The organism is Rhizobium sp. Leaf371, assembly GCF_001424045.1.
Classification (GTDB): Bacteria; Pseudomonadota; Alphaproteobacteria; order Rhizobiales; family Rhizobiaceae; genus Ferranicluibacter.
Genome location: NZ_LMQB01000027.1, coordinates 1 through 55,255 on the forward strand (window position 1 = coordinate 1; position 55,255 = coordinate 55,255).

53 protein-coding genes and 6 tRNA genes are annotated in these 55,255 nt (G+C 62.7%); 41 read left to right on the forward strand and 18 right to left on the reverse strand.

Annotated elements, in window-relative coordinates; genetic code table 11:
- Window positions 1-608: 608 nt before the first annotated feature.
- The 9 genes from ASG39_RS18265 to ASG39_RS18305 all read left to right on the forward strand — a co-directional run bounded on the left by ASG39_RS18265 (window position 609) and on the right by ASG39_RS18305 (window position 8,296).
- Window positions 609-791, forward strand: coding sequence for a hypothetical protein (locus tag ASG39_RS18265; RefSeq protein ID WP_062596421.1), 183 nt, complete (start codon window positions 609-611; stop codon window positions 789-791).
- Between the two features lie 57 nt (window positions 792-848).
- A complete protein-coding gene (locus ASG39_RS24350; RefSeq protein ID WP_062596422.1) occupies window positions 849-1,124 on the forward strand; it encodes a hypothetical protein in 276 nt (91 codons plus the stop codon).
- A gap of 119 nt (window positions 1,125-1,243) precedes the next feature.
- Window positions 1,244-2,695 (forward strand): deoxyribodipyrimidine photo-lyase, encoded by a 1,452-nt coding sequence (locus ASG39_RS18275; protein WP_062596423.1) that lies wholly within the window; start codon window positions 1,244-1,246, stop codon window positions 2,693-2,695.
- The gene (locus tag ASG39_RS18280) at window positions 2,692-4,032 is read left to right on the forward strand and encodes an FAD-dependent oxidoreductase (RefSeq protein ID WP_062596424.1); all 1,341 of its coding nucleotides are present in this window, start codon (window positions 2,692-2,694) and stop codon (window positions 4,030-4,032) included. Before ASG39_RS18275 ends, ASG39_RS18280 begins: the two co-directional genes overlap by 4 nt.
- A complete protein-coding gene (locus ASG39_RS18285) occupies window positions 4,029-4,928 on the forward strand; it encodes a DUF1365 domain-containing protein (RefSeq protein ID WP_062596425.1) in 900 nt (299 codons plus the stop codon). The genes ASG39_RS18280 and ASG39_RS18285 overlap by 4 nt, the downstream gene beginning before the upstream one ends.
- A 42-nt stretch (window positions 4,929-4,970) precedes the next feature.
- Entirely contained in the window at window positions 4,971-6,224 is a 1,254-nt protein-coding gene (locus ASG39_RS18290) for a cyclopropane-fatty-acyl-phospholipid synthase family protein (protein WP_062596426.1), read from the forward strand.
- A complete protein-coding gene (locus ASG39_RS18295; RefSeq protein ID WP_082477355.1) occupies window positions 6,217-7,578 on the forward strand; it encodes an MFS transporter in 1,362 nt (453 codons plus the stop codon). Before ASG39_RS18290 ends, ASG39_RS18295 begins: the two co-directional genes overlap by 8 nt.
- 6 nt (window positions 7,579-7,584) lie before the next feature.
- Window positions 7,585-7,983: an SMR family transporter gene (locus ASG39_RS18300; protein WP_062596427.1), complete on the forward strand. Its 399-nt coding sequence runs from the start codon at window positions 7,585-7,587 to the stop codon at window positions 7,981-7,983.
- Complete coding sequence (locus ASG39_RS18305; protein ID WP_062596428.1) at window positions 7,970-8,296, forward strand: SMR family transporter; 327 nt, start codon at window positions 7,970-7,972, stop codon at window positions 8,294-8,296. Before ASG39_RS18300 ends, ASG39_RS18305 begins: the two co-directional genes overlap by 14 nt.
- On the opposite strand, the gene ASG39_RS18310 is transcribed toward ASG39_RS18305, so the two are convergent.
- On the reverse strand, window positions 8,284-9,123 hold the full coding sequence (locus ASG39_RS18310; protein WP_062596429.1) for an SDR family NAD(P)-dependent oxidoreductase: 840 nt from the start codon (window positions 9,121-9,123) through the stop codon (window positions 8,284-8,286). The two genes, ASG39_RS18305 and ASG39_RS18310, sit on opposite strands and share 13 nt — an antisense overlap.
- Window positions 9,124-9,221: 98 nt before the next feature.
- On the reverse strand, window positions 9,222-9,884 hold the full coding sequence (locus ASG39_RS18315; protein WP_062596430.1) for a ChrR family anti-sigma-E factor: 663 nt from the start codon (window positions 9,882-9,884) through the stop codon (window positions 9,222-9,224).
- A gap of 303 nt (window positions 9,885-10,187) precedes the next feature.
- Between ASG39_RS18315 and ASG39_RS18320 the strand changes: the two genes are divergently transcribed.
- From ASG39_RS18320 to ASG39_RS18340, 5 genes are all read left to right on the forward strand, one after another.
- Window positions 10,188-11,231, forward strand: a complete 1,044-nt coding sequence (locus ASG39_RS18320; RefSeq protein WP_062596431.1) for a cysteine synthase A — start codon at window positions 10,188-10,190, stop codon at window positions 11,229-11,231.
- Window positions 11,224-11,991: an alanyl-tRNA editing protein gene (locus ASG39_RS18325; RefSeq protein ID WP_244481268.1), complete on the forward strand. Its 768-nt coding sequence runs from the start codon at window positions 11,224-11,226 to the stop codon at window positions 11,989-11,991. The genes ASG39_RS18320 and ASG39_RS18325 overlap by 8 nt, the downstream gene beginning before the upstream one ends.
- Before the next feature lie 82 nt (window positions 11,992-12,073).
- Complete coding sequence (sseA, locus tag ASG39_RS18330; protein ID WP_062596432.1) at window positions 12,074-12,928, forward strand: 3-mercaptopyruvate sulfurtransferase; 855 nt, start codon at window positions 12,074-12,076, stop codon at window positions 12,926-12,928.
- A gap of 187 nt (window positions 12,929-13,115) precedes the next feature.
- Window positions 13,116-13,628, forward strand: a complete 513-nt coding sequence (locus ASG39_RS18335; RefSeq protein WP_062596708.1) for a GNAT family N-acetyltransferase — start codon at window positions 13,116-13,118, stop codon at window positions 13,626-13,628.
- Between the two features lie 68 nt (window positions 13,629-13,696).
- Window positions 13,697-14,170, forward strand: coding sequence for a DUF1203 domain-containing protein (locus ASG39_RS18340; RefSeq protein WP_062596433.1), 474 nt, complete (start codon window positions 13,697-13,699; stop codon window positions 14,168-14,170).
- Between the two features lie 4 nt (window positions 14,171-14,174).
- Here the strand turns inward: ASG39_RS18340 and ASG39_RS18345 are convergent, their stop codons facing one another.
- Both ASG39_RS18345 and ilvA read right to left on the reverse strand, forming a co-directional pair.
- Complete coding sequence (locus ASG39_RS18345) at window positions 14,175-14,489, reverse strand: HlyU family transcriptional regulator (RefSeq protein WP_062596434.1); 315 nt, start codon at window positions 14,487-14,489, stop codon at window positions 14,175-14,177.
- A gap of 79 nt (window positions 14,490-14,568) precedes the next feature.
- Window positions 14,569-15,822 (reverse strand): threonine ammonia-lyase, encoded by a 1,254-nt coding sequence (ilvA, locus tag ASG39_RS18350; RefSeq protein ID WP_062596435.1) that lies wholly within the window; start codon window positions 15,820-15,822, stop codon window positions 14,569-14,571.
- 279 nt (window positions 15,823-16,101) lie between these two features.
- On the opposite strand from ilvA, the gene ASG39_RS18355 reads away from it, so the two are divergent.
- The gene (locus tag ASG39_RS18355) at window positions 16,102-16,650 is read left to right on the forward strand and encodes a hypothetical protein (RefSeq protein WP_156468196.1); all 549 of its coding nucleotides are present in this window, start codon (window positions 16,102-16,104) and stop codon (window positions 16,648-16,650) included.
- Complete coding sequence (locus tag ASG39_RS18360; RefSeq protein ID WP_062596437.1) at window positions 16,647-17,384, forward strand: HAD family hydrolase; 738 nt, start codon at window positions 16,647-16,649, stop codon at window positions 17,382-17,384. Before ASG39_RS18355 ends, ASG39_RS18360 begins: the two co-directional genes overlap by 4 nt.
- On the opposite strand, the gene ASG39_RS18365 is transcribed toward ASG39_RS18360, so the two are convergent.
- Entirely contained in the window at window positions 17,381-18,133 is a 753-nt protein-coding gene (locus tag ASG39_RS18365; protein WP_062596438.1) for a competence/damage-inducible protein A, read from the reverse strand. The genes ASG39_RS18360 and ASG39_RS18365 overlap by 4 nt on opposite strands.
- 170 nt (window positions 18,134-18,303) lie before the next feature.
- On the opposite strand from ASG39_RS18365, the gene wrbA reads away from it, so the two are divergent.
- From wrbA to ASG39_RS18380, 3 genes are all read left to right on the forward strand, one after another.
- A complete protein-coding gene (wrbA, locus tag ASG39_RS18370; protein ID WP_062596439.1) occupies window positions 18,304-18,903 on the forward strand; it encodes an NAD(P)H:quinone oxidoreductase in 600 nt (199 codons plus the stop codon).
- 211 nt (window positions 18,904-19,114) lie between these two features.
- A complete protein-coding gene (locus tag ASG39_RS18375) occupies window positions 19,115-19,603 on the forward strand; it encodes a DMT family transporter (protein WP_062596440.1) in 489 nt (162 codons plus the stop codon).
- Window positions 19,600-20,028, forward strand: a complete 429-nt coding sequence (locus tag ASG39_RS18380; RefSeq protein ID WP_062596441.1) for a DMT family transporter — start codon at window positions 19,600-19,602, stop codon at window positions 20,026-20,028. Before ASG39_RS18375 ends, ASG39_RS18380 begins: the two co-directional genes overlap by 4 nt.
- Before the next feature lie 12 nt (window positions 20,029-20,040).
- Here the strand turns inward: ASG39_RS18380 and ASG39_RS18385 are convergent, their stop codons facing one another.
- Complete coding sequence (locus ASG39_RS18385; RefSeq protein WP_162242453.1) at window positions 20,041-21,099, reverse strand: metallophosphoesterase; 1,059 nt, start codon at window positions 21,097-21,099, stop codon at window positions 20,041-20,043.
- 242 nt (window positions 21,100-21,341) lie between these two features.
- On the opposite strand from ASG39_RS18385, the gene ASG39_RS18390 reads away from it, so the two are divergent.
- From ASG39_RS18390 to ASG39_RS18415, 6 genes are all read left to right on the forward strand, one after another.
- The gene (locus ASG39_RS18390) at window positions 21,342-21,587 is read left to right on the forward strand and encodes a DUF2188 domain-containing protein (protein WP_062596442.1); all 246 of its coding nucleotides are present in this window, start codon (window positions 21,342-21,344) and stop codon (window positions 21,585-21,587) included.
- A 212-nt stretch (window positions 21,588-21,799) separates the two neighbouring features.
- A tRNA-Leu gene (locus ASG39_RS18395) sits at window positions 21,800-21,884 on the forward strand.
- Between the two features lie 109 nt (window positions 21,885-21,993).
- Window positions 21,994-22,491: a xanthine phosphoribosyltransferase gene (gene gpt, locus ASG39_RS18400; RefSeq protein WP_062596443.1), complete on the forward strand. Its 498-nt coding sequence runs from the start codon at window positions 21,994-21,996 to the stop codon at window positions 22,489-22,491.
- Window positions 22,492-23,113: 622 nt separating this feature from the next.
- Window positions 23,114-26,938, forward strand: a complete 3,825-nt coding sequence (locus tag ASG39_RS18405) for a vitamin B12-dependent ribonucleotide reductase (RefSeq protein WP_062596444.1) — start codon at window positions 23,114-23,116, stop codon at window positions 26,936-26,938.
- 155 nt (window positions 26,939-27,093) lie between these two features.
- Complete coding sequence (locus tag ASG39_RS18410) at window positions 27,094-27,417, forward strand: hypothetical protein (RefSeq protein WP_062596710.1); 324 nt, start codon at window positions 27,094-27,096, stop codon at window positions 27,415-27,417.
- 197 nt (window positions 27,418-27,614) lie between these two features.
- Window positions 27,615-29,435, forward strand: a complete 1,821-nt coding sequence (locus ASG39_RS18415; RefSeq protein WP_062596711.1) for a methyl-accepting chemotaxis protein — start codon at window positions 27,615-27,617, stop codon at window positions 29,433-29,435.
- Between the two features lie 31 nt (window positions 29,436-29,466).
- Here ASG39_RS18415 and ASG39_RS18420 read toward each other — a convergent pair whose 3' ends face one another.
- A complete protein-coding gene (locus ASG39_RS18420; RefSeq protein ID WP_062596445.1) occupies window positions 29,467-30,330 on the reverse strand; it encodes a DMT family transporter in 864 nt (287 codons plus the stop codon).
- A 141-nt stretch (window positions 30,331-30,471) separates the two neighbouring features.
- Between ASG39_RS18420 and ASG39_RS18425 the strand changes: the two genes are divergently transcribed.
- Entirely contained in the window at window positions 30,472-31,863 is a 1,392-nt protein-coding gene (locus tag ASG39_RS18425; protein WP_062596446.1) for a PLP-dependent aminotransferase family protein, read from the forward strand.
- A gap of 27 nt (window positions 31,864-31,890) precedes the next feature.
- Here ASG39_RS18425 and ASG39_RS18430 read toward each other — a convergent pair whose 3' ends face one another.
- On the reverse strand, window positions 31,891-32,985 hold the full coding sequence (locus ASG39_RS18430) for a hypothetical protein (protein WP_062596712.1): 1,095 nt from the start codon (window positions 32,983-32,985) through the stop codon (window positions 31,891-31,893).
- A 249-nt stretch (window positions 32,986-33,234) separates the two neighbouring features.
- Between ASG39_RS18430 and ASG39_RS18435 the strand changes: the two genes are divergently transcribed.
- Entirely contained in the window at window positions 33,235-34,695 is a 1,461-nt protein-coding gene (locus ASG39_RS18435) for an HWE histidine kinase domain-containing protein (protein WP_062596447.1), read from the forward strand.
- Entirely contained in the window at window positions 34,695-35,084 is a 390-nt protein-coding gene (locus ASG39_RS18440; protein ID WP_062596448.1) for a response regulator, read from the forward strand. Before ASG39_RS18435 ends, ASG39_RS18440 begins: the two co-directional genes overlap by 1 nt.
- Before the next feature lie 96 nt (window positions 35,085-35,180).
- On the opposite strand, the gene ASG39_RS18445 is transcribed toward ASG39_RS18440, so the two are convergent.
- Window positions 35,181-35,257, reverse strand: a tRNA-Pro gene (locus ASG39_RS18445).
- Between the two features lie 200 nt (window positions 35,258-35,457).
- Here ASG39_RS18445 and ASG39_RS18450 point away from each other — a divergent pair.
- Together ASG39_RS18450 and ASG39_RS18455 are read left to right on the forward strand one after the other, a co-directional pair.
- Complete coding sequence (locus ASG39_RS18450; RefSeq protein WP_062596449.1) at window positions 35,458-35,763, forward strand: ETC complex I subunit; 306 nt, start codon at window positions 35,458-35,460, stop codon at window positions 35,761-35,763.
- Between the two features lie 45 nt (window positions 35,764-35,808).
- Window positions 35,809-35,885, forward strand: a tRNA-Arg gene (locus tag ASG39_RS18455).
- Between the two features lie 113 nt (window positions 35,886-35,998).
- Here the strand turns inward: ASG39_RS18455 and ASG39_RS18460 are convergent.
- Complete coding sequence (locus tag ASG39_RS18460) at window positions 35,999-36,487, reverse strand: DUF192 domain-containing protein (RefSeq protein ID WP_156468198.1); 489 nt, start codon at window positions 36,485-36,487, stop codon at window positions 35,999-36,001.
- A 10-nt stretch (window positions 36,488-36,497) separates the two neighbouring features.
- Complete coding sequence (locus ASG39_RS18465) at window positions 36,498-37,076, reverse strand: cold-shock protein (RefSeq protein WP_062596450.1); 579 nt, start codon at window positions 37,074-37,076, stop codon at window positions 36,498-36,500.
- A 196-nt stretch (window positions 37,077-37,272) separates the two neighbouring features.
- Here ASG39_RS18465 and ASG39_RS18470 point away from each other — a divergent pair, with 196 nt between their 5' ends.
- The 4 genes from ASG39_RS18470 (at window position 37,273) to ASG39_RS18485 (ending at window position 39,574) form a co-directional block, all read left to right on the forward strand.
- Window positions 37,273-37,713, forward strand: a complete 441-nt coding sequence (locus tag ASG39_RS18470; RefSeq protein WP_062596451.1) for a VOC family protein — start codon at window positions 37,273-37,275, stop codon at window positions 37,711-37,713.
- Window positions 37,714-38,332: 619 nt separating this feature from the next.
- A complete protein-coding gene (locus tag ASG39_RS24125) occupies window positions 38,333-39,115 on the forward strand; it encodes a D-Ala-D-Ala carboxypeptidase family metallohydrolase (RefSeq protein WP_162242454.1) in 783 nt (260 codons plus the stop codon).
- A gap of 134 nt (window positions 39,116-39,249) precedes the next feature.
- A tRNA-Glu gene (locus ASG39_RS18480) sits at window positions 39,250-39,324 on the forward strand.
- A gap of 175 nt (window positions 39,325-39,499) precedes the next feature.
- Window positions 39,500-39,574, forward strand: a tRNA-Glu gene (locus ASG39_RS18485).
- Between the two features lie 117 nt (window positions 39,575-39,691).
- On the opposite strand, the gene recJ is transcribed toward ASG39_RS18485, so the two are convergent.
- The 4 genes from recJ to ASG39_RS18505 form a co-directional block, all read right to left on the reverse strand.
- Complete coding sequence (gene recJ, locus ASG39_RS18490) at window positions 39,692-41,494, reverse strand: single-stranded-DNA-specific exonuclease RecJ (RefSeq protein WP_062596714.1); 1,803 nt, start codon at window positions 41,492-41,494, stop codon at window positions 39,692-39,694.
- Between the two features lie 63 nt (window positions 41,495-41,557).
- On the reverse strand, window positions 41,558-42,883 hold the full coding sequence (locus ASG39_RS18495) for a homoserine dehydrogenase (RefSeq protein ID WP_062596453.1): 1,326 nt from the start codon (window positions 42,881-42,883) through the stop codon (window positions 41,558-41,560).
- An 87-nt stretch (window positions 42,884-42,970) separates the two neighbouring features.
- Window positions 42,971-44,188, reverse strand: a complete 1,218-nt coding sequence (locus ASG39_RS18500; protein WP_062596454.1) for an LL-diaminopimelate aminotransferase — start codon at window positions 44,186-44,188, stop codon at window positions 42,971-42,973.
- A 311-nt stretch (window positions 44,189-44,499) separates the two neighbouring features.
- Window positions 44,500-44,850, reverse strand: a complete 351-nt coding sequence (locus ASG39_RS18505; protein WP_244481269.1) for an SHOCT domain-containing protein — start codon at window positions 44,848-44,850, stop codon at window positions 44,500-44,502.
- A gap of 146 nt (window positions 44,851-44,996) precedes the next feature.
- Between ASG39_RS18505 and phaC the strand changes: the two genes are divergently transcribed.
- From phaC to sthA, 4 genes are all read left to right on the forward strand, one after another.
- On the forward strand, window positions 44,997-46,835 hold the full coding sequence (gene phaC, locus ASG39_RS18510; protein ID WP_062596456.1) for a class I poly(R)-hydroxyalkanoic acid synthase: 1,839 nt from the start codon (window positions 44,997-44,999) through the stop codon (window positions 46,833-46,835).
- A 274-nt stretch (window positions 46,836-47,109) separates the two neighbouring features.
- Window positions 47,110-47,940 carry a type I methionyl aminopeptidase gene (map, locus tag ASG39_RS18515; RefSeq protein ID WP_062596457.1) on the forward strand — a complete coding sequence of 277 codons (831 nt, stop codon included), beginning with the start codon at window positions 47,110-47,112 and terminating at the stop codon, window positions 47,938-47,940.
- A complete protein-coding gene (gene radC, locus ASG39_RS18520; protein WP_062596458.1) occupies window positions 47,940-48,758 on the forward strand; it encodes a DNA repair protein RadC in 819 nt (272 codons plus the stop codon). Before map ends, radC begins: the two co-directional genes overlap by 1 nt.
- A 165-nt stretch (window positions 48,759-48,923) precedes the next feature.
- Complete coding sequence (sthA, locus tag ASG39_RS18525) at window positions 48,924-50,333, forward strand: Si-specific NAD(P)(+) transhydrogenase (RefSeq protein WP_062596459.1); 1,410 nt, start codon at window positions 48,924-48,926, stop codon at window positions 50,331-50,333.
- A gap of 132 nt (window positions 50,334-50,465) precedes the next feature.
- Here sthA and tig read toward each other — a convergent pair whose 3' ends face one another.
- On the reverse strand, window positions 50,466-51,950 hold the full coding sequence (tig, locus tag ASG39_RS18530; RefSeq protein WP_062596460.1) for a trigger factor: 1,485 nt from the start codon (window positions 51,948-51,950) through the stop codon (window positions 50,466-50,468).
- Between the two features lie 150 nt (window positions 51,951-52,100).
- A tRNA-Leu gene (locus ASG39_RS18535) sits at window positions 52,101-52,185 on the reverse strand.
- A gap of 335 nt (window positions 52,186-52,520) precedes the next feature.
- Between ASG39_RS18535 and ASG39_RS23475 the strand changes: the two genes are divergently transcribed.
- The 3 genes from ASG39_RS23475 to trmFO all read left to right on the forward strand — a co-directional run bounded on the left by ASG39_RS23475 (window position 52,521) and on the right by trmFO (window position 54,690).
- Window positions 52,521-52,664 carry a DUF1127 domain-containing protein gene (locus tag ASG39_RS23475; protein ID WP_082477356.1) on the forward strand — a complete coding sequence of 48 codons (144 nt, stop codon included), beginning with the start codon at window positions 52,521-52,523 and terminating at the stop codon, window positions 52,662-52,664.
- A 288-nt stretch (window positions 52,665-52,952) separates the two neighbouring features.
- A complete protein-coding gene (locus ASG39_RS23480) occupies window positions 52,953-53,096 on the forward strand; it encodes a DUF1127 domain-containing protein (RefSeq protein WP_082477357.1) in 144 nt (47 codons plus the stop codon).
- 160 nt (window positions 53,097-53,256) lie between these two features.
- Window positions 53,257-54,690: a methylenetetrahydrofolate--tRNA-(uracil(54)-C(5))-methyltransferase (FADH(2)-oxidizing) TrmFO gene (trmFO, locus tag ASG39_RS18540; protein ID WP_062596461.1), complete on the forward strand. Its 1,434-nt coding sequence runs from the start codon at window positions 53,257-53,259 to the stop codon at window positions 54,688-54,690.
- A gap of 39 nt (window positions 54,691-54,729) precedes the next feature.
- Here the strand turns inward: trmFO and ASG39_RS18545 are convergent, their stop codons facing one another.
- Window positions 54,730-55,143, reverse strand: a complete 414-nt coding sequence (locus ASG39_RS18545) for a hypothetical protein (protein WP_156468199.1) — start codon at window positions 55,141-55,143, stop codon at window positions 54,730-54,732.
- Window positions 55,144-55,255 lie beyond the last annotated feature (112 nt).

Genomic DNA, 55,255 nt, shown 5'->3' on the forward strand with positions numbered 1-55,255 from the left:
AAAGACCTCAATAGGGGAAATGATTGTAGCGCATGACATAAGGCATGGACATAAAGCCAATCACCAAATCAGGGCAGACGGCCTTCGGCGGAGGCATACCCCCGACCCGGAGGACGATCCGATCATCTCCGAAAACAGCACTCCGACGTTTGGGACGTTCTCGGTCGATTCGTTTCTTAAAAACGTCCCAAGGGTATCGACAGAGTAAATCGGCTCCTCTGTCGCACCTCTATGCTTAGCACATCTAGCAATGCCACTTGAACGCGTTGCTTCCCGCAGCGGCGGTCGCTGATGTCAGTCTAAAAGCGATGTATCGAATACAAAATCATTTCGGGTATTGTCCGCATAGAAAAAGCGTCAGAAAGGGTAAAACCGCTGTTTCTACATTCGCCTTCTACATTTTGAAAAAATGGGTCATTGATTTCATTAGATAATTTCCGGTAATTTGCGCCCCTGAATGAGGCCCGGGGAGCCATTTTCTTCTTGAGATCATGGCATGCGGCGTAGCCGTCTTTCTATCGCATCCTGATATCCTGTTTGCCATCCCGTCTCTTGTGATGGAACTTCCGTTCGCGGCCCGTGTTTTGGGTCGAAGCGGAGGACGGACCATGAATCGCAAAGATCATCTTCAGACAGCGGAGCAGGCAAAGCCGGATGACGTTCAACCGACAGCGGATGATACCGTCGCCCGCGAGACCCCATCGATCGCGCCGACATTCGTGAAGCCGGAAGAGGTCGCTGACGAAAGCAATCGTCCCGTCGTCAATCCCGTCACGGGTGGTGCATTCTGACGCTGACCTGCCCAGGAACCACGATCTCACTTTCCCCAACGAAACCGGGAGCGATCGATGAAGAAGACTGCAATCATTGCCCTCTGTAGCGCCTTATCGTTGACGGCCTGCACGCCCTATCAGGTGCGGCCGATCCCCGGGAGCATAACCTATAACGGGCAGCCCCGAACGAAACTGACAAAGGCGCCGATCGGCAGCACGTTTACGAAGCAGATCACCGACGAATTGGGATGCCCGGCGATCGAGACGTATCGCATCGAACCGGACAGGTCTCTCACACTCCTTAACCGGTCGCGTCTGTCCTCTTCCGGCGGCATTGGGTTCGTCTGCTGACTCCTGACGTTTTTCGGAATTCCGGCCTCGCCTTCGCGGCATGCGTATGTTTTTGAAACCTTCTTGATCCACAACACGTCCTTGGCCGTAAGACCGCCAAAGGCAACAGACGGGTTGAGATGGACGACGTGCATCACCGGGACAAGGCTCCCATCATCGTATGGTTTCGCAAGGACCTCCGGACGGACGATCATCGTGCGCTGGCCTCCGCTGCCGAAACCGGTCGTCCGGTCATCCCCCTCTATATCCGCGAAGACCAAGCCGAGGCCGGCCCGCTCGGAGAAGCGCAGGCGTGGTGGCTGCACCATTCCCTGACGTCTCTCGCGGATCGGATCGAGAAACTCGGCTCGCATCTCATCCTTCGAAGCGGCGATGCGGAGACAGTTCTTCAGAAGCTCGTCCAGGAATCCGGTGCCACCGCCATCTTCTGGAACAGGCGATACGACCCGGTCGGCATTGCCATCGACAAGCCCTTGAAAGAGACGCTTTCGTCCGATGCGCTCGAAGTGGTGAGTTTTTCCGGCGCGCTCCTGCACGAGCCTTCGCGCGTCAAGACGAAGATGGGCGGTCCCTACAAGGTCTACACGCCGTTCTGGCGGGCGGTCGAGGCCGGGGGCGAGCCTCCAGAGCCGATCGACGCACCGAAAGCGCTTGAGGCCCCCGCGCGTTTTCCATCTTCGGAGGCGCTTGCGGATTGGGGGCTGTTGCCGAAGCGCGATTGGGCCGCAGATTTTGCGGAGCGGTGGGAGCCGGGCGAGACATCCGCGCGCGAAAAGCTCGAGGACTTCACCGAGAGCACCATCGACGGATATCGCGCATCGCGGGAGCGGACCTGGGAGGCGGGAACGTCGCGGCTGTCGCCGCATCTTGCGATGGGCGAGATCTCCCCTGCCCGCATCTGGCACGCGACGCGCGGTCTCTCCAAAGCCGACACGGCCGATGTCATCACCTTCCGCAAGGAGCTCGTCTGGCGCGAATTTGCCTATCACCTCCTGTTCCACAATCCCGATATGCCGACCGAGAGCCTGAACCGGAAATATGACAGGCTTGGCTGGACGAAGGGCGCCAAGGATTTCGATCGCTGGAAGAAGGGCCTGACCGGTTTTCCCATCGTGGACGCCGGGATGCGGGAACTGTGGCGCTATGGGACGATGCACAATCGCGTTCGCATGATCGTCGGGTCCTTTCTGGTGAAGGATCTGCTGATCGACTGGCGGCGCGGCGAACGCTGGTTCCGGGATACGCTCGTGGACGCCGATCCGGCCAGCAATGCCATGAACTGGCAGTGGGTGGCGGGCTGCGGCGCCGATGCTTCTCCCTTTTTCCGCGTCTTCAATCCCATCACGCAGGGCGAGAAATTCGACACCGATGGGCTCTATGTCCGCGAGCACGTGCCGGAACTGGCCGAAATGCCGAGCAAATGGATCCATCATCCGTTCGATGCCCCGGCCGCCGTTCTCGCCAAAGCCGGTGTCAAGCTCGGCGACACCTATCCCGAGCCGATCGTCGACCATGCCAAGGCGCGGGACCGCGCGCTTGCCGCCTACCGCAATATCAAGGATGCCGCATGACCCCCACCCTTCCCGCCGGCCTCTCTGGAACGAATGGAAGACTGTCGATCGCCGTGGTCGGTTCCGGCATTTCCGGCAGCTCGGCCGCGTGGGCCCTGCGCGATGTTCACGATGTCACGCTTTACGAAAAGGCCGAACGGCCGGGCGGGCATACCGCGACCGTAGAGGTCGATTATGATGGCCGACGCATCGCGGTGGATACCGGCTTCATCGTCTATAACGAGCCGAATTATCCGAACCTGAAGGCGCTGTTTGCCGAACTGGACGTCGAGACGCTGCCGAGCAGCATGAGCTTTTCGCTTTCGCTCGATCATGGCGCACTGGAATGGCGCGGGGGTCCGTTCAGCGGCCTGTTCGCGCAGAAGCGCAACATGCTGCGCCCCTCCTTCCTGTTGATGCTGAAGGAGATTCTGCGCTTCAACAAGATCTGCCTTGTCGATCGCGATGCGGGCCGGCTGTCCGAAATGTCGATCGGCGACTATCTCGACTGGCGTCGGTTCTCGCCCGGTTTCACCAACAATTATCTGCTGCCGATGGCAGCCGCGATCTGGTCGGCGCCTGCCGCGAAAATGCTGGAGTTTCCAGCCGATCATTTTATCCAGTTCTTCGACAATCACCGCCTCGTCTATGCGACACCGCATCCGTGGCGCACAGTGGCCGGCGGCAGCCGCGTCTATCTCGACAAGCTGCTCGCGCCGCTTGGCGACCGCCTGAAGCTCGACTGCGGCATCCGCTCCATCCGACGCGACGGGCGCAAGGTTCATGTGACCGAGAACGACGGAACGGTGCGGGTCTATGACAAGATCGTCATTGCCGCGCATTCCGATCAGGCACTCGCCATGCTGGCCGATGCCACGCCGGAGGAACGCTCGGTGCTCAATGCGGTGCCCTACAAGCCCAACCGCGTCGTCCTGCACCGGGATGCCGCCCTGATGCCCAAGCGCCGGAAGGTCTGGGCTTCCTGGAATTATCTGCGCTCCACCCGTCCGGGTGCCGATACGCAGGTGGCGGTGACCTACTGGATGAACAGCCTGCAGGCGATCGATCCCGCCTGCCCGCTCTTCGTGACGCTGAACCCCGAACGCGAACCCGATCCGCGCCTCGTCTTTTCAGAATTCACCTATGACCATCCGCAGTTCGACGCCGGATCCGTCGATGCCCAGCGCCGCCTGAAGGCTATCCAGGGCGACAACGGCACGTTCTTTGCCGGTGCGTGGACGGGCTACGGTTTCCATGAAGACGGTCTGTCGTCGGGCCTCGCAGCCGCGGAGGCGCTCGGCGGCGTGATCCCCTGGCGGCTTGCGTCGGCTCCCGTCTTCGCCGAAGCTGCGGAATGACCCATAGGCTCACCGACGAAGGATGCCTGCAGGGGCCGCCGGCGGAATCGGCGCTGCTCTATGCCGGGACTGTGATGCACCAGCGGATGAAACCGTTGGGACACCGGTTTTCCTACGGCGTCTTCTCACTGATGGTGGATCTCGACCGGCTCGCCGCGGCAGCAACGCTCAGTCGCGTGTTCTCCGTCGATCGGTTCAATCTGATTTCTTTTCACCAGAGCGATCACTCCGGTCGACACGACATCTCGCTTCGCGTCTATATCGACGGCCTGTTGCAGGAGGCTGGGCTTGCCGTTCCGGCGGCCCGCGTGCTTCTCGTCTGCTATCCGCGCATCCTCGGCTGGGTCTTCAATCCCATTGCCGTCTATTACGCGTATGACGCATGCGATGCGCTGGTGGCGCTGGTCTATGAGGTGCGCAACACCTTCGGCGAACGGCACACCTATGTCTGTCCGATCTCGGACGGGCAGGTCAGTGCGGCCGGCATCCGGCAGGAATGCGACAAGATCTTTCATGTGTCGCCTTTCATGCCGATGGCGATGCGCTACCGGTTCCGCATGATCCCGCCGGGCAAGGACATCCGCTGGCGCATCCTCGAGACGGATGCGGAGGGGCCTGTGCTTTCCGCGACTTTCTCCGGCCGGGCGAAGCCTTTGACCACCGGCACTCTTCTGCGTCTTGTCGGCCGGATCCCGCATCTCACCTTGAAGATCGTAGCCGGCATTCACTGGGAAGCGGCCAAGCTGTGGTGGAAAGGCGCACGGTATATCCCGAGGCCCGCACCGCCGGGACCGACGAGCGTTTGGACCGACGATCTGCGCCGCGAGACGCCGGTCGCCCGCCGGCTTTCGCCACAACCCACCTCCCACCCCAAGACTTGCAGCCCGGCCGAATAAGGCTATTTTGTGTAAGTTCGATATTTGCCGAAAGGTTGTGCGATGCGTTCAGCTGAGACATGGCGCGATGAGAAATCGCCCGCGGAGCGATTGTCAAAAGACAATATTTCTCGCTTTATCAAAGGCTTGCCTGCGAAAGCTCAGATGGTACTTCGCGGTCTCGTCCATATGGAAGCGGGTTGCCTGCATCTGACGCTCCCCGACAGCCGGACGTTCGTGATCAAGGGGCGGGCACCGGGGCCGGAGGCCGCCGTGACGCTGCACAACTGGAACCTGCCCCAGCGCGCCTTGGCGAACGGGACCATCGGCGTGGCGGAAAGCTATATGGATGGTGACTGGGAGAGCCCGGATGTCGGCGCTTTTCTCGAGCTCTTTCTCGTCAATGCGGAAATGGGTCGTCACTTCCCCAATGGTGCGCGCGGTGTGCTTCGCCTTGTCGAGAAACTGCGTCACTGGATGAACGCGAACACCAAGGCTGGTTCCAAACGGAACATCTCCGCTCACTACGACCTCGGCAACGCTTTCTACGAGCAATGGCTCGATCCGTCGATGACCTATTCCTCGGCGCTCTACGCGAATGGCGCCGAGGACCTGCAGTCGGCCCAGAGAGCGAAATACAAGGCCCTCGCCGATGCCGCCGGCATCGGGCCCGACGATCATGTGCTCGAAATCGGCTGCGGCTGGGGCGGATTCGCCGAATATGCGGCGAGCGAAATCGGCTGCCGTGTCACCGGCCTCACAATCAGCCGCGAGCAGCTGGATTTCGCCCGCGCCCGCATGGAGAAGGCCGGATTGACCGACAAGGTCGATATCAAGTTTCAGGACTATCGCGACGAGACAGGCACCTATGACAGGGTCGTCTCTATCGAGATGTTCGAGGCTGTTGGGGAAAAATTCTGGCCCACCTATTTCTCGCAGGTGCGCCGCTGCCTGAAGCCGGGCGGTCGCGCCGGGTTGCAGATCATCACCATCAAGCCGGAATCCTATCGCGAATATCGTGCCAATCCGGATTTCATTCAGAAATACGTCTTTCCCGGCGGCATGCTGCCGACGCGCGAGCATCTGGTGTCGCTCGGCTCCAAGGTCGGGCTGACCATGGTCGGCGACCTCGGCTTCGGTCTCGACTATGCCCGCACGCTTGCCGAATGGCGGGAACGCTTCTGGTCGGTCTGGCCGAAAATCGAGCCACTCGGCTTCGACATCCGCTTCAAGCGGCTCTGGGAATTCTACCTGTTCTATTGCGAGGCCGGTTTCCGGGCAAAGAACATCGATGTGCGACAGGTCGTCTATGAATGAGCCTTCGGACGGGCGGGGCGCAACCGCCCGTCACGCAGACGCAAAGCTGCCGGTGCGCATTCTTCTTGCCTATGCCCTGCCCGCAGCACCGCTCGCAGCGCTTGGGCTCCCGCTCTACTCGCTCGTGCCGACCTACTATACCGAAACGCTGGGTATGCCGATCGCCACGGCCGGATGGGTCATCCTGTTGATCCGGCTGTTCGATGCCGTCTCGGACCCGCTGGTCGGCTATGCCGCAGACCGCATGGACCCGGCCTTTGGCCGGCGCCGTCTCCTGTTCCTGTTGTCGCTCCCGGTCGCAGCGCTTGCCGCCATGATGCTCTACTGGCCGGCGGAAACGGCGGGTGCCGGATGGCTCGGGGTCTGGGGGTGCGTCGTCTCGCTCGGCTTCACCATGGCCATGGTGCCCTATTCCGCCTGGGGGGCGGAACTCGTCGGTGACTATCACGGGCGCACGCGCCTCTCCGCCTTTCGCGAGACCTTTACGCTGATGGGCACGCTGATCGCGATCATCCTGCCCTTTGCGATCGGTTTCGAGCAGAAAGGACTGTCCGGTCTCGCCGTTCTCGGCATCCTCGTCGGTATCGGCCTGCTCGTCCTCGGGGGCCTTACCGTTCGCATGGTGCCCGAACCTGCGAACCGCACGCAGACGCGACTGTCGCTGCCGGAAGCGTTGCGCTTTCTGGTGTCGAACAAGCCGTTCCTGCGCTTGGTGCTCGCCTACTTCCTCAACGGGCTTGCCAACGGCATTCCGGCCACGCTGTTTCTCTATTTCGTCTCCGCACGGCTCGGCCTGCCGGAGATGCGCGGGCCGCTGCTCTTTCTCTACTTTCTCTGCGCGATCGCGGGTATCCCGCTCGCCAGCGCCTGCGCCAGCCGCTTCGGCAAGCATCGCGCCTGGGCCGTTGCCATGCTCGTTGCCTGTGCCGTCTTCCTGCTGGCGCCGTTTCTCGCCACCGGCAGTCTGTACGGTTTCGGCGCCATCTGCGTGGTCACCGGCATTCTCTTAGGGTTTGATCTCGCGCTCCCGCCGTCGATCCAGGCCGATGTCATCGATGCGGATACGGCCGTCTCCGGCGAACAGCGGGGCGGCTTCTATTTTGCGGCCTGGGGACTGGCGACGAAGCTGTCGCTTGCGATCGGTGCCGGCCTCGTCTTCCCGCTCCTGTCGGCAGTGGGGTTCGATCCCGCCAGGGGTGCCGTCAACACGCCGGGCGCCCTATTCGCGCTGGCTGTGCTCTATGCCTGGGTGCCCGTGGTCCTGAAGCTCTGCGCCATTGCGCTGATGTGGACATTTCCGCTGGACGAGCGCATGCAACGTCAGCTACGCGAAGCGATCGACCCCAGCGCCTGAGAGATCATGACCCTTGACCCGCCCACCGGCCCGCGGCGCGCCCGCCGGCTTGCCTGGCTTTATCTCGCATTGGCGATCCTGATCGAGGTCGTCGGTCTCACCGTCATGAAGGCGGCCAGCGTCAATGGCGGAATGGCCGGCTATATCGTCATGTATGTGGCGATCGCCCTCTCCTATGTCTGTCTGGCCAAAGCCGTCCGGACACTTCCGGTCGGCGTTGCCTATGCCATCTGGGAAGGATCGGGCATTGCGCTGATCACGCTGGTGTCGGTGTTCTTCTTCCACCACGATCTGAGCCTGCGGGAACTGATCGGCCTCGGCATGGCCGTTCTCGGCATCATTCTCGTCAATGCGGGCGAGGACCATGGAACCGCGACGTCAGGAGCTGCCGATGAGCGTGCCTGAGTTGCCCTTCCTCCTCGCCGTGCTGGCGGGCCTGTTCGACGTCGCGGCGAACCTTGCCTCCAGCAAGTCCGAAGGCTTCTCCCGCAAGGGCTGGGGCGTCCTGTCCATTCTGCTGGTGCTCATTGCGTTCGCCTTCCTGGCGCAAGCCGTCCGCGGCATGGACCTTGCCGTCGCCTATGGCATTCTCGGCGCGACGGGCATCTTCGGAACGGCGATCAGCGCACGACTGCTCTTCAAGCAGAAGCTGAAGCCGATCGGCTGGGTCGGTCTTGCGCTGGTCTTCGGTGCCGTCGTCGTGCTTCACACGGCCTGAGGCTCTTCCGGCTTTCCGCGCGGCGCCGGCGCCTTGACCGAGGGACGCTTCTTCCAGCCCGTGGCGGCATTCACCAAAGGGAAATAGAGCCAATAGGGCAGGATATTGACGGCTTTCAGGACGTAGGTGAAGCGCTTCGGGAAGGTGATTTCAAAGCCCGAGCCCTGAAGACCCGCGACGATCGCGCCTGCCGCTTCTTCCGGCGAGACCAGAGCCGGCATGGGAAAGGCGTTTTCCTTCGTCGCCGGCGTATCGACGAAGCCGGGATTGACCACCTGGATGCGGATGCCCTGTTTGTCCAGATCGAACTTCAGGCTTTCGGCCATGTTGATGAGAGCCGCTTTCGTCGCACCATAAGCGCCGCTCGTCGGTAGACCGCCATAGCCGGTGACGGAGGAAACGATCGCGATCTGTCCCTGGCTGCGGGCCTTCATGTGACGAATGGCCGGCAGCAGGCAGTTGACGACGCCGTTGAGATTGACCGAGAACGTCTCCTGAAAATCCTCAAGGTGCAGATCCTCGCCATGGACCGGCTTGAAGACGCCTGCGTTCAGCGCCACCAGTGCCAGGGTGCCGTGATCATATTCGATCGAGGCGATCACCCGCTCCATGTCGGCGGGATCGGTGACGTCACCGTCGAGCACGATGATGCGGCCCGGACCGGTCGCCTCGCGCTGGAGGGACACCAGCTTGTCATGGCTGCGGGCGGTGACCACCACCCCAAAACCTTCGGCGACGAGCTTGAGCGCCAGAGCCCGCCCGATTCCCGAGCTTGCGCCGGTGACCCAGGCAAGACCATGTTCCGGACGTGCGACGAAAGACGACATGAAAGTTCTCCCAAGTCTGTGCGGACAGCCTGTTTTGGTGATTGAACGATGAAATAGAGCAGGCGCCCGATCCGGAAAGGCGACCAGACTGCGGCGTTTCAGCCGATCAGATCGCTGAGGCGGCGGCCGAGAGACCCGCGTAACTTGACCGGTGCATCCGTGACCGCGAAGACGATGCAATGCTCGCCGCTTTCGGCGACCGGTCGATGGTCGAGGCTGTCGTCGGCCACCGAAATATCACCGCGGCCGAATCGGCCCCTGACATCGCTGAAGGCGCCGTGCAGCACCAGCGACAGTTCGAAACCTTCATGTGTGTGCTCGGGAATCGCCCGACCAGGCCGAATCCGGTAGAACGAGACGTCGCAGCCATCGATCTTGCCGAGCGTATATTCCTTGAGGCCCGGAAGCTTCCAGCGCCAAGGCACGTCGTCGCGATCGAATCCCGCAAAATCCCGCAGCGCTCTCGGCCAGGCGTCCTTTTCGGCCTCCTTTTCGGCATGCCACGGCGCGGTGTACGCTGCATGCTGGAGAGGAGCACTGGACAGGATGGTTGCGATACGGTTCTCAGGATCGCTGATAGGCTCTGGATCGAGCGTCTCCATCAGATCGCCGGCCGCCGTCTCGAATGCAGCGACCGTCTGGCGGTTTGACGGCTTCAGTTCCAGATGCGCCGCGACGAGGACGCGGGCGGGCTCCGGCAGAATGCCAGCCGCATAATGCGCCATCAACGCATCCACCGTATCGAATTCGCTTGTCGTCATCACACCCTATCCACCGTCCCCTCCCGAGGCCTCCCTCAGACGATAATGTTTTCTTACGATCCTGTCTCGCCCGTGGATCACCGAAAATTGCGCCGTCCGTTTGAAGACAGAATTTGCGCCCAAGACGTCTTCGGCAAAACCGTTTTTCTTGTAGCGGCCGGTTTGCAAAGGCAAAACGAACGGACAGTCACCCCGAACCCCGGTTCCCATCATCGCCGGCCTTGCCGCTGCCTGCTGCACGGCTATGTTGCGCTGAAGCCCGCCGATGTTCCCATTGCGATTCTCCGCCAAGAGGTCCCAGATATGCCCGCATTGAATTCCGTCCTCGACGCCATCGGCAATACGCCCCTCATACGCCTCAAATCGGCGTCGGACGCCACCGGCTGCACGATCCTCGGAAAGGCCGAGTTCCTCAATCCCGGTCAGTCGGTGAAGGATCGCGCGGCCCTTTCGATCATCCGCGCGGCCGAACGTGCCGGTGCGCTGCGCCCGGGTGGCGTCATCGTCGAGGGGACCGCCGGCAATACGGGCATCGGCCTTGCGCTGGTGGCGCAGGCATTGGGCTATCGCACCGTTATCGTCATTCCGGAGACGCAGAGCCAGGAGAAGAAGGACGCGCTGAAGCTTTTGGGGGCCGAACTGGTCGAAGTCCCCGCCGTGCCCTACCGGAATCCCAACAATTACGTCAAACTCTCGGGACGGCTTGCCGAGCAGCTGGCCCGCACCGAGCCGAACGGCGCCATCTGGGCAAACCAGTTCGACAACACGGCGAACCGGGCAGCGCATGTCGAGACGACCGCGCCGGAAATCTGGCGCGATACCGACGGCAAGGTAGACGGTTTTATCTGCGCCGTCGGCTCCGGCGGCACGCTCGCCGGCGTAGCCGAGGGCCTGCGCGGTTTCAATCCGGACATCAAGATCGGCCTTGCCGATCCGGAAGGCGCCGCCCTGTTCAGCTACTACACCGAGGGCGCGTTCGCTTCTCCCGGCAGCTCGATCACGGAAGGCATCGGCCAGGGCCGCATCACGGCGAACCTCGAAGGCTTCACGCCCGATTATTCCTACCGCATTCCGGATGCCGAAGCGGTTCCCCTCGTGTTCGACCTGATCGAGAACGAAGGGCTCTGCCTCGGCGGATCCTCGGGCATCAACATCGCCGGCGCGATCCGGTTGGCGCGCGACCTGGGGCCTGGACACACGATCGTGACGATCCTCTGCGACTACGGCAACCGCTATCAATCCAAGCTCTTCAACCCGGACTTCCTGAAGTCCAAGGGATTGCCGGTTCCGGAGTTCCTGATCCGGCAGAGCAAGATCGACATTCCCTACGAGGCCGGCAATGCCTGACGCCATGACGCCACCCCAGGCGGGTCAGACCGTCGCGCTGTTTCGCGACGACTTCTATCTCTCGACCTGCGAAGGACGGGTGACCGATGTCCTCCACGACGGCGGGATCGTGCTCGACCGCACCTGTTTCTATGCGACGTCCGGCGGTCAGCCGGGAGACAGCGGCTTCCTGGAGCGTGCCGACGGCAGCCGAATCGAGATTGCGACCACGCGGACGGGTGCGACCAAGGACATCATTGTGCATGTCCCCGCCGCCGATCAACCGAGGCCGGCGGCGGGCGAGGAGATCGTCGCACATATCGACTGGCCACGGCGCTACAAGCTGATGCGAATGCATACGGCCTGCCATCTTCTCTCCGTCGTGTGCCCCTACCCCATCACGGGGGCGGCCGTGGGCGAGGACGAGAGCCGGGTCGATTTCGACATGAGCGAGACGATCGACAAGGACGACGTCTCCGAGAAGATGATGGCGCTGGTTCGGGAAAACCATCCGATAACGCTGCGATGGATTTCCGACGAGGAGCTTCTGGCCAACCCCGACATCGTCAAATCGAAGAACGTTCGTCCGCCTGTCGGTCTTGGCCGCGTGAGCCTGGTCTGCATCGGCGAGGATGCCGCCATTGACAGCCAGCCCTGCGGCGGCACGCATGTGTCGGAAACACAGGAGGTGGGCGAGATCCACATCGCCAAGATCGAGAAGAAGGGCAAGGAGAACCGGCGCTTCCGCATTCGCTTCGGCTCTCCCGAGCCGGTGGCCTGAAGTCGCCCTGTCTCTGCCACCCACATTTTCAGCAACCTCATCTTCAGCAACATCATTCCACCGTCAAAAGGGATCTGCCAGCATGCGTGAAGAGAAAAGTCCATTCGTCGTCGGCAGCGACTGGCTGCAGAAGCGCCTCGGCGATGCCAACCTGCGGATCATTGACGCCTCCTGGTATCTGCCGGCCCACACGCGTGATCCGAAGGCCGAATATGCCGCCGGGCACATTCCAGGCGCGGTCTTTCTCGACCATGACGCGATCTCGGACGCAGCCAGCGGACTGCCGCACACGCTTCCGAGCCCGGAGGCTTTTGCCGCTTTTGTCGGGGCGCTCGGCATCTCCGAGACGAACACAATCGTCGTCTATGACGGGCCCGGTTTCTTCTCCGCGCCTCGAGCCTGGTGGATGTTTCGCGTCATGGGCGCGCCTGACGTCTATGTGCTCGACGGCGGCCTCGATGGGTGGACGAGCGAGGGTCGGCCGGTGACGCCAGAGGCGACAGCCGTATCCCCGGCCGTCTTCACCCCGACCTTCGATGAGAGTGCCGTTACGTCGTTTCACCAGATGACGGAGATCGTCGGCGACGGCAGCCGCCAGATCGCGGATGCCCGCAGCCTCGGCCGCTTTACCGGCGAGGAAGCCGAACCTCGCGCCGGCATGCGCTCCGGCCATATGCCGGGGGCTCGCAGTCTGCCGGCCGGCAGCTTCGCCACGAACGGGCACTTCAAGTCTCTGCCCGCGTTGCAGAAACTCGCCGCGGACGCGGGGATCGATCTCGAAAAACCGGTCGTCACCAGTTGCGGCTCCGGTATCACGGCAGCGATCATCACGCTGGCGCTTCAATCTCTTGGACACAGCGATAATACGCTCTACGATGGTTCCTGGTCGGAATGGGGGAGTCGCGCGGATACCGCGATCGCAACCGGTAAGCCCTGAGCGGCCGATTGGCCTTGACCGGCCAGAAGCTTTGAGCGGCCAGCAAGCCTTGAGTGGGAAGAGTGGAACACGCATGGAATTGGTAGACGCAGTCGCAGGAAATGCCACGGAAACCAACACGCAGGCAGATGCCGGGGTCGTTCTCACGCCGGGGCAGCCGGTAACGATCCACATCACCGAACTGGAGATGAGGGCAGCGCCGAAGCAGAGCCTGCCCTTTCCGGTGAATATCCAGACGGCGCTGATGCGTGTCGCCGAGATCCCACCGGCCTATTACCGGTTCCTCTATCTGCAGGTCGGTCGCCGCTGGCACTGGGTCGACCGCCTTCGTCTCGACGACGAGGCGCTGACCGCCGTGCTTCACGACAAGCGAAACTGCGTGACCGTGCTTTACGTCAACGGCGCGCCGGCCGGTTTCTTCGAAGTGCTGCATGTGGATGAAGACACGGTCGAGCTGACGCATTTCGGTCTGTTTGAGCGCGCACTCGGCCTCGGTCTCGGCAAGTGGTTCCTGCTGCAGGCGCTCTATGGCTGTTGGAGCTATGGCCCGAAAGTGGTCAAGGTCCAGACGAACAACCTCGACCATCCCCGTGCCATCCAGCTTTACCAGCGATTCGGCTTTTCTCCGGTCGCCACCCGGGAAGATCAGCTCGTCCCGTTGAGCGAAGACGAACTGCTCGCGCTCGTCGCGAAACTTTAGGCGTCCGGAAACGGGTGTCGCCTGCGCAGCCGTCTGGTCATGATCCCTGAACCATCAGGGAGACCATCATGACGAAGATCCGCTTTACCGCCATGCCGACGGCCGATGCTATGCATATCTGGAATGGCGGGACAGACGCCTACGACCTTGCCCCGGAACGCTTCGTTTCGGACGGCGATGGCAACCCATGCCGGCATTGCCTTGAGGATATCGCACAGGGAGAACCAGCCTTGCTCCTTGCCTACAGGGCATTTCCCACGCTGCAGGCCTATGCGGAGAGTGGGCCGATCTTCCTGCATGCGGCACCCTGCGCCCGCTATGGTGCGGAGGAAACACTGCCGCCGATTCTGAGCAGTCCGGATTATATCGTCAGGGGCTATGACGAAAACGATCGCATCGTCTACGGGTCCGGCGCGGTCACCCTGACCGAGGCGATCGCCGCCCGCGCATCGGATATGCTGGCGCGGCCGGACATCTCTTATGTGCATGTCCGCTCGTCGCGAAACAATTGCTATCACTGCCGCATCGACCGCGCGCCGTGATGGCTCAGACCTGGCGGGACGCGGCACCGTCCGAGAAAAGCGACGGGCCGTTTTCGTCGATGATCTGGTGCGCTTTGCGCAGCGCCGCCGATGAGGCTTCGTCAGAAGACGAAAACATATCGGCCCGGATGAAGCTGCGCGACACGGTCTGTCCGCCCACAGTCTTTTCGATGACGCCGGAGAGCCGGTACTGACTGCCCTCTTTCATCGGCGTCGCCCGGATCAGGCAATCGCCGTAGGTTTCGGTCGAGCCGGAGGCGGCTTCTGGAGCGGTTTCGGACGCGCTGCGGCCGAAGAGACGGGAAAAAAACGATGCCATGAGAAAGATTTAGCCTTGGTGGATGTCGTTGTCAAAGTGTCGGCACATCGTCCAGCATTTCGAAGCCGGAGAGCTGCCTTCAGATCACGAGATTGGACAGGATATCGTTGTCGGTGATGTCCTGATATTTCAGGCCCGCTCCGTCGAAGGCCGCCATCAGCCTCGGAAAGTTTTCCGGGCGCTTGGTTTCGATGCCGATGAGGATCGAGCCGAAGTTGCGGGCAGACTTCTTCAGATATTCGAAGCGGGCGATGTCGTCCTCGTCTCCGAGAAGTCCGAGGAAATCCTTGAGCGCGCCGGGACGCTGGGCCATGCGGAGAATGAAGTATTTCTTCAGGCCCATATGCCGCATCGCCCGCTCCTTGACGTCGGGCAGCCGCTCGAAATCGAAATTGCCGCCGGATACCACAGCCACGATGGTCTTGCCGGCGAGCTGGACCGGGTCCAGTTCGGCAAGCGCGGTGATCGCGAGCGCCCCCGCAGGCTCCAGCACGACGCCCTCGAGGTTCAGCATCTCGATGATGGTCACGCAGATCGCGTTTTCCGGCAACAGGAGCGTCTGGCGTGCGGAAAAGTGCTTCAGCCGCTCGAAATTCAGGTCGCCGATCCTGCCGACGGCGGCGCCATCGACAAAATTGTCGACCTGCTCCAGCGTCACCACCGCCCCCGTCTCCAGGCTGCGCTTGAGGCTCGGCGCGCCTTCCGGTTCGCAGAAGACGAAGCCGTTCGGATCGACGCTGCCGTCGAGATAGCCCGTCATGCCGGCGGAGAGGCCGCCGCCGCCGACCGGCATGATCACCATGTCGGGAATCACGCCCTCCGGCAATTGCGCAGCGATTTCCGCGGCAACGGTCGCCTGCCCTTCGACGATATCGGCGTGGTCGAACGGCGGCACCATCATGCCGCCCGTCGCCTCCACATGCTCACGCGCGGCCCTGTAGCACTGGTCGAAGATGTCGCCGATGAGCTTGATGGTGATGAAAGGGCCGCCGAACATCCGCGTCTTGTCGATCTTCTGTTGCGGCGTCGTGACCGGCATGAAGACGATGCCTTCGACGCCGAAGTGGCGGCAGACGAAGGCGAAGCCTTGCGCATGATTGCCGGCGGAAGCGCAAACGAAGATCCGGTCGCGCGCACCGGCGGCGATCGCCTTCCGGAAGAAGTTGAAGGCGCCGCGGATCTTGTAGGAGCGCACCGGCGAGAGATCCTCCCGCTTGAGGTAGATCTTCGCGCCATATCGCGCGCTGAGGTGGTCGTTGAGCTGCAACGGCGTCTCAGGGAAAAGCTCGCGCAAGGCCAGCGCTGCCGCGTCCACATCCTGCCTGAAGCTCATCGCCCTGTCCCTCTCGTTCCCGGTCAATCGCGGCGGCAGCGCAGTCCATGATGCCGCCGATATGCCGGATGCTATGCCACAGACCGGGCGAGGATGCCATGCGAGGCCAACCGCACCGCGTCAGGCTTGACTCATCTCGGCAAATTGCGAAACTTCGTGCGGGATGAGGCGGTTATGCCGGACACTGCCGGGGAGTGGCACTGTCGAAGCTTGGGAGGACGGGGAGAGATGCGGTCGATTTCGAAAACGGCGCGGGCATTTTGCGTGGCGGCGGCGGTCATGGGTGTTGCTTGCGGGTCTGCGCTTGCCGGACCGCTCGCGGATGCCGCCTCGCGTGCCGAGCAAATGGCCACCGCCGGCGATGCTGCAGGGGCACGCACCGCCATCCGCGATGCCATGAGCGATTTTCTAGCCGGCTTGCCGTTCGCCGTGGGCACGGCGACCTTCGTTACGGGCGATCCCTCCGGCTTCGGCATGTTCGAGCCTCGGCCCAACAGCGTCTTCAAGCCGGGAGAGAAGATCGTCGCCTATATCGAGCCGTTGGGACTGACCTGGAAGCCGGCGTCCACGCCGGATCGTTTGGAGACCCGGTTCTCGGTGGACTTCGATCTTCTGGACGACAAGGGCGCCGTTCTCGGCAGCCAGAAGGCGTTCGGGAATTTTATCTTCAACGGGGTCAGCAAGAATTCGGAAATCTTCGCGACTCTGACGCTCGATGTCAGCGAGGCGCCGGTCGGCGCTTATGTGTTGCGCTACCATCTGAACGACACCCATTCCGGCAAGACTGCTTCGGTCGACCTCCCCTTTTCCATCGCGGCGGCGCCATGACGGCACGTGAAGCCCTGCCGCGGGCGGAGGCCTCGCCGCTTCTGGTCGGGTTCGATGCCGACGACACGCTTTGGCAGAACGAGCAGTTCTATCGCCTGACGGAGGAAGCCTTCGCGGCGCTCCTTACCGATCACTGCGACGCGGCCCATCTGTCCGCGCGTCTGCTGGCGGCCGAGCGCCGCAATCTCGCGCTCTATGGTTTCGGCATCAAGGGCTTTACGCTGTCGATGATCGAAACGGCGCTGGAACTGACCGATGGCACGCTTCCGGGTCATGTCGTCGGGCGCATTCTGGAGATCGGGCGGGAGATGTTGCGCCATCCGGTCGATCTGCTGCCGGCGGCACGCGACACCCTGGAGGCCGTGGCCGGTCGATACAGGCTGGTGCTGATCACGAAAGGCGATCTGTTCGACCAGGAACGCAAGCTTGCCGCCTCCAGTCTCGGGCCGTTCTTCGACGGCATCGAGATCGTCAGCGACAAGACGGACGCCACCTATCGCGGCATCTTCGCCCGACATGGCGTGGATGCGCGCCGCTGCGTCATGATCGGAAACTCGCTGAAGTCCGACATCCTTCCGGTGCTTGCCTGTGGCGGCAGCGCCATCTTCATCCCGCACGACCTGACCTGGGTGCACGAGCACGCCGAGGCGCCGGTCGATGAACCGCGCTTTTTTCAGGTGGCGGATCTCTCCGCCGTGCCGGATATCCTCGCGGCGATCGACCGGAACGGCTAGGTGCGCCGGCTGGCCGCAATGGCATCGAGCATGGCCCGCACATCGGCTTCCGCTGCTGCGAGCACCGCTTCCTCGCGGGCGCGGATGACGAGCTCCGTCGAAAAGGACGTGCCGTCGAATTTTGGATAGGAGCCGATGCTGGTGTCCGGATGCGCCTTCTGGACCTCACCCAAAGGCCCGCCGATATCGCCCTCGCCGAAGGGCGACGGCACGGAGCGCGACAGGACGGTGGCGCCCGTTTTCAACGTCGGCAGCACGGCTTCGAGCATCGCCTGAAAAACCTGGGGAACGCCGGCCATGACATAGACATTGCCGATGATGAACCCCGGCGCCGTGGAGACGGCGTTCGGAATGTGCGTCGAGCCGTTCGGCATGCGCGCCATGCGGCGGCGCGCCTCGGTGAACTCCAGGTTTCGACGGGCATACATGTCCCCCAGCAAGGTCATGGCTTCGGGATCGTGGATGCATTCGACGCCGAAGGCGCGGGACACTGCGTCTGCCGTGATATCGTCATGGGTCGGGCCGATGCCGCCCGAGGTGAAGACATAGTCGTAATGTCCGCGGAGACCGTTCAGCGCAGCGACGATCGCCTCTTCGTCGTCGGCAACGATTCGCACCTCCTTCAGGTCGATGCCCGAGATGGTCAGAAGATCGGCGAGATGCCCGATATTCTTGTCCTTGGTCCGGCCGGAAAGAAGTTCATCACCGATGGCCAGCATGGCGGCCGTTACGATCGTTTCCGTGGTCATCCTGCATTCCCTCGTTCAAATTCGTGCGTTCTTGGGGTCCATCGTTCATCTTGAGATGGCCATTGTCAAATATTAGCGAACAGTCTGTTATCCCCAGCGTTTCTGACAGCGTCCGTGGGACGTGCTACAGAGGCGCTACTGCATTTACGCCCATCCTTTAGGAGATGACGATGGCAAAAGTTCTGGTTCTCTACTACTCGGCCTACGGTCACATCGAAGCCATGGCCTATGCGGTCGCGGAAGGTGCGAAGGCAGAAGGTGCCGACGTCGTCGTGAAGCGTGTACCCGAACTCGTCCCGGACGATGTCGCCAAGGCGTCGCACTACAAGATGGATCAGGCCGCACCGATTGCAACGGCGGCGGAACTGGCCGATTACGACGCGATCATCTTCGGCTGCGGCACGCGATATGGCGGCTTTGCCTCGCAGATGCGCAACTTCATCGACCAGACCGGCGGCCTGTGGTTCTCCGGGGCGCTCGTCGGCAAGGTCGGATCGGCCTTCACGTCTTCGGCCACCCAACACGGCGGCCAGGAATCGACGCTTCTCTCCTTCATTCCGACGCTGCTGCATCACGGCATGGTCGTCGTCGGCCTGCCCTACGCCTTCCAGGGCCAGATGGGCCTTGAAGAGATCAAGGGCGGCACGCCTTATGGCGCCTCCACGATCACCGGTGGTGACGGCTCGCGCATGCCCTCCGAAATCGAACTCGAAGGCGCACGCTATCAGGGCGCGCATGTCGCCAAGATTGCGGCCAAGCTGTCGGCCTGATCCGAGCAGCCTCCTCGATACCTTGCAAGGGCCGTCCGCACAGTGCTGCGGGCGGCCTTTTCCGTATGGGAGCACCGCTCGCCTCTCAGGGCCGATTGCAAGCGGCTACGGCTTCGACGACCCTGGTCTTCGCCGCCTGTTTTTCATCGGACTTGCGCGACTCGGCGGGATACCCGAGTGATGCCGCATCCGCAGACCGTTGAGGATCGTCATGACAGCCACCTCGCCACTCGAAAACCCGCGTCCGCTCGTCTTCTTCGCGGCATTTTCGGCGGGCGGGCTGCTGACGCTGATGGTGCATTTCAACGGCGAACTTGCCCGCTATGGCAATCCGCTCTTCTCATCCTGGACGGCCCATGGCACGGGCACGATCGCAGCGATCGTCTTTCTCGGCCTTCTTTACCGGCGCGGTCGCGTGATGACGGAGGGCCGCCCCCCCGCGCCGCTCTGGGCCTATCTCGGCGGCCTCTCCGGTGCAGCGACGGTGATGCTGTCATCGACCGCCGTCAACTCGCCGCTCGCCCTTGCAGGCACCCTGTCGCTCGGCCTGTCCGGACAGGCGATCTTCAGCCTTGCAGCGGATCATTGGGGTCTCTTCGGCCTGCCGAAGCGGCGGCTGACGGCCCGCAACCTTGTGGCTCTCGCTCTGATCATTGCCGGAAGCGCGCTCATTATCCTGGAAGGGCGGAATCCGGCATGATCGTCGCGGTCCTTCTTGCCTGTTCGGCCGGCATCCTCATCGGCATCAGCCGCCAGATCAACGGGCGCCTCAGCCTCTCGACGTCGCCTCTCATCGCATCCTTCTGGAACCACGTCGTCGGCTTCGCTTTCCTGACGGTTCTCGGCCTCGCGCTCGGGGGTCTGCTACCGGAGGGTGTGGGACAGGTGCCGTGGTACGACTATCTCGGTGGGCCAATCGGCGTCGTCTTCGTTGCCGCGGGCAGTTGGGTGATCGCGCGGATCGGCGCGGTCAACACCGCCCTGATGATGATCGGCGGTCAGATGGTCTCCAGCGTCCTTCTCGACCTCGCTCTCTCGGTGCCGACCGCCCTTCTCCCGACGGGACTGGGTGTCGCCCTCGTCCTTGCCGGGATCGCACTGTCCCAAGGCAAGCGGCGATCCTGACGCGCGCACCCGTTACCTGCCGGCAAGGCTTTTCGAGAAGCCGGTGGTAAAGGTCACGCCCCCCTCTTCGCCGACGGCCTCCCCGAGAGCGACCTCCATGCGCGTCTCCGTCACCCGGACGACCGCAAAGCCACCCTTGAAGGCAGCCTTCGGCTTGAAGACGTCGATACCGCCGACCTTGTAGGCCATCGGCGTATCGTGCTCGTGGCCATGGAAGATGCCGATGACGTTGTAGCCCTTCAGAATATCGAGAAGTGCCGCCCGCTCGGCGTCGCTCCACCAATGCGGCTCGCCGGTTCCCTGATCGTCGAAGGTCTCGTGGCCGGCATCCCAGCGCTCGATCGAGAACGCGTCCCAGCCATAATGCTGAAACAGAACGACGGGACGCCCGTCGGCCGCGGAGGTCGCAAGGTCTTTCTTCAGCCAGTCGAGCCCGCTGACGGCACCCTTCCGGTCATCGCCGCCGAAGCGCTGAAGCTGCACGAGGTGAAGCCGTCCCCAGTTCCAGGCGTAATTGTCCGAATCGACATCGTAATTGTCGGCGGGAAGCGATGGCGTGAAAAAGACGCTCGGACGGTGATTGACCTCGACATAGTCGCGGAGTTCCCGTCGGTACCAGTCGGGATGGCTCGGTGGACCATCCTGGTCGAGATCGTGATTGCCGAGGCCGACATAGACCGGCATGTGCACGTGCTGGGGGTCCGTTCCCTGGGCATAGCGCTGACTGAACTGGCGCAGTTGCCACCCCTCGCCTGGCATGGCCACCTGCCCGCCGCCATCATCGGTGATATCGCCGCCCAGGACGAGACCGGCGGGCGGACCGACCATCCGGCCGGCGCTTGTCAGCCCGCTCGGTGCGCCGGCGATCATGTTTGGCCAGAGCTGGGCCGGAAGGCCGTTCAGGGCACGGATGTGCCGCAGAAGCGCCGCATCCGTCTTGCCTTCCGCCTGGCAATCCGGCGAGAGGCCTTCCGCCATGCGGCAGGCATGGACGTCCGTGGCAAAGACGAAGGTCACATCCGTCTCCGCCTGCTGCGCCTGTACGGGAGGCACGACGAGAAACATCACCATCGACGCGATCTTCGCTGCGTCGATCGGGCGGAGATTCCTGCCGGGCTGCTCCATCATCATCTCCCATCGAACCTTCGAGAATTCGGTTCATCTCCGTGCTAGCATGATCGTTGCGGGCCGCAAGAGCCAGCGCCCCGCCATCCGGCCGGCGCGAGCGGTCTGCCGCCTCCGGAACGAACGCCGCCTGTCGTCCGTTACCCCGCAGGCGGAGACCGCCACAACGGACAGAGAGGGAGACAAGCATGGTCAAGGTCGTTTACGAGATCGTCGAGCACGATGGCGGGTGGGCCTATAAGGTCGGCGACGTCTTCTCGGAGAGTTTTCCGACCCCTGAGCACGCCTTGCACGCGGCCAAGGCCGCAGCGGCCGAGCAGCAGGTTGGCGGATCGGATGAAGAAATCAGCTTCCAGGACGCCTCCGGCCAGTGGCACGAAGAACATGCCAGCGGCGGCGATCGCCCGGAAGCCGTTGTCGAAGATAAGGGCTGAACGTCGAAAATTTATGGTGCCTCTCTCCCGTTAAGGAGAGAGGCTTAAGGTTTAGGTGATGAAACCGCCGATGTGCGGATCGGCACAGTCTCTATCTCGCGTAAGGCACGGCTTTGCAACGTGAAGCTGTTGTTAAGCTTTACGGGAAGGGTTAACCGGTCGCCGTTGCGGCTTGACGAAATCCTCTTGGTATCGGAAAGACTGTAGCCACTGCGGACGTGGCGAAACTGGTAGACGCAAGAGACTTAAAATCTCTCGAGGAGACTCGTACGGGTTCGACCCCCGTCGTCCGCACCAGACACGACACGCACCCCTTGTCTTGCCCGGCTTGAAAATGGTCGGGCTTTGTCGCAAAACCGCTCCTCCGTCAGACACGACATCTGCAAAGATATGCTTGGAGCCCGCCATGTCCCTTCCCGAAAAAGCCTTTCCCGTCTCCTGGGATCAGTTTCACCGCGATGCGCGTGCGCTTGCCTGGCGTCTGGCGGATCAGGGCATGGAGTGGAAAGCGATCGTCTGCATCACCCGCGGCGGTCTTGTTCCCGCTGCGATCATCTCGCGGGAATTGAACATCCGCATGATCGAGACGGTCTGCGTTGCGTCCTATCACGATTATGACTCGCAGGGGCAGATGCAGGTGATCAAGTCCATTTCTGAGGAGATCCGCGCGGACGGCGGCGAGCGCGTCCTCATCGTCGACGACCTGACCGACACCGGCAAGACCGCTGCCATCGTGCGGGCCATGCTGCCGAAAGCGCATTTTGCAGCGGTCTATGCAAAGCCGAAAGGGCGTCCGCAGGTCGATACCTTCGTGACCGAAGTCAGCCAGGATACGTGGATCTACTTTCCCTGGGACATGGGTTTCTCCTATCAGGAGCCGATCGCCAAGGGATCGCGCGGATAGGCTTTGCGACCGGGACGGGTGGCAACAGGGCGTTACCCGTCCGACTCTGCCCGCGGGCAGACTGCACCGTCATGTCCGACACATCCGACATGACAGAAGATTGCATGCGATCCCGGATCTCCCCAAGTTTTTGTCCACAAGTTTTAACGGAACGAACAGCCGTTTCGATAAGTGCGAACTGCAAGTGACTGATTTCTTTACGTCCCGAATTTTCTTCGGGTTTCCACAAGATATAGTCGCCAGTGGAGGATGAGACGCAAGTCCTTGACGACGGCATCGGACTCGCGGTTAATCATTTTCGAAGCTGGCATGACGCCAGACGACGGCCCCGGCGGCGGCTTGCCCCGTCCTGCGCTATCATTCCAAATCTGCTGGAGATCCTGCCTTGCGGCGGGAACGCGTGTTGAAAATGACGCATCGAAAAAATATCACGCTCGCAGCATCAATGATCAAATTGATCAAAATCCCTACATCTTGTAGGTAGACGATAAAAGAACACTATATAAAGGACACCATGACGGGTGTCCGCAGAAACGGATCACCGGCTGGCGATGTCGCTTCCCGGAGGGATATTTGCGTGCCTGAGAAGCGCATGCCTCGGACAGAATAAGGATTGGGACAGATGCAGATCGAACGTCGCTTTACCAAGGCCGGCCAATCGGCCTACGCAGACATCGCGTTCCGCAAGGCGGTGAGCGAAATCAAGAACCCGGATGGCTCTATCGTCTTCCGGCTTGCCGATATCGATGTGCCTGCCCAGTTCAGCCAGGTGGCAGCCGACATTCTGGCCCAAAAATATTTCCGCAAGGCCGGCGTGCCCGCGCGCCTGAAAAAGGTCGAGGAAAACGCCGTCCCGTCATGGCTGTGGCGCTCCGTTGCCGACGAGGCCGCGTTGAAGGACGTTCCGAAGGACGAGCATTACGGTTCCGAAACCGATGCGCGCCAGGTCTTCGATCGCCTTGCCGGCACCTGGACCTATTGGGGCTGGAAGGGCAACTACTTCGCTTCCGAAGACGATGCCCTCGCCTTCCGCGACGAGCTCGCCTACATGCTGGCGACGCAGCGCGTGGCGCCGAACTCGCCGCAATGGTTCAACACCGGCCTGCATTGGGCCTATGGCATCGACGGTCCCGGTCAGGGCCATTTCTATGTCGATCCCTTCACCGGCAAGCTGGTCAAGTCGAAGTCGTCCTACGAACACCCGCAGCCGCATGCCTGCTTCATCCAGTCGGTCGGTGACGATCTCGTCAACGAAGGCGGGATCATGGACCTCTGGGTGCGCGAAGCGCGCCTCTTCAAGTATGGTTCCGGCACGGGCTCGAACTTCTCCTACCTGCGCGGCGAAGGCGAAAAACTCTCGGGCGGCGGCAAGTCCTCCGGCCTGATGAGCTTCCTGAAGATCGGCGACCGCGCCGCCGGCGCGATCAAGTCGGGCGGCACGACGCGCCGCGCCGCCAAGATGGTGGTCGTCGATATCGACCATCCCGATATCGAGGACTACATCAACTGGAAGGTGAAGGAAGAGCAGAAAGTCGCCGCCCTCGTCACCGGCTCGAAGATCGTCGCCCAGCACCTCAAGGCCATCATGAAGGCCTGCGTGAACTGCGACGGTCCGGATGGCGCCTGCTACGACCCGAACGAGAACCCGGCCCTGAAGCGCGAGATCAAGGCTGCCAAGAAGGACCAGGTTTCGGAAAACTACATTCAGCGCGTCATCCAGTTCGCCCGCCAGGGCTACAAGGATATCGACTTCAAGACCTATGACACGGATTGGGATTCGGAAGCCTATCTCACGGTCTCCGGCCAGAATTCCAACAACTCCGTCTCGCTGCGCGACGACTTCCTGCGTGCCGTCGAGGCCGACGGCGACTGGAACCTGACCGCCCGCAAGGACGGCCGCGTCATGAAGACGCTGAAGGCGCGCGATCTGTGGGAAAGCATCTCCTACGCCGCCTGGGCATCGGCCGATCCGGGCCTGCACTTCAACACGACCATGAACGACTGGCACACCTGCCCGGCCGCCGGCTCCATCCGCGCGTCCAACCCGTGCTCGGAATACATGTTCCTCGACGACACCGCCTGCAACCTGGCGTCGCTGAACCTTCTGCAGTTCAAGGACCAGACCACCAAGAACATCGACATCGCCGATTACGAACATGCCGTCCGGCTCTGGACGATCGTGCTCGAAATCTCGGTGATGATGGCGCAGTTCCCGTCGAAGGAAATCGCCGAGCGCTCCTACGAATACCGCACGCTCGGGCTCGGCTATGCCAATATCGGCGGCCTGCTGATGTCATCCGGCATTCCCTATGACAGCAAGGAAGGCCGTGCGATCGCCGGTGCCCTGACAGCCGTCATGACGGGCGTTTCCTATGCGACCTCGGCCGAAATCGCCGCCAAGCTTGGCCCCTTCCCCGGCTTCAAGCCGAACCGCGACAACATGCTGCGCGTCATTCGCAACCATGCCCGCGCTGCCCGCGGCGAAGCGAACGGCTATGAAGGCCTGTCGGTTGCCCCCGTGCCGCTGGTCCATGCCGAATGCCCGGACCAGACGCTGGTCACGCATGCCGTCGCCGCCTGGGAAAAGGCCCTGTCGCTCGGCGAACAGCATGGCTATCGCAATGCCCAGGTGTCCGTCATCGCGCCGACAGGCACGATCGGTCTCGTCATGGATTGCGACACCACCGGCATCGAGCCCGATTTCGCGCTCGTGAAGTTCAAGAAGCTCGCCGGCGGCGGCTACTTCAAGATCATCAACCGCGCCGTTCCCGAAGCCCTGCGCACGCTCGGCTATTCGGAAAGCCAGATCGCCGAGATCGAGGCCTATGCCGTCGGTCACGGCAACATCAACCAGGCGCCCGCCGTCAACCCGGGCTCGCTGCGGGCCAAGGGCTTCACCGACGACAAGATCGAGGCCATCAACGGCGCCACCAAGGCTGCCTTCGACATCAAGTTCGTCTTCAACCAGTGGACGCTCGGCGTCGACTTCCTGAAGGACACGCTGAAAGTCAGCGACGAGCAGCTCGCCGACATGAGCTTCAACCTGCTGGAGCATATCGGATTCTCCCGCAAGGAAATCGAAGCGGCCAACGTGCATGTCTGCGGTGCGATGACGCTGGAAGGCGCCCCCTTCCTGAAGGTCGAACACCTGCCGGTGTTCGATTGCGCCAATCCCTGCGGCAAGATCGGCAAGCGCTATCTCTCGGTCGATAGCCATATCCGCATGATGGCAGCCGCTCAGCCGTTCATCTCCGGCGCAATCTCCAAGACGATCAACATGCCGAACGAGGCGACCGTTGAGGACTGCAAGAACGCCTATATGCTCTCCTGGAAGCTCGCGCTGAAGGCAAACGCCCTCTACCGCGACGGCTCCAAGCTCTCGCAGCCGCTGAACGCCTCGCTGATCGAGGACGAAGAGGACGAGGATGCTCTGGAGACGCTGATCCAGCAGCCGGCAGCCGCACAAGCGGTTTCGGTCACGGAGAAGATCATCGAGCGTGTGATCGAGCGGATCACCCGCGAGCGCGAAAAGCTGCCGAACCGCCGCCAGGGCTATACCCAGAAGGCGATCGTCGGCGGACACAAGGTCTATCTGCGCACCGGCGAGTTCGGTGACGGCCGGATCGGCGAGATCTTCATCGACATGCACAAGGAAGGCGCCGCCTTCCGCGCGATGATGAACAATTTCGCCATCGCCATCTCGCTCGGCCTGCAGTACGGCGTGCCGCTCGAGGAATATGTCGAGGCCTTTACCTTCACGAAGTTCGAACCCGCCGGCATGGTGCAGGGCAACGACGCGATCAAGAACGCCACGTCGATCCTCGACTATGTGTTCCGTGAACTCGCCGTCTCCTATCTCGGCCGCCACGACCTGGCCCATGTCGATACGTCGGACTTCGGCAATACGGCACTCGGCAAGGGCATTCAGGAAGGCAAGACCAACCTGCTTTCGACAGGCTGGACCCGCGGCCACAAGCCGACCCTCGTCTCCGGCACGACGACCGGCTCCGGCATCGATCGCGCGTCCGGCGAGCCGAAGGGATCGGCGACGTCGGCCCCTGCCCGCAGCACTTCACAGAGCGGCATCGTCACCCCGTTTGCAGGCTCCGCCGCCCGCAAGCTGGAACCGGCAACGTCGATCTCGATCTCCGAAGTCGTCGCTTTCAAGCGCGACTACGAGGAACGGGCCGTCGAAGTCATCGAAGAGGTCACCACCGAAATCGCGGAACCGCCCCGCGACGTCACGGCCCTCTTCTCCGACAAGGCGGCAGCCGAAGCCGCTGCCGCGAAATCCGACGCCAAGAAGCTGGAAGCCGAACGCCGCATGCGCTCGATCGCCCAGGGCTACACGGGCAACATGTGCTCGGAGTGCCAGAACTTCACGATGGTCCGGAACGGCACCTGCGAAAAGTGCGACACCTGCGGCGCCACCAGCGGTTGCAGCTGATCGGAAGGGGAATGACCTGAACAGGCATTCCCGCCAAACCCTACAAACAACAGGCCCGTCGATATCATCGGCGGGCTTTTCGTTGTGTCCGCTTCGTTCTGTCGCTTGGGAACCGGTCATTCACCAAGGACGTTGCAGTTAAAATGGAGCGGATCATGACCGAGACCTATCCTCGTACGCCGGACGGTCGGTACTTTGTCGTTCGGGGGCGTCTGTGGCGGACGAGTGATCCGGGTCTGCCGGAAGACGAGCGTGTGCGTTTGGTTTCCGAACTGATGTCGGCCCGGCGCGCCGTTCGCGACGCGCGGGGAAATCCTGATCGTATGGCGCTCGCGCGGGCGCAAGTCGATGCGGCCAAGATCGCGCTTGGGGAACGCGGGCCAGCCTGGTGGACGGATGGGGCTCCCGACCACAATCGTCGCCTTGCCAGGAATACGCCCTATGCGGCGTGGCACGCTGCTCTTATGGCGGAAGCCTGATCAGCGACGCCGTTGCAACCGGGACTATCCCACCTTGTCCCGATCCCACCATCTCTGCTTTGCAGGAAACGCCCTACCCTAAAATTGGGATGGAATCGGCGTCAAATTTACGAGTTCTTAGCCGACGCAGCGCATGGATGCTGATGAGCATGGTAAGCGTCGGATCACGTACGCGCATGCGCGACCTGGAGGGTCTCATGCCAAGTTTGACGATTTCGCGCCTGCTCGCCGTTTTCGGTGTGGTCGTCACCGGCGGCCTTGTCGCATCCATCGGTCTCCAAACCATGGCCTTGCAGACGCTGAAAGTCGGTGGCCCGGTCTATGCCGAGATCGCCAACGGAAAGGATGTCATCGCCGATATCCTGCCGCCGCCGCTCTATACGCTGGAGGCCTATATGCTGGCGAACGAGACGATGGCGCATCCGGACCGTGCGAATGCCAATCTCGAGAAGATGCGGACGCTCCGGCGCGACTTCGACGGGCGCAAGGCCTTCTGGGCTTCAGCCGATCTCAACCCGGCGCTTTCTGCGGGGCTGGCCGACCAGGTCCTCGCGAGCGGCGAGGCCTTCTGGGCCGTTGCGACGGCCTTCGAGGAGGCAAAGGCCAAGGGCGAAGCCGCCGACCTGCAGCCCGTCATGGACGCTTTCTATCGGCACGATGCGAAGGTTCGGGATTTCGCGTCTCTGGCAAGCGCAACGCTTGACGCGTCGGTCGCGGATGCGGACTTTACCGGCACGGAATATACGATGATCGGTGCGTTCAGCAGCGGTGCGTCCGTCCTCCTGTTTCTGGCAGGGCTCTGGTTCGTCCGCCGTCGGGCGATCAAGCCGCTTGTCGAGATCGGCAAGGCGATGAACGTCCTGTCGGCGGGCAATTATGCAGCGGAGGTTCCGTTCGCCACGCGTACGGATGAGATCGGCGCGATGTCCCGCGCCCTCACCGTGTTTCAGGCCGGTGCGCGGGAACGCCAGCAGATGCGCGAGATGGCGGAACGCGACCGCTCCTTGTCCGACGCCCAGCGTGTCGAGCAGCAGCGCAACCGCGAGCGCGAAGCCGACGAACTGCGCATGGTCGTGGAAACGCTCGGCGCCGGGCTCGGGCGCCTCGCGGAATGCAATATCCGCAAGCCGCTCGAGCATCCCTTTGCCGAACGGTTCGAGCCGCTACGGCTCGATTTCAACCAGTCGCTGGCGACCTTCCAGCTGACCCTGGAGCAGGTTCTCGGCAAGACGTCCGACCTCTCGGGCAATGCGAGCGAGATGTACCAGGCCGCAGACGAACTCTCCAAGCGCACCGAGCAGCAGGCCGCGGCCCTCGAGCAGACATCGGCCGCCCTCGAAGAGGTGACCGCCACCGTCAAATCCTCAGCCGACCGTGCCGCGGAAACGCGCAGCCTCGTCGGTGCGGCCAACCGCAGTGCGACATCGTCCGGCCAGGTGGTGCGCGACGCGGTCGAGGCCATGCGGCGGATCGATACATCGTCGCAGCAGATCGGCCAGATCATTCACGTGATCGACGAGATCGCCTTCCAGACGAACCTGCTTGCGCTCAATGCCGGGGTCGAGGCGGCCCGTGCAGGAGAGGCCGGGCGGGGCTTTGCCGTCGTGGCGCAGGAGGTTCGCGAACTCGCCCAGCGCTCCGCTGCCGCGGCCAAGGATATCAACGCGCTGATACGCACATCTTCGGGCGACGTCTCGGATGGCGTCCGTCTCGTGGATCAGGCCGGCCGCACGCTCGCGGAAATCGCGCAGTACGTGATCGATATCGACGCCAAGGTGGAGGCGATCACGACGGCGTCGAAGGAGCAATCCGTCGGGCTTCTGGAGATCAGCACGGCCGTCAATGCGATCGACCAGATGACGCAGAAGAACGCGGCAATGGTGGAGGAAACCACGGCTATCAGCAGCAGCCTCGCCTCCGACGCCACCGCGCTGTCGGCCATCGTCAATCGCTTCCAGCTCAATCCCGGCCGATCCGATGCGACGTCCGTACCGATCGCACGGCACCGGGCCGCATAGGCCCGACCAATGTGGCCCCGCGTCGTCGTCGTCAGCGCCCGAAGCGGCGGGCGCCGACGACGCAGAGGATGACGCAGACGGTGATGCCGAGCATGCCCGTCGTGACCGGCTCGTGCAGGACCGTTGCCGCGAGCGCCAGCGCGAAGAAGGGCTGGAGCAATTGCAGCTGTCCGACGGCTGCGATGCCGCCTTGCGAGAGGCCGCGATACCAGAAGATGAAGCCGATGAGCATGCTGAAGAGCGAGACATAGGCCAGGCCGAAAAGTGCGGGCGGCTCGATGCCGGCAAAGCTGGCTGGCATGGTGAAAAGGGCGATGCCGAGCATCGGCGGCAGCGAGAGCACCAGGGCCCAGGAAATCACCTGCCATCCGCCGAGGGTTCGCGACAGCTTCCCGCCTTCGGCATAACCGAGACCGCAGACGACGATCGCCAGCAGCATCAGCAGGTCGCCCAAGGGTGATGCGCGGAGGCCCTGCGCGAGAGCGTAACTGGCCACAAGCGCGCTTCCGAGCAGAGAGAAGATCCAGAAAGCCGGCTTCGGCCGCTCGCCGCCGCGGACGACGCCGAAGATGGCCGTCGCCAGCGGCAGGAGCCCGATGAAGACGATCGAATGGGCCGAGGTGACGTGCTGAAGCGCGAACGCCGTCAGCAGCGGAAAGCCGACGACGACACCGAGTGCGACGATCGACAGGGAGACCGTCTCACGCGGGGTGGGCCATTTCTGGCGCAGCAGCAACAAAAGGGCAAGCGCCAGCAGTCCAGCGATCGTCGCCCGCGCAACCGTGAGGAACACCGGGTCGAACTGCATCACCGCGATGCGCGTTGCGGGGAGCGATCCGCTGAAGATCACCACCCCGATCATTCCGTTCACCCACCCGGCCGTTGACCGATCCATTATGCACTCCTTCGACATGTGGCCGTTATTGACCCGCAGATGCCGGAGTGCCAGAAACGGTTACCGACAGTTCTCCCAAACTGTTATGGTTATTAACCGATACGGATCGAGATTGTGGCGCGCGCACCGAACGCAACGACAATGGTGATGGAGACGATCCGGCAGCGGATCGCGGGTCGCGCGCTGCTGCCGGGCGCAAAGCTGCCGTCGATCCGAAAGCTCGCTGCGACGCTCAAGGTCTCCACATCCACGGTGGTGGAAGCCTATGACCGGCTGGTCGGCGAGGGCACGATTCTCCCGCGCCCGGGGTCCGGTTTCTATGTGACGCATCAAGCGGGCGGGGCCGCCATTCCGTTCTCGGTCGCCGATGCCGGGCCGAAGCGCGACCGTGCGGTCGATCCCTTCTGGGTCTCCCGCCAGTCGCTGGAGGCGGATGCCGGCGACGCAAAGCCCGGATGCGGCTGGCTGCCACCGGACTGGCTGCCGGAAGAGAGCATAAGGCGGACACTGAGGACCCTGTCGCGTGCCCGGAACCCGATACTCGCCGAATATGGCTCGCCCCTCGGCCTCACGCCCCTTCGCCAGCTCATCGGCCGGCGCATGGCCGAGCGCGGTATCGAGGCCACTCCCGACCAGATTCTGCTGATGGAATCAGGAACGCAGGCGATCGACATCCTCTGCCGCCTGCTGCTGGAGCCTGGCGATACCGCGCTAGTGGACGATCCCTGCTATTTCAATTTCCACGCTTTGTTGCGCGCACACCGCGCCCGCATCGTCGGTGTCCCCTATACCCCGTCTGGCCCGGATACCGATGCGTTTGCAAAAGCGGTCGCCGATCACCGGCCGCGGCTCTACATCACCAATTCCGCGATCCACAATCCGACCGGCGCCGTGCTTTCGCCGGTCTCGGCGCATCGGGTTCTGAAGATCGCCGAAGCCAACGACGTCATCATCATCGAGGACGATATCTTCGCCGATCTCGAACACAGCCCTGCCCCGCGACTGGCGGCCTTCGACGGGCTCGACCGGGTGATCCACATCGGCAGCTTCTCGAAAACCCTCTCCGCCTCCGGCCGCTGCGGCTTCATCGCCGCAAGGGCGGAATGGATCGACAGCCTGACCGATCTGAAGATCGCCACGACCTTCGGCGGCGGCCGGCTGACCGCCGAACTCGTCTATGGCGTCCTCAGCGACGGCACCTATCGCAAGCATCTGGAAGCGCTGCGGCAAAGGCTGTCGAAGACGATGCAGACCGTCTCTACCCGGCTTCTAAACCTTGGCGTCACGCCCTGGCTCGATCCGCAGGCCGGCATGTTCCTCTGGTGCAGGCTGCCCGATGAGATCGATGCGACCGAGGTGGCCCGGACGGCGCTCCGCCAGGGGCTTGTGCTCGCCCCGGGCAACGCCTTCAGTCTCTCCCAGACGGCGACCGGCTTCATGCGCTTCAACGTCTCGCAGATGCAGGAGCCGCAGGTCTTCGACCTGCTGCGCGATGTCCTTGCCGCGCAACGCGGCCAGAAAGACGGTGCGTGAGGGATTGAGGGCGGCGCTCGTCCCGCGTTACTTCCAGCTCATGTAATCGCTGGCCGTGCAGCCGAACGGAGCACGCTGGTCGCCGAACCGCTTCTTCAGCTGGTCGCAACCCCATCGGTTCACCGGCCCCGGCATCATATTGTTGATGTCCATGCCCGGCGACTGGAACTGCGTGTCGGAGGCCAGCACATACCAGAACCAGAAGCCGATCAAGCCGACGACGATCAGAAGCGGCACGCCGAGGGCAATCTGCAGCCGGCGCCAGATCGACACCGTCTTGCGCGGGGCATCGACCAGCATGGGGCGATGCTCCGGCGCCTCGTCCGCCTGCCGGAATGGCAACAGCGCCTGCGCACGCTCCGCATCGGTGAGCTCGATCCGCATCAGGCGGTCATCGAGCAGGACCGGCAGCGCCGTCTTCCCATGCCGGACGGCGAGCGCGACGGCCTTGCCACCCTTTTCGCCGACGATCAACGGCTCTTCGCCGTTCCGCATCTTCGTGTAGCCGGAGCGCTTGGTCCGGTCGTCGGCAATGGTGTCGTTGTAGGCGACGGAGAGGACATCGCGTTTGCGATCGAACGCCGTGACTTCGACGGGCACCGGCACCAGCATTGCGGGATGCCGGAGCTGGCGGCGCACACGCCAGATCCGGAGACCCAGGAAGATCATGCCGACACCGAGGCCGCCCAGAGCAAGGGTGAGCAGCGAGAGTGTTATGATCCTGTTCCAGAGCTTGTCGAGACCGAGGCTCATGGTCGCGAGTTCCGGACGGTCGCCGGAAATGACGAGGCCAGTCTCGTAATCGCCGACATGAAAATCGACGAACATGATCTCCACATCCGTCGCGTAGTCCCGGCCGCCATAGCTGTAGACCAGACGGGCTTCGCAGTCGGTGAAGAAGCCTTTGCGCGTGGTGCAGCGACCGTTCTGGACGTCACCATCCTCGATGAGGACGGGGTTCTGGCTGATGGTGAAATCCCGCACGACCCCCGGCCCTTCCCAGACGAGCAGGAAGATCGCCAGCGCCAGAATGATCGGCGTCGACCAGTAATAGGGCCGCGGCGTGGAAATGAGGTCGGGCGCCAGTTGCAGCGGCCGGCGGGGAAGCAGGAGCTCAGGCAAATCGAGGACCTTTCCGATGGACGCTTCCAGGCTCAACGTTCGGGCGCTCAGGGTACCCTACAAAGCACCACACGCGGAGGTTGGAAGCGATAGTGGTTCATTCAGATAGGCTTATGGCGTGATTCGGCCGGCGCGGTCTCCCTTGACGGAACGAAACATAAGACTGGAAGCTCAAGCCATCTGGCCCTACATCGACGGTTGCCAGCCCGCGCCGTCTGCGACCGGCATTTGCCGACACGAGGTCCCGTTATGTTTCCTGCCAATCCCGACTGCGGGAAACTTTTCGCCGAGATGGACTGGTCGTCGACACCGCTGGGGCAGCGCGAAGACTGGAGCGTCGAGCTGAAGACACTCACCAACGTCATGCTCGGGTCGCTGCAACCGATGCTCATCGTCTGGGGACCGAAGCAGACGACTCTCTACAATGACGGCTATGCCGCCATGTGCGGGCACCGCCACCCCGCCGCCTTCGGCGGGTCGTTTCACGCGCTGTGGCACGATATCTGGGATGCCGTGGAGCCGATCATCACCGATGCCTATCAGGGCCGGGGAACATCGATGGACGACATCGAATTCACCATGCACCGAAACGGCTATCCGGAAGAAACGCATTTCGCCTTTTCCTACACGCCCGTGCGCGACCCGTGGGGCACGGTGCTCGGCATGTTCTGCGCCTGTACCGAAATCACCTCGCAGGTCATGGTTCGTCGCGCGGAGCGAACGCAACGCGAGCGCTTCCGGCAGGTGTTCGAGCTCAGCCCCGGCGGCATCGCCATGCTGGTGGGCCCGGACCACGTCTTCGACTACGCCAACGAGGAATATGACGCGATGATCGGCGTCGGCCGCGACATCATCGGCAAGACGGTGGCGGAGGCCGTGAGCGAGGTCGTTCGCCAAGGCTTCATCGACATTCTCGACGGCGTCTACCGGACGGGTGAGAGTTTCATCGCGCGTGGCCTGCCGATCCAGCTCAACCGGGGCCCCGATGGCGAGATGCAGCGCCGGCTCATCGACCTCGTCTACCAGGCGATGCGGCACGAAGATGGCACGATTTCCGGCATCCTCGTCCAGGCCCGCGACGTGACCGAGATTCGGGCCGAAGAGGCAAGCCGCGAGCTTCTGTCTCACGAGCTGGGGCACAGGCTGAAAAACCAGCTCGCCATGGTCCAGGCGATCGCTTCCCAGACCCTGCGCAACGCGCCCGACATCGCATCGGCGCGCCAGCGGCTTTCGGAACGCCTCGCCGTGCTGAGTGCTGCCCACGATACAATTCTCGAAGGCGGCCGCGGCACGTCGACCGTCCGTCAGCTCGTCCAGCAGATGACGGATCTCCACGACGATCCGGTCGCGCCGCGCTTCGTCACGTCCGGCCCGAACCTCAAGATCGGCTCCCGCCCGTCCCTGTCCCTCTCGCTCATCCTGCACGAGCTGGCCACGAACGCGGTCAAGCACGGAGCCCTCTCCGTGCCGGGCGGAAGCGTCGAATTGCACTGGCGGGTCGTTCTGCCGGGTGCCGACGGGTTCGAGATGATCTGGGCGGAACGAGGCGGGCCTGTGGTCGCGGAACCGCGCGTGCGAGGCTCGGGATCGCGACTGATCTCGGCGGGCTTGAACGGCACCAACGACGGCCATGTCGAGATGTCCTTTTTGCCGGAAGGCTTGCGTTGCGTCGTGACGGCAGACCTCGAGAGCTTCCAGAAAGAGCATTGATGGCCGAGCAAACGCGCCGCGCGCCCGTCCTCATCGTCGAGGATGATGGCCTGATCCGGATGGATCTGGCCGATATCCTCGCCGACATGGGCCTTTCCACGGTCGAGGCCGCAAATGCGGATCAGGCGCTGAAGGTGATGGACACGCTTCAGGCGATCTCTGCGCTGATGACCGATATCGACATGCCCGGCTCCATGAACGGCATCGCACTCGCCCACCGGGCAGCGCTTCGCAGCCCCACCTGCCCTCTGCTGATCATCTCCGGCCGGTACAATCCCGCGGACGGAACCCTGCCGGAAGGCGCAGTCTTCCTGTCCAAGCCGATTTCCGAGCCGGCGCTGCGCCGGGCTTTGGCCAAGATGGGGCTGATCGGGGCGATGGATTGGTAGAGAGGCGTCGAAGACGACCGGCTCGCAATGCACCCACAGGGAAAGATGCGTCTTGCGGCATGAAACCTGAAATCGAAATGATTTCTGAGGGTTCGATGGTCGGAGTGGAGAGATTCGAACTCCCGACCCTCTGGTCCCAAACCAGATGCGCTACCAGGCTGCGCTACACTCCGTGCCAATAGGTGGGGCAATACACGCTCCATAGCGGTGTCGCAAGGGAGAAAGCCGCATGGCCATTGTTTATTGTGCAATGCTGCCAAGGACGGAAAAATGCGGCGCGCTTGCATCAAGGTCATTCCGTTTTCGGCATTTGTGCGTTATGCCACTGAAAAGCCGGCAGAGCCGGCCCTTTGTCATGCTTGGAGTCTGAGGAATGTCCGCCAAGATTTACCGTCCCGCCAAGACCGCGATGCAGTCCGGCAAGGCCAAGACCAATCTTTGGGTGCTCGAATTCGATCAGGAAACGCCGCGCACGATCGATCCGATGATGGGTTATACGAGTTCGGTCGATACGCGCCAGCAGGTCAAGCTGACCTTCGAAAGCGCAGAAGCGGCCGTCGCCTATGCCGAACGCAACGGCATCGAGTATCGTGTCATCGCACCGAAGGACCCAACCCGGAAGAACGTCTCCTACAGCGACAACTTCCGCTACAGCCGCATGCAGCCCTGGACGCACTGACACGGGACGTACCTAAACCACCCGCGCCGCACAAGCAGCGCCACCGGCCCCTTAGCTCAGCTGGATAGAGCACCTGCCTTCTAAGCAGGTTGTCGCAGGTTCGAGCCCTGCAGGGGTCGCCAGACTTTCCACCTGCGTTTGCACGCATCGCGCCGCTGAGCGGCGAGCACGTTAAAATTTCATCACATCAGGGGTGCGTGGGCCGGCCCTCAGTCGGGCTTGGCTGTCGGACTTGTCAGTCGGGCTTGGCGGCGGGCAGCGTTGCCGGCAGGTTTACCTGCGCTCCGGGCGTGATCGCCAGTTTTCTCGCCGTGCCGGCGTTGAGTTCGACGACGTAGGCGACGGGGACGCGAGAATCGATGATGGTTTCGGATTGGGGGACGGCGTTCTGGTGGACCGTTTCGACCTTGCCGCTTTTCGACAGGAAGAGCATGTCGAGCGGCAGGAACGTGTTCTTCATCCACATCATCACGGGACGCGTCTGAGCGAAATCGAACAGCATGCCGTGATCGGCGGCCATCTCGCGTCGATACATCAGGCCCTGTGCACGCTGATCGCTTTTAACGGCCAGCTCCACTGTAAAGGCGTGTGTCTTGCCATCGAGCGTCCTGATGGTGAGCGGCGCCTTTTCGAAGGCGACGTCTGCCGCCCCCGCTGGAAGGGCGGCACCCAGGATGGCGGCGGCAAAGAGGACGCTGCGCGCAGCCTGACGCAGGCTCAGCATTGCTCGACCATCAATGTGCGCGGCCTGTGGGTGCGGGTACGTCGGGGTGGATTTCCGCGGCCATCAGACCCTTGTCGCCATCGCCGAAGCGCACGAGGACGGTCTGGCCGGGGCGGAGCTCGGTGAGGCCGAAGCGGCGCAGGGTTTCCATGTGGATGAAAATGTCTTCCGTGCCGTCGCCGCGCGTCAGGAAGCCGAAGCCCTTGGTGCGGTTGAACCATTTGACGAGCACGCGCTCGAGCCCACTGGTCGGCGTCACCTGGACATGCGTCTTCACCGGCGGCAGCTGCGATGGGTGAATGGCCGTGGACTGGTCCATCGAGAGGATGCGGAACGCCTGGTAGCCGCGATCGCGCTTCTGGATCAGCGCGACGATGCGGGCGCCTTCGAGGACCGTCTGGTAGCCGTCGCGGCGCAGGCAGGTCACGTGCAGCAGAACATCCTGCATGCCATTGTCGGGAATGATGAAGCCGAAGCCCTTGGCGACGTCGAACCACTTGATGACACCGGTGATCTCGACCAGATCGAGCGCGTCCCCGCCAAAATCCTCTTCTGGTGCGACATCTTTCGCCGAAATCCTGTCCACCATAATCTGCCAGCCCCTCGAATACGCATCACGATTGCTGCGGTTAACTGATTCTTGAGCATCAGATTAACATCGTCCCGCTGCCTTTGGGCAAGTCCCCGGGACGAAATTTGCCGCTATCGGTAAGCTATGGCTCCAGCCTTGTGTCTGGCTGTCGCAGCGCTAGATAGGAGGCTGAACAACAGGAGAGAGGGCTATCATGCGTTATCTGCACACCATGGTTCGGGTTAAGGACCTTGATCAGGCACTGCATTTTTACGGCACACTGTTCGGACTGCAAGAGGTGCGCCGGACGGAAAATGAAAAAGGGCGTTTCACGCTCGTCTTCCTGGCCGCGCCGGGTGACATCGACCATGCGCAGGCCCGCCTTTCGCCCTGTCTGGAACTGACCTACAACTGGGATACCGAGGACTACACGGGCGGACGCAATTTCGGACATCTTGCCTACGAGGTCGACGATATCTACGCCCTCTGCCAGAAGCTGATGGATTCCGGCGTCACGATCAACCGCCCGCCCCGCGACGGCAACATGGCTTTCGTGCGCTCGCCGGACGGGATTTCCATCGAAATCCTGCAGAAGGGCGCAGCGCTCGCACCGCAAGAGCCCTGGTCGTCGATGGAGAACACCGGCGCCTGGTGACGGCGCGCCCAGACATCATCGAGAAGCGAGACCCTGCGGCCGTCGTCAGCGGCGGCTGCAGGGTTATGGCGCAAGCTCCACGCAACGAGGCTGGCGCATAGATCTCCCACAAAGATCGGTCCGGACAAGCGTCGCCGGGAATCGGCCATGATGGCGCGATCCTGCCCCTTGCCGTCGATCGGGAGATGCAGCGTTGCGATACGGCCCCTCGTCCAAACCTCTTTTCGTCAGCGTGGCGTCCGCTGTTCTCGCCGCCGGCCTTCTGGCAGGCTGCGTCACGGGCAAGCCTGTCGCAGATCAGCTCGTTGAGGGCGTGACGCCACCCGAAATCGGCGAAACGGACGTTCCCGTCGTCGCCTCGGGACCGGCGTCCGAATCCGTGCCCCCCACTCAAGTCGCAGGCGCATCCGCTGCACGGCAACCCGAATCTCAGGCGCAGGCCGCCGGCGCGGAGCCGGGCGCCATCGTCATGCAGGGCACAGGCTTGCAGGCGACGTCGAGCAGCATTTTCTCGGTCGGAGGTGCAGGCGGCGCAGCGGCAGGCACTTCGCCGATATCGGGCGGGGGATCTTCGCCGGCGAGCCTTTTCCGTGCCGCTCCTCAAAGTCAAAGCACGCCGTTGCCTCTGGCAGAGCAGACGCTGCCGCTCCAGTCCTCGGATGCGGGCTACCCGGCTCAAGGCGCGGTTGCGCCTACGGCTGCGGGCGAGAGGCCGGCCGAAGTGGCCCTGGCAAGCCTGAAGCCTTCAGCGGCGCCGCAGCCCGCAGGCAACCCGGAAACAACCGCATCGCTGATCGGGCTCTTCGGACCGGCGCGGGCAGCCGCTGCTGCCGTCGCGCCCGGCGAAAAAGGCAAGCCGGCTAACAAACCGGCTCTCTCCGCGATGGCAGGGATGGCTCCGCAGCAGGCAGCAGCCCTCAGCTACACCGCCCTGCCCGGCATTCGGGCGCGCTCCATGTTCGCGACCGTCGATGACACGGCCGAGAATCATGACGATGCCAGCCCCAAGGTCCAGATGGCCTCGCTGTCCGGGCTCGCACGCCTGGCACCGAGCGGGCTTCTTCTCCAGACGGAGACCGTGGAGACCGGCTGCTTCCAGCCGAAATTGCTCAACATCCTGAAGTCGGTGGAACGGCATTTCGGCAAGAAAGTGCTCGTCACGTCGGGGCGGCGCAGCCTCAGCCACAATATCAAGGTCGGTGGACGACCGCAGTCGCGGCACCTGACCTGCGAAGCCGCCGACATACAGGTGGCAGGCGTCAGCAAGTGGGACGTCGCCACCTTCCTGCGCGGCACGGAAGGGCGCGGCGGTGTCGGCACCTATTGCCACACGCAGTCGGTTCATATCGACATCGGACCGCAGCGCGACTGGAACTGGGCGTGCGGGCCAAGAGATGCATAACTCTATGATTTGACGTTATTTTCCTTCCTTCGCATCCACACCCTCCACAGGTTTCAAATTTTTGCGACAAAATGACATTTGCTGCTTGCGGTCCTGAAAACCGCTGACTATAAGACGGCCACCGCAAAGCGACTGCGCCCTTCGTCTATCGGTTAGGACACCAGATTTTCATTCTGGGAAGAGGGGTTCGACTCCCCTAGGGCGTACCACTTTGCGGTCAAAATCTCCCCGACATTGTATGATATATGGCTTTAGCGTTTCGGCGCATCGCATTGATGCGGCTCCAAAAACGGGCTTGTGAAAGCCGCAATTTTTCCAGGTCCTCATGCGTTTTTCCCCTTGCCTCCGGCTAATCCTCAGCCTATAAGCCGGCCACCAGCGAATGCGCCCTTCGTCTATCGGTTAGGACACCAGATTTTCATTCTGGGAAGAGGGGTTCGACTCCCCTAGGGCGTACCACCTGGCTCCTCCCCCCACTTGTATTTCGTTAACATCCGGTCGTTCGCGGTCGCATCCGCCGTTTTCCGGGATGTTGAGACCTCTCTCCACCCGTCATCGTCTGCTAACACCAGCGCTCTATAAAGCGCGGGCGGCGTCGATGATTCTGAGCTGTACCCGGCGCGTGCCCTGCCAGATATCGGCAGAGAGGCTGCCCGCAAGGTGGACGGTCATGCCGCGTGCGGCGAGAAGAAAGTCGCCGAGAGGCGTCTGAAAGGCGCGGAAGGCGATCGCGTCCAGCCGCGCGCCGTCCTGCCCCTCGACGGTCACCTTCACATGGTCCGTTCCGATCTGCCGGACGTCGCGCACCCGATGCGCGGGAATGGCGAAGATCGGCTGCGGATGACCGGAGCCATAGGGGCCCGCCTGCTCCAGCCGATCGATCAGGTCGACCGTGGCGCCGGAGGCCGCCAGTGCGCCGTCGATCTTGACGGTTTCGGCCGCCACGAGATCGTGCACGGTGCGGGCTGCGCGTTCCTCGAGAAAATGCCGCAGGCGCCCGAGATTGGCGCGCTCGACCGTCAGGCCCGCCGCCATGGCATGGCCACCACCCTTGACCAGAAGTCCCTCCTCGACAGCCGCGCGAATGACCTTGCCGATGTCGAAGCCGGCGATGGAGCGACCGGAGCCGGTTCCCCGGCCGTTGAGATCGAAGGAGATGGCAAAGGCGGGGCGACGAAAACTTTCCTTCAGGCGGGCTGCGAGAAGACCCACGATCCCGGGGTGCCAGTTCTCGCGCGCCGTGACGATGACCGAGGCACCGTCGCCATTGCCATATTCGGCCAGGGCCTCGGCCTGCGCCTCCATCAGCATCACCTGCTCGATCGCCTGGCGCTCGCGGTTCAGTTCATCCAGCCGGGCGGCGATGGCGTCGGCCTCGTTGGCATCATCCAGCGTCAAGAGGCGGCTGCCGAGCGCGGCATCGCCGATGCGACCACCGGCATTGATGCGGGGTCCGACGAGAAATCCGAAGTGATAGGGCGTGACGGGCCCGCTGAGGCCGGCCTTGCGGAAGAGTGCCGCCAGCCCGGGGTTCTTCATGTGGCGGGCGGCAATCAATCCCTTGACGACATAGGCCCGGTTCAACCCCTTCAAGGGCACGACGTCGCAGACCGTCGCGAGCGCGACGATGTCGAGATGGGAAAGAAGATCGAAGCTCCCGGCCCGCAGATCGCCGCGCTCGCGCAGGACACGCAGCAGATTGACGAGCACCAGCATGACGACGCCGGCCGCACAGAGATGGCCCTGCCCCGACAGATCGTCCTCGCGGTTGGGATTGACCAGCGCGACGGCCGGCGGCAGTTCGCCGGAGACCTGATGGTGGTCGATGACGACGACGTCCACGCCGCGCTCCTGCGCCCGCCGCAGCGACTCATGGCTCGTGGAGCCGCAATCGACGGTGACGATCAGGCCGGCGCCATTGTCGATCAATTTGTCGATGGCGGACGCGTTCGGGCCGTAGCCTTCAAAAATCCGGTCGGGAATATAAATCTCCGCCGTCACGTCGAAATGGGTGAGCAGACGATAGAGGATGGCGGACGATGCGGCGCCGTCGACGTCATAGTCACCGAAGATGGCGACGCGTTCCCGACGGGCGATCGCATCGGCGATCCGGATCGCCGCTTTGCGGCAGTCGGTCAGCGTGTCGGGGTCCGGCATCAGGCTGCGGATGGTCGGATCGAGGAAGGCGATCGCATCTTCCTGCTGGACACCCCGTCCGGCCAACACACGCGCGATGAGATCGGGAAGACCGTGGACCTGGCTGATCGCCAAGGCGCGGTTCTGGCCTGCCTGATCGAGCCGCGACACCCAGCGCTGGCCCGTGATCGACGTCTCGACACCCAGAAACGCGCGCGGAACCGGATCCGGAAGCTCGCTCATGAGCCGCCGTTCCCATGGAACCATGGACGGCCTTCCGACACTGCGGGCAAGACGGCGCCGATATCAGTAATCCTTCGGACGCTCGATGCGGATGACCTGCGGTTCGCCAACGAGGTAGCCCTCGCCCTTGATCGTGGCGACGGCATCGCGCACCGAGTGCTCGGCCGTCGCATGCGTCACGAGAATGATCGTCTGGGGCTTGCCCGTTTCCTGCGTATGCTTGGAATGCTGCATGATCGATTCCAGCGAGATGCCGTTTTCCGCCATGCAGGATGCGATGCTGGCAAACACGCCGGCGCGATCGATCACCTTCAGCCGGATGAAATAGCCGCCTTCATGGCTCTGGATCTGCGCACGCGTGTAGGGAATCAACGCATCGACCGGTCGGCCGAACGCCGGCACATGCTGCGCGCCGGGGCGGCTCTTGGCGATGTCGGCGATATCGCCGAGCACCGCGGACGCCGTCGCATTGCCGCCTGCCCCGGGGCCGACCATCAGAAGTTCGCCGAGAATATCGGACTCGATCGCCACCGCATTGGTGACGCCGTCGACCTGCGCGATGACGGAATCGAACGGCACCATGGTCGGGTGAACGCGCTGCTCGATGCCGCCGCTGCTGGTGCGCTGGGCAACGCCGAGCAACTTGATTCGATAGCCGAGATCGGCTGCCGCCTGGATGTCCTCGATCGAGATATTGGTGATGCCTTCGAGATAGATATCGTCCGCCGCAATGGCGGTGCCGAAGGCGAGGCTCGTGAGGATCGACAGCTTGTGGGCCGTGTCGTTGCCCTCGATGTCGAAGGCCGGGTCCGCCTCGGCATAGCCGAGCCGCTGGGCTTCCTTCAGGCAGGCCTCGAAGCTCAGGCCCTCCTTCTCCATCTTCGTCAGGATGTAGTTGCAGGTGCCGTTCATGATGCCGTAGACGCGGGCGATCGTATTGCCGGTCATCGATTCGCGCAGCGCCTTGATGACCGGAATGCCGCCCGCCACCGCCGCCTCGTAATTCAGAAGAGCGCCATTCTTCTCGGCGATGCCGGCAAGCTCGATGCCGTGGGCTGCCAGCAGCGCCTTGTTGGCGGTGACGACGTGGATGCCGCGTGCAAGGGCTGCCTTGACCGCGGAATAGGCCGGTTCGCCTGCGCCGCCCATCAATTCGACGAAGACGTCCATGTCCGCTTCGGCGGCAAGGCTGCCCGCATCTGCAAACCAGAGATCATCGGCAAGCGTGATGCCGCGGTCCTTGGTGCGGTCACGGGCGGTGACGGCCACGACCTCGATCGGCCGACCGCAGGTCGTCGCAAGCGATTCGCGGCGTTCGGTGAGGATGCGGACAAGAGAGGCGCCCACGGTGCCCAAGCCCGCAATGCCGATTCTCAGCGCGTCTGCCATACTCATGATCCTTGCTGTCTCAAAAATGTCCCGCCGACGCTGCGGCGGGAAGATGTTGTCTTCAGGTGTCAGGCTCGCCGGATACGCCTAGCGGCGAGCGTTGAGCGAGATCACGTTGTGCAGCGTGTCGTCCGCGGTGGACAGGAACTTCTTGAGGTTCCGCGCCGCCTGGCGAATGCGATGCTCGTTCTCGACAAGGGCGATGCGGACATAATCATCGCCCTGCTCGCCGAAACCGATGCCGGGGGCGACCGCAATGTCGGCCTTTTCGACCAGCAGCTTGGAAAACTCGAGCGAACCGAGGTGCCGGAATTTCTCCGGGATCTTGGCCCAGGCGAACATCGTCGCTTCCGGCGGCGGGACCTCGAAGCCGGCCTTGCCGAAGCTTTCGACCAGCACGTCGCGCCGGCGCTTGTAGACCGCACGAACTTCGGCAATATCGGAGCCGTCACCGTTCAAAGCATGCGTCGCCGCCACCTGGATCGGTGTGAACGCACCATAGTCGAGATAGGATTTCACGCGCGTCAGCGCCGAGATCAGGCGCTCGTTGCCAACCGCAAAGCCGATGCGCCAGCCGGGCATGGAGAAGGTCTTCGACATGGAGGTGAACTCGACGGTGCAATCCATCGCGCCGGGCACTTCGAGAACCGAAGGCGGCGGCGTGTCGCCGAAGTAGATCTCGGAATAGGCGAGGTCCGAGAGGATGACGATGTCGTTGCGTTTGGCGAAGGCAACGACTTCCTTGTAGAAATCGAGCGTCGCCACATGCGCCGTCGGGTTCGACGGATAGTTGATGATGAGCGCGATGGGCTTCGGGATCGAGTGCTTGATCGCCCGCTCGAGCGGCGGGAAGAACGTGTCGTCCGGCTCCACCGAGATGGAGCGAATGACGCCGCCGGTCATCAGGAAGCCGAAGGCATGGATCGGATAGGTGGGATTCGGGCAGAGCACGACGTCGCCGGGCGCCGTGATGGCCTGGGCCATGTTGGCGAAGCCTTCCTTGGAGCCGAGCGTCGCGACGACCTGCGTGTCGGGATTGAGCTTCACGCCGAAACGGCGTGCGTAATAGGCAGCCTGTGCCCGGCGCAGACCGGGAATGCCCTTGGACGAGGAATAGCGGTGGGTGCGGGGATCGCGCACGACTTCGCAGAGTTTGTCGACGATGGCCTGGGGCGTCGGAAGATCGGGATTGCCCATGCCGAGGTCGATAATGTCGGCGCCACCCGCTCGCGCGCTTGCCTTCAGGCGATTGACCTGTTCGAAGACGTAGGGTGGCAGACGCCGGACTTTATGAAACTCTTCCATCTCTCTGACCTTGTCCAGAACGCCTGCATCCGGCCGGATGCGCGTGAGGGCGTTCTCTTGATGTAATTTGAACAGCGCATCGGCAAAATGATGGCGCGTTCTCCTGCAGCATGCCCGTCGCAGCCTTTCCGAAGCTGGCCTTCGCGAGGGCGAACCGGAAACGTCACGACATCGAGAGATCTGCAAACGTCGCGGCCTCGTTCTACGGCCTGCAACGGTGCAGCGCGACCGGAAACGCCTTCCGGAAAAGGCTTGATCCACCCCTGGGTCGACGGTCTGGCTTTGCGTCCAATTGCCTCGAAAGGCAAGCCTTAATTGCGAATCTCGGCGAGCGTGTCGGCGCCGTGATGTTCCGCTAGCGCGTTGAGTTCGGCCAGGCGGCGGCGGTATTCGGCCTCGGAGATGGCGCCCGAGGCACGGCGCGCCGACAGCGCGCTCAGCCGCGACGAGACGCTCGCCGCCTCTTCGTTGGTCATCTGTGGTGCGGCCGCCGAGAGCTTGCCCTCGATGTTCGGATAAACGTCTTTCGGCACGGGGCGCGCCATCGTGGACGTATAGGCCGGTGTGCTGTCGGCCTGAGGGGTCGTGCAGCCGACGGCAGCGGCGCAAACAGCGCCGATCGCTGCAGCGCGCAGCATCGAATATCCCGACAGCAATTTCATGTTATCCCTCTAAAGCCCAGATCGTCCGGCGGTTGCCGATTTGCGTGGCGTATCCCTGCCCCGCATGGCAACATGCGCTGGCACTTGTAGTGATATTCCGGCAAAATGTAAAAAGCCAAAAGCAAGAGATATGGCGGGAGGATCTGGTGGGAGACGACAAGACGACCGGCAACGGCGCGAGCGCCTTTGCGAGCTTCGATCCCAAAGCGATCGAGCCTTACCTGATCAAGGATCCGGAGGCCCTGACCGTCAATCTGGCCCGCTCGCTTGAACAGGTGGGCAAGGCGGCCTCCGCCTGGCTCGCCCCGCGCGAAAGCGGCGAGAAGGTCGACAAGATCGCCGATCCCATGACGGATCTGGTAAAGACCCTGTCGAAGGTCACCGAATACTGGATGGCCGATCCGCGCCGATCGTTCGAGGCGCAGACGCATCTGATGACCAGCATGATGGGCATGTGGACCCGAAGCCTGCAGAAGGCCGGCGGCCTCGACGCGCCTTCGGTACCGGAGCCTCCGCGCGACAAGCGCTTTGCCGACCCCGACTGGGTGGCCAACCCATTCTTCGACATGCTGCGCCAGGCCTATCTCGTCCTGTCCGACTGGGCGGAAAAGATGGTGACCCGCACGGATGGCTTGGACGAGCATACCCGCCACAAGGCCGCCTTCTACGTCCGCCAGATCACGGACGCGCTCTCGCCGTCCAACTTCATCGCGACCAACCCGCAACTCTACCGCGAGACGGTGGCTGCCAATGGCGCCAATCTCGTCAATGGCATGCGGATGCTGGCAGAGGACATTCTTTCCGGCAATGGCGAGCTTCGCCTTCGCCAGAGCGACACGAGCAAGTTCGAGATCGGCGAGAACATCGCGCTCACGCCGGGCAAGGTTCTGACGCAGAGCGACATCTGCCAGGTCATCCAGTACGATGCCACGACGGAAAAGGTGCTGAAGCGCCCTCTCCTCATCTGCCCGCCCTGGATCAATAAATTTTACGTCCTGGACCTCAATCCGCAGAAATCCTTCATCAAATGGGCTGTGGATCAGGGCCATACGGTCTTCGTCATCTCCTGGGTCAATCCGGACGAGCGCCACGCCGCCAAGGATTGGGAATCCTACGCCCGCGAGGGCATCGGTTTTGCGCTCGACACGATCAAGCAGGCGACGGGGGAAGACGAGGTCAATGCCGTCGGCTACTGCGTCGGCGGTACGCTGCTCGCGGCGACGTTGGCGCTGCACGCGCAAGAGGGCGACACGCGGATCCAGTCGGCGACGCTTTTCACGACGCAGGTCGATTTCACCCATGCGGGCGATCTCAAGGTCTTCGTCGACGAGGACCAGATCGCGCAGATCGAATCGCGCATGAGCGAGAAAGGCTATCTCGAAGGATCGAGCATGGCGCTCGCCTTCAACATGCTGCGCGCGTCCGAACTCATCTGGCCGTATTTCGTCAACAACTACCTGAAGGGTGTCGAGCCTTCGGCCTTCGACCTTCTCTACTGGAACGCCGATTCGACGCGGATGCCGGCGGCCAATCATTCGTTCTACCTGCGCAACTGCTATCTCGAGAACAAGCTCAGCCGCGGCGAGATGCAGCTGGCAGGCAAGACGCTGTCTCTCAAGGACGTGACGATCCCGATCTACAATCTGGCGACCCGGGAAGATCACATCGCACCGGCGAAATCGGTCTTTCTCGGCAGCAGCGCCTTCGGGGGAGAAGTTACCTATGTACTGTCGGGCTCCGGCCACATCGCCGGCGTCGTCAATCCGCCGGACAAGCGAAAGTACCAGTTCTGGACCGGCGGGCCGCCGATCGGGGAACTGGACGACTGGATTGCGAGCGCCGAGGAAACGCCGGGTTCGTGGTGGCCGAACTGGCACGACTGGGTGGCGTCTCTCGATGGCGAACGGATCAAGGCACGGCGAACGGGTGGCTCGATGAATTCGATCGAGGAGGCTCCGGGCTCTTTCGTCAGGGCTCGGGCTTGAGTGCTGCTTCAGGCAGTGTTCGGACAAATGGCCGGCTCCTTGGCCGGCCATTGCTCGACCAAGTGACCGACGCAGCGACCGAGCGCAGATTCGCTCGATTTTCTGCGGTGCGATTTGTGATTTTCTCCCAACCGTTCATTGCCGACCTCCCGGCTTGCCACTAGCATGAGCGGCGCGGCCTCTTCGGGCCGGCACACCATCCCGGGGCGGTCGCCTCATCGAGAACTTCAGATCAGAAGACGACGCACGACAGGCATGCAGGAAGGGTCCGGCCATGGTCAACTATATCGAAGCGGCGGCCGCGCCCCTGCGGAACACCGGCGTCATCCGGCTGCACACGCCGGAGGACTTTGAAGGCATGCGGCGCGCCTGTCTCGTCACCGCGCGCTGCCTCGATGCGCTGGTTGATATCGTCAAGCCCGGCGTCACCACCGACGCGATCGACCGCTTCGTGTTCGACTTCGGCATGGAAAACGGCGTCCTCCCGGCGACGCTCAACTATCGCGGCTACACCAAGTCGTCCTGCACCTCGATCAACCATGTCGTCTGCCACGGCATTCCCAACGACAAGCCGCTGCGCGAAGGCGACATCGTCAATATCGACGTGACCTATGTCGTGGACGGTTGGCACGGCGATTCGAGCCGGATGTATCCGGTCGGCGAGATCAAGCGTGCCGCACAGCGGCTGCTCGAGGTCACGCATGAATGTCTCATGCGCGGAATCGCGGCGGTGAAGCCCGGCGTCCGCATCGGCGCGATCGGCGAGGCGATCCAGACATTCGCCGAGACGGAGCGCTGCTCCGTGGTGCGGGATTTCTGCGGCCATGGCGTCGGACGGCTGTTCCACGATGCGCCGAACATCCTGCATTACGGTCGGGCCAGCGATGGTCCCGAGATGCGCGAGGGCATGATCTTCACCATCGAGCCGATGATCAATCTCGGCCGACCGCATGTGAAGGTGCTGGCGGACGGCTGGACGGCCGTGACGCGCGATCGGTCGCTGTCCGCGCAGTACGAGCATGCCGTGGGCGTGACGGCCGATGGCTGCGAGATCTTCACGCTCTCGCCCGCCGGCCTCGACCGGCCCGGCCTGCCGGCCTTGTGATGGGGGCAAGACCGCCCTTCGGCATCGACGACGACCCGCCGGAGCCTGCGGACGAACGCGGCTTCTTTGCGGATCAACCGGCCCGCTCCGCCCCTTCGTCACGGCAGGGACGATTTGCGCCGAAGCCGGAGGCAAAAGGTGACGACGAGGCCCATTATCACGGACACCGCGACAGGCTGAGAAGCCGCTACCGCGACAATGGCGATACCGCGCTGGCGGACTACGAGCTGCTGGAACTCCTGTTGTTCCGCCTCATCCCCAGACGCGATACGAAGCCGATCGCCAAGGCGCTTCTCGACCGATTCGGCACGCTTTCCGGTGTGCTTGGCGCCCCGCCTGCCCTGCTGCAGGAGGTCAAGGGCATCGGGGAGGCTGTCGCGCTCGACCTGAAGCTGGTCTCGACCATCGCGCACCGGATGCTGAAAAGCGAGCTGCGCGGCAAGAAGGTGCTCTCGTCCTGGTCCCAAGTGATCGAATATTGCCATGCGGCGATGGCCAACGAGATGCGGGAGCAGTTCCGCATCCTGTTCCTCGACAAGCGCAATGCGCTGATCGCCGACGAGGTGCAGCAGACCGGAACGATCGATCATACGCCCGTCTATCCGCGCGAAGTCATCAAGCGCGCACTCGAGCTGTCCGCGACGGCGATCATCCTCGTCCACAACCATCCCTCCGGCGATCCGACGCCGTCGCGCGCCGATATCGACATGACGAAGACGATCATCGATACGGCGAAGCCGCTCGGGGTGGCGGTCCATGACCACATCATCATCGGCCGGGATGGGCATGCGAGTCTGCGGGGACTACGCCTGATCTAGCCCAAGACCTGCGAACAACGGCTCAAGCTCGCGCAGAGCTTGCCGCGCTGTCGGATTCCCGCCATTTCGCGTCGTTCACACCGTCTCCATGATTGACCTTTAGGACGTTGAAGCGCGACATTCGCCGCAACGCACAATGATTCATCGTTCTATCGGAAACATTCCATGATGCAGTATGACCTCATCGTCGTCGGCAGCGGTCCCGCTGGCCGGCGTGCCGCCATCCAGGCTGCCAAGCTCGGCAAGAAGGTGGTGGTGATCGAACAGGGCAAACGCGTTGGTGGCGTTTCCGTCCACACCGGCACGATCCCTTCCAAGACGATGCGCGAGACGGCCCTCAACCTGTCCGGCTGGCGCGAACGCGGCTTCTACGGACGCGCCTACCGGGTCAAGGAACAGATCAGCGCCGAGGACCTGCGCCGCCGCCTGCTGATCACTCTCGACCACGAGGTCGAAGTGCTGGAGCACCAGTTCGCCCGCAACCGCGTGCAGCATCTGCGGGGACGGGCAAGCTTCGTCGATGCCACGACGATGCAGATCGCCAAGGAAGACGGCGAGGTCATGCAGATCACCGGCCGGAGCATCCTGCTGGCCGTCGGCACGAAGCCGTTCCGGCCCGACTATATTCCCTTTGACGGCAAGACCGTTCTCGACAGCGACGAACTGCTCGACATCGAAGAACTGCCGCGCTCGATGGCTGTCATCGGTGCCGGCGTCATCGGCATCGAATATGCAACGATCTTCAGCGCGCTCGACACGGCCGTGACGATCATCGATCCGAAATCGACCATGCTCGACTTCATCGACAAGGAGATCGTCGAGGACTTCATCTATCAGTTGCGCGACCGCAACATGAAGCTGCATCTCGGCCAGAAGGCCGACAAGGTGGAGCGCATGCCCGACGGGCGTTGCCAGATCACCCTCGACAGCGGCCGCGTCATCATCTGCGAGATGGTGCTGTTTGCCGCCGGGCGCATGGGGGCGACGGAGACGCTGAACCTTGCGGCGGCCGGGCTGCAGGCCGATAGCCGCGGGCGGCTGAGCGTCAATCCCGAGACGTTCCAGACGTCGGTTCCCAACATCTATGCGGCCGGCGACGTCATCGGGTTCCCCAGCCTTGCCTCCACATCCATGGAACAAGGGCGGATTGCGGCCCGCGTCGCCGTCGGTGCGATCGCCAAGGAGCCGCCGAAATTCTTCCCCTACGGCATCTACGCCGTGCCTGAAATCTCGACCTGCGGCCTGACCGAGGAAGAGGTGAAGACGCGCGGCATTCCTTACGAATGCGGCATCGCGCGTTTCCGCGAGACCTCGCGCGGGCACATCATGGGCCTTGATTCGGGCCTCTTGAAGCTGATCTTCTCGCTGAAGACCCGACGCCTCCTCGGCATCCATATCGTGGGCGAAGGCGCGACCGAACTCGTGCATATCGGCCAGGCCGTGCTCAACCTGAAGGGCACCGTCGAATACTTCGTGGAGAATACCTTCAACTATCCGACGCTTGCCGAAGCCTACAAGATCGCCGGTCTCGACGCCTGGAACCGCATGGGCGACCTGCAGGGCAGCCAGCGCTGATCAGCGGCCGGCTCTGCAGGTAAGCATCCGCCACCTCCGATCTAACCGGCGACGCTCTTCAAAATCCCTGACAAACGAAAAACCCCGCCGGCGGAACCGGCGGGGTTTTCGTTTGTCCGGATTTCGCTGCGATTACTCGGCAGCGGTGTCGTCGGCGGCCTTCTTCTTGGCGGCCTTCTTCTTCGGCGCAGCGGCTTCGGCGGTTTCTTCGCCTTCGGCAGCTTCAGCCTTTGCAGCAGACTTCTTCTTCGCAGACTTCTTGGCCGGCTTCTCGGCGCCGTCCTCGTCTTCCGCCATCAGCTCTTCCTTGCTGACCGTCTTGTCGGTCACGCTGACTTCGGACAGGAGATGATCGACGACCTTTTCTTCGAACAACGGCGCGCGCAGCGAAGCGGCAGCACCCGGTGTCTTCTGGAAGTAGTCGATGATCTGCTTTTCCTGGCCGGGGAACTGGCGAAGCTGATCGAACAGCGACCGCTGCATTTCCTCGTCCGTGACCGTCACACCGGCCTTTTCGCCGATTTCCGACAGAACGAGACCGAGGCGAACGCGGCGTTCGGCAAGCTTGCGATATTCGACGCGGGCTTCTTCTTCCGTCGTATCTTCATCGGCGAAGGTCTTGCCGGCCTGCTCCAGGTCGGTGTTGATCTGGCGCCAGATGTTGTCGAACTCGGCATCGACGAGGCGCTGCGGCGTGTCGAACTGGTACATTTCGTCCAGCTGGTCGAGCATCTGACGCTTGACCTTCTGGCGCGTCATCGAGCCGTACTGGCTTTCGATCTGGCCGCGAACGATTTCCTTCAGCTTGTCAGCCGATTCGACGCCGAGCTTCGTGGCGAGCTCGTCGTTGATCTCGACGGCGCCGGGAGCGGCAATCGCCTTGACCTTGATGTCGAAGGTGGCTTCCTTGCCGGCGAGGTTCGCCGCCGGGTACTCGGCCGGGAACGTGACCGTGATTGTCTTCTCGTCGCCGGTGGAGGCGCCGACCAGCTGCTCTTCGAAGCCGGGGATGAAGCGGTTGGAGCCGAGAACCAGCTCTGCGTCTTCGTCCTTGCCGCCGTCGAAGGCTTCGCCCTCGACCTTGCCGAGGTAATCGATCGTGACGCGGTCGCCGTTCTCGGCTGCACCGGTCTTGTCTTCGAAGGTCCGTGCGCTCTCGGCGATGCGCATGATCTGCTCGGTGACTTCGTCTTCGGCGATATCGACCACTTCGCGCGTGATCTTGATGCCGCTGACATCCTTGAGCTCGATGGCCGGGATGACTTCATAAGCGAGCGTAAATTCGAAATCGGCTTCCGCGCTGAGGATCTTTTCGGCTTCCGCCTCGTCCTCGGTCATCGCCACTTCCGGCTGGGTCGCAGACTTTTCGCCGCGCTCGGACAGGATTTCGGTGGGCTTGTCGCGGACGAGCTCATTGACGAGCTCGGCCATGATCGACTTGCCGTACATCTTCTTGAGATGTGCAAAGGGTACCTTGCCCGGGCGGAAGCCGTTGATCTTGACCTTGTCCTTGGCATCGGCCAGGCGCTCGTTCATGCGCGCCTGCATGTCCTTTGCCGGGATGACGACCTTGAGTTCGCGCTTCAGCCCGTCCGCGAGCGTTTCGATAACCTGCATGTTCCAACCTTCATTTCACGTTGACAGGGCTCTGCCATTGAATGCTTCAGGCGAGCCGATCCGGGTGCCGGGAATGGCTTTACGCAAATCGAACGCCGCTTTGCAAGCAAAACAGCGTTGCCGCAGGGCCGAAACGACCCCTCGTTTATCTGGTGCGGGTAGAGAGACTTGAACTCCCACGCCTTACGGCACCAGAACCTAAATCTGGCGTGTCTACCAATTTCACCATACCCGCGTTCAGAAGCGGCTGCCTGGTCGCAACGGTCGAGCGGGACATCAGATTCCCTCTGCAACCGGGTCCAGGCCTTCCCGAGCGCGGCGTCTCTATAACACCCGTTCCCTGGGGATCAAAGGGAAAATGCGGTTTTCCGGCGTCCGCGCCTCTGGGACGCGCAGGGCGCGCAACCGGATCGCCCGATCGGTTTCTTCCGTCCTGCCACCGGAGACTTGCATCTACCGCATGGGTGCGATGCAGCAAACCCCCTGCCTCTAATCGATTTGATTGGCTATATCAGCGTCATGACAACGCGCCGGTGAGAAATGCCGGCACTTCCAAAAAGGAAACCGGACATGAACATCACCCGCTCTTTCTCCACATGGCGCAAATATCGTCAGACCGTTTCGGAACTCGGCCGCATGAGCGATCGCGAACTGAACGACCTCGGCATCGGCCGCAGCGACATCCTGAGCGTTGCCCGCAAGGCCGTTCGCTAAACGATATCAGCCAAAAGGCTTATGGATATCAACACCCTCCGGTCCCGCCGGAGGGTGTTTTCGTTTGTGCCACTCGGCGCCGATTCTCCCCGGTTTTCCGGTGCGTCAGCTATCAGCTACAAAATTGGTCAGACCTCTCAGCTGCGTGTAAAATGAGCAGGCATCTGCACAAATGCATGGCAGATGCATAGTCTTTGCACTCCATCTTGCCAGAGCTTGGGCGTATAATCAGCATCAACGAGATGGCTGAAATGAACGCCTCTCAGCAGGACATCCAAGGACAAGACCATGAACCCCATTCGCATCGCCAAGAGCTGGATCAACTACCGTCGTACCGTTGCCGAACTCGGCAACCTCTCCAACCACGCTCTGTCAGACATCGGCATCACGCGTTTCGACATCCGCAACATCGCATCGCGCTCTTATCGCTAATCGGCCCGGTCTTCCGTCCATTCACCGGCGGATCGGCTGAACTGTATGCCAACGGCGCTTTTCGGGGCGCCGTTTTCGTTTGTGCGCGGGGCCCCGAGCGCTGTCCCCGCGTGACATGCCTACCCTTCCGGCAGACCGCGTTTTGGTTTATGAACGCGCCATGACGAAGCAAAGCTCCCCCTCTCCCATCCATGTCATCGGCGGCGGCCTTGCCGGCAGCGAGGCTGCCTGGCAGATCGCCCAATCCGGCATTCCGGTCGTTCTCCACGAGATGCGCGGGGTCCGCGAGACCGAGGCGCACAAGACCGATCATCTCGCGGAACTGGTCTGCTCCAACTCCTTCCGCTCCGACGACGCGACCAGCAATGCCGTCGGCGTCCTACATGCAGAGATGCGCCTTGCCGGCTCGCTGATCATGGCGTGTGCCGACCGGAACCAAGTGCCGGCGGGCGGCGCGCTGGCCGTCGACCGGGAAGGCTTTTCGGCTGCGGTCACGAAGGCGATCGGCGAGCACCCGCTGATTGACCTCACGCGCGAGGAAGTGTCCGCGCTTCCGCCGGAGGACTGGGATCTCGCCATCATCGCGACCGGGCCGCTTACCGCTCCGGCGCTTGCGGAAGCCATCCAGGCGCAGACCGGTGCCGACGCGCTCGCCTTCTTCGACGCCATCGCTCCGATCGTCCACACGGAGACGATCGACATGGATGTCGGCTGGTTCCAGTCGCGCTACGACAAGGTCGGCCCCGGCGGAACGGGCAAGGATTACATCAACTGCCCGATGGACGAAGCCCAGTACAATGCCTTCATCGATGCCCTGGTCGCAGGCGACCGAATCGGCTTCAAGGAATGGGAAGGCACGCCCTATTTCGACGGCTGCCTGCCCATCGAGGTCATGGCGGAGCGCGGTCGGGAGACGCTTCGGCACGGCCCGATGAAGCCGATGGGCCTGACGAATGCGCACAATCCGACCGTCAAGCCGTATGCGGTGGTGCAGTTGCGGCAGGACAATGCGCTCGGCACGCTCTACAACATGGTGGGCTTCCAGACGAAGCTCAAATACGGCGCGCAGGCGGACATCATCCGCATGATTCCCGGACTCGAACGTGCGGAGTTCGCGCGTCTGGGTGGCCTGCATCGCAACACCTATCTGAATTCACCTGTCCTGCTCGACCGTTCGCTGACGCTGAAATCCCGTCCGGGACTTCGCTTTGCGGGTCAGATCACGGGCTGCGAAGGATATGTGGAAAGTGCCAGCATCGGTCTCCTGGCGGGACGATTCGCTGCGGCCGAACGTCGGGGAGAGACATTGCACCTGCCGCCGACGACGACCGCCTTCGGCGCGCTGCTCGGGCATATCACCGGTGGTCATATCGTTTCGGACGAAGAGCCGGGGAAGCGCTCCTTCCAGCCGATGAACGTGAATTTCGGACTGTTTCCGCCGCTCGATCCCGGTGCCATCGTGAAGCCCGAGGGCGTCAAGCGCTTCCGCGGCAAGGACAAGGCGATCGTCAAGAAGAACCTCGTCGCGAGCCGTGCACTTGCGGATTGCGCCGCATGGCTCGGGCTGGACGACGGTCTCCTGAAGTCAGCCTGAGGTTTTCGCCGGCCCCGTCGGAGGGCCAACCTGTCGGGTTCAGGAACTGAAACTGCCGAGGATCCAGAGCGAGACCTCGGCCGCGATCTCCGCGGTTGCGAATTCATAGCTTCCGTCGAAGATCGCCGTGTCGTTGAACGAGAGGACAAGTCCACGGCCGCTTGCGGCGTGGGTAATCCGCACTTTTCCGGGCACGATGAGATGGCAGAGATAATGCCGTCCCTGCGCCAGCACGATACCCGCCTTGCCGTCATGCAGCCGGACGAAGAAGGCGTTGCCATCGGCGGTGGGATGAATGGCCCGGATCGCTTCCTCGGGAAACGCTCGTCCGAAATCGAGAATCGCCTGCCCCTCGTCCGGTTCGGAGAGGTCCTCGGCTTCCTGCCGCTTCATGCGCTGGTAAAGATAGGCCGCGGCGAACAATGATGCGGCGATGGCAATCCAGGATATCATCGGAACTTTCCATTTCGCGCAGCGCCTCGGGCGGGCCACTCGACATTGAGCCTCTCGACCGGCGCACGCCTCGAATGTCCGGCGCCACCTGAGAGATCGTCATGTCGTCCGA

What these genes read in the sequence shown, in the direction of transcription:
- ASG39_RS18265 (WP_062596421.1), top strand. Translation starts at nt 609, where the DNA reads ATGAATCGCAAAGATCATCTTCAGACAGCGGAGCAGGCAAAGCCGGAT.
- ASG39_RS24350 (WP_062596422.1), top strand. Translation starts at nt 849, where the DNA reads ATGAAGAAGACTGCAATCATTGCCCTCTGTAGCGCCTTATCGTTGACG.
- ASG39_RS18275 (WP_062596423.1), top strand. Translation starts at nt 1,244, where the DNA reads ATGGACGACGTGCATCACCGGGACAAGGCTCCCATCATCGTATGGTTT.
- ASG39_RS18280 (WP_062596424.1), top strand. Translation starts at nt 2,692, where the DNA reads ATGACCCCCACCCTTCCCGCCGGCCTCTCTGGAACGAATGGAAGACTG.
- ASG39_RS18285 (WP_062596425.1), top strand. Translation starts at nt 4,029, where the DNA reads ATGACCCATAGGCTCACCGACGAAGGATGCCTGCAGGGGCCGCCGGCG.
- ASG39_RS18290 (WP_062596426.1), top strand. Translation starts at nt 4,971, where the DNA reads ATGCGTTCAGCTGAGACATGGCGCGATGAGAAATCGCCCGCGGAGCGA.
- ASG39_RS18295 (WP_082477355.1), top strand. Translation starts at nt 6,217, where the DNA reads ATGAATGAGCCTTCGGACGGGCGGGGCGCAACCGCCCGTCACGCAGAC.
- ASG39_RS18300 (WP_062596427.1), top strand. Translation starts at nt 7,585, where the DNA reads ATGACCCTTGACCCGCCCACCGGCCCGCGGCGCGCCCGCCGGCTTGCC.
- ASG39_RS18305 (WP_062596428.1), top strand. Translation starts at nt 7,970, where the DNA reads ATGAGCGTGCCTGAGTTGCCCTTCCTCCTCGCCGTGCTGGCGGGCCTG.
- ASG39_RS18310 (WP_062596429.1), bottom strand. Translation starts at nt 9,123, where the DNA reads ATGTCGTCTTTCGTCGCACGTCCGGAACATGGTCTTGCCTGGGTCACC.
- ASG39_RS18315 (WP_062596430.1), bottom strand. Translation starts at nt 9,884, where the DNA reads ATGACGACAAGCGAATTCGATACGGTGGATGCGTTGATGGCGCATTAT.
- ASG39_RS18320 (WP_062596431.1), top strand. Translation starts at nt 10,188, where the DNA reads ATGCCCGCATTGAATTCCGTCCTCGACGCCATCGGCAATACGCCCCTC.
- ASG39_RS18325 (WP_244481268.1), top strand. Translation starts at nt 11,224, where the DNA reads ATGCCTGACGCCATGACGCCACCCCAGGCGGGTCAGACCGTCGCGCTG.
- sseA (WP_062596432.1), top strand. Translation starts at nt 12,074, where the DNA reads ATGCGTGAAGAGAAAAGTCCATTCGTCGTCGGCAGCGACTGGCTGCAG.
- ASG39_RS18335 (WP_062596708.1), top strand. Translation starts at nt 13,116, where the DNA reads ATGAGGGCAGCGCCGAAGCAGAGCCTGCCCTTTCCGGTGAATATCCAG.
- ASG39_RS18340 (WP_062596433.1), top strand. Translation starts at nt 13,697, where the DNA reads ATGACGAAGATCCGCTTTACCGCCATGCCGACGGCCGATGCTATGCAT.
- ASG39_RS18345 (WP_062596434.1), bottom strand. Translation starts at nt 14,489, where the DNA reads ATGGCATCGTTTTTTTCCCGTCTCTTCGGCCGCAGCGCGTCCGAAACC.
- ilvA (WP_062596435.1), bottom strand. Translation starts at nt 15,822, where the DNA reads ATGAGCTTCAGGCAGGATGTGGACGCGGCAGCGCTGGCCTTGCGCGAG.
- ASG39_RS18355 (WP_156468196.1), top strand. Translation starts at nt 16,102, where the DNA reads ATGGGTGTTGCTTGCGGGTCTGCGCTTGCCGGACCGCTCGCGGATGCC.
- ASG39_RS18360 (WP_062596437.1), top strand. Translation starts at nt 16,647, where the DNA reads ATGACGGCACGTGAAGCCCTGCCGCGGGCGGAGGCCTCGCCGCTTCTG.
- ASG39_RS18365 (WP_062596438.1), bottom strand. Translation starts at nt 18,133, where the DNA reads ATGACCACGGAAACGATCGTAACGGCCGCCATGCTGGCCATCGGTGAT.
- wrbA (WP_062596439.1), top strand. Translation starts at nt 18,304, where the DNA reads ATGGCAAAAGTTCTGGTTCTCTACTACTCGGCCTACGGTCACATCGAA.
- ASG39_RS18375 (WP_062596440.1), top strand. Translation starts at nt 19,115, where the DNA reads ATGACAGCCACCTCGCCACTCGAAAACCCGCGTCCGCTCGTCTTCTTC.
- ASG39_RS18380 (WP_062596441.1), top strand. Translation starts at nt 19,600, where the DNA reads ATGATCGTCGCGGTCCTTCTTGCCTGTTCGGCCGGCATCCTCATCGGC.
- ASG39_RS18385 (WP_162242453.1), bottom strand. Translation starts at nt 21,099, where the DNA reads ATGGTGATGTTTCTCGTCGTGCCTCCCGTACAGGCGCAGCAGGCGGAG.
- ASG39_RS18390 (WP_062596442.1), top strand. Translation starts at nt 21,342, where the DNA reads ATGGTCAAGGTCGTTTACGAGATCGTCGAGCACGATGGCGGGTGGGCC.
- gpt (WP_062596443.1), top strand. Translation starts at nt 21,994, where the DNA reads ATGTCCCTTCCCGAAAAAGCCTTTCCCGTCTCCTGGGATCAGTTTCAC.
- ASG39_RS18405 (WP_062596444.1), top strand. Translation starts at nt 23,114, where the DNA reads ATGCAGATCGAACGTCGCTTTACCAAGGCCGGCCAATCGGCCTACGCA.
- ASG39_RS18410 (WP_062596710.1), top strand. Translation starts at nt 27,094, where the DNA reads ATGACCGAGACCTATCCTCGTACGCCGGACGGTCGGTACTTTGTCGTT.
- ASG39_RS18415 (WP_062596711.1), top strand. Translation starts at nt 27,615, where the DNA reads ATGCCAAGTTTGACGATTTCGCGCCTGCTCGCCGTTTTCGGTGTGGTC.
- ASG39_RS18420 (WP_062596445.1), bottom strand. Translation starts at nt 30,330, where the DNA reads ATGGATCGGTCAACGGCCGGGTGGGTGAACGGAATGATCGGGGTGGTG.
- ASG39_RS18425 (WP_062596446.1), top strand. Translation starts at nt 30,472, where the DNA reads ATGGTGATGGAGACGATCCGGCAGCGGATCGCGGGTCGCGCGCTGCTG.
- ASG39_RS18435 (WP_062596447.1), top strand. Translation starts at nt 33,235, where the DNA reads ATGTTTCCTGCCAATCCCGACTGCGGGAAACTTTTCGCCGAGATGGAC.
- ASG39_RS18440 (WP_062596448.1), top strand. Translation starts at nt 34,695, where the DNA reads ATGGCCGAGCAAACGCGCCGCGCGCCCGTCCTCATCGTCGAGGATGAT.
- ASG39_RS18450 (WP_062596449.1), top strand. Translation starts at nt 35,458, where the DNA reads ATGTCCGCCAAGATTTACCGTCCCGCCAAGACCGCGATGCAGTCCGGC.
- ASG39_RS18460 (WP_156468198.1), bottom strand. Translation starts at nt 36,487, where the DNA reads ATGCTGAGCCTGCGTCAGGCTGCGCGCAGCGTCCTCTTTGCCGCCGCC.
- ASG39_RS18465 (WP_062596450.1), bottom strand. Translation starts at nt 37,076, where the DNA reads ATGGTGGACAGGATTTCGGCGAAAGATGTCGCACCAGAAGAGGATTTT.
- ASG39_RS18470 (WP_062596451.1), top strand. Translation starts at nt 37,273, where the DNA reads ATGCGTTATCTGCACACCATGGTTCGGGTTAAGGACCTTGATCAGGCA.
- recJ (WP_062596714.1), bottom strand. Translation starts at nt 41,494, where the DNA reads ATGAGCGAGCTTCCGGATCCGGTTCCGCGCGCGTTTCTGGGTGTCGAG.
- ASG39_RS18495 (WP_062596453.1), bottom strand. Translation starts at nt 42,883, where the DNA reads ATGGCAGACGCGCTGAGAATCGGCATTGCGGGCTTGGGCACCGTGGGC.
- ASG39_RS18500 (WP_062596454.1), bottom strand. Translation starts at nt 44,188, where the DNA reads ATGGAAGAGTTTCATAAAGTCCGGCGTCTGCCACCCTACGTCTTCGAA.
- ASG39_RS18505 (WP_244481269.1), bottom strand. Translation starts at nt 44,850, where the DNA reads ATGAAATTGCTGTCGGGATATTCGATGCTGCGCGCTGCAGCGATCGGC.
- map (WP_062596457.1), top strand. Translation starts at nt 47,110, where the DNA reads ATGGTCAACTATATCGAAGCGGCGGCCGCGCCCCTGCGGAACACCGGC.
- radC (WP_062596458.1), top strand. Translation starts at nt 47,940, where the DNA reads ATGGGGGCAAGACCGCCCTTCGGCATCGACGACGACCCGCCGGAGCCT.
- sthA (WP_062596459.1), top strand. Translation starts at nt 48,924, where the DNA reads ATGATGCAGTATGACCTCATCGTCGTCGGCAGCGGTCCCGCTGGCCGG.
- tig (WP_062596460.1), bottom strand. Translation starts at nt 51,950, where the DNA reads ATGCAGGTTATCGAAACGCTCGCGGACGGGCTGAAGCGCGAACTCAAG.
- ASG39_RS23475 (WP_082477356.1), top strand. Translation starts at nt 52,521, where the DNA reads ATGAACATCACCCGCTCTTTCTCCACATGGCGCAAATATCGTCAGACC.
- ASG39_RS23480 (WP_082477357.1), top strand. Translation starts at nt 52,953, where the DNA reads ATGAACCCCATTCGCATCGCCAAGAGCTGGATCAACTACCGTCGTACC.
- trmFO (WP_062596461.1), top strand. Translation starts at nt 53,257, where the DNA reads ATGACGAAGCAAAGCTCCCCCTCTCCCATCCATGTCATCGGCGGCGGC.
- ASG39_RS18545 (WP_156468199.1), bottom strand. Translation starts at nt 55,143, where the DNA reads ATGATATCCTGGATTGCCATCGCCGCATCATTGTTCGCCGCGGCCTAT.